The sequence below is a fragment of the Terriglobales bacterium genome (genome assembly GCA_035624455.1).
In the GTDB taxonomy this organism is placed as follows: Bacteria; Acidobacteriota; Terriglobia; order Terriglobales; family Acidobacteriaceae; genus DASPRM01.
On the sequence record DASPRM010000102.1, the window covers coordinates 1 to 57,671 of the forward strand.

A 57,671-nucleotide genomic window follows, 5' to 3' on the forward strand; every position below is an offset into this window, starting at 1 on the left:
GGTGATGACGAGAGCCATCCGCGAATATGGATTGGAAACAGCCATGGCGGTGGGCTTCAAACCGGCAGGAGGGATACGCACCGCCAAACAATCGCTGGATTGGCTGGCGCTGATGAAAGAGGAACTGGGGCCACCATGGCTGCAGGCCAGCCTCTTCCGCTTCGGTGCGAGCGGCATGCTGGCCGATATCGAGCGCCAGTTGGAATATTTCGCCACCGGAAGATACTCGGCGGATTATCGGCACCCCATCGCATAGGACTCATTACCGCTGAGAGGATCGAGCGCACACGCATGAGTATTGTCGAAAAATTTCTAGGCATGGAATACGGGCCGGCGCTGGAGGATCCGCGGGAGGCGCTGGTCTGGCTCGACCGCCACGGGCGCCGCTTCGGACATTTCATCAATGGCGAATGGCGCCAGCCCGCAGCTGGCGAATTCTTCGACACAACTGATCCTTCCACTGGCGAGAAACTGGCATCCGTCGCACAGGGTTCGGCTGAGGACATCGATGCAGCCGTTCAATCAGCCCGAACAGCGCTGGCCTCATGGCAGGCTCTTACTCCTCATGCGCGCGCCCGCTATCTGTATGCCCTGGCACGCCAGGTGCAAAAGCATTCGCGGCGATTGGCAGTGCTGGAGACCCTGGATAATGGCAAGCCCATCCGCGAAAGCCGGGACATCGATATTCCTCTCGTGGCACGACATTTCTATTACCACGCCGGGTGGGCACAGCTGCTCGATCAGGAGTTTCCCGGCTACGCGGCTTGCGGTGTCGTAGGACAGATTATTCCCTGGAATTTCCCGCTATTGATGCTGGCCTGGAAGATTGCCCCTGCCCTGGCCACCGGCAACACGGTGATCCTCAAGCCGGCAGAGTTCACTCCTCTTACGGCACTGGCATTTGCAGATATTTGTCAGGAGATCGGGCTGCCAGGGGGCGTGGTGAACATCGTGACTGGCGATGGCCGCACGGGCGAAGTCCTCGTGAAGCACCCCGATGTGGACAAGATCGCGTTCACCGGATCCACCGAAGTCGGGCGCGCCATTCGCAAAGCCACTGCCGCCAGTCACAAGCGGCTGTCTCTGGAATTGGGCGGTAAATCGCCATTCATCATCTTCGAGGATGCTGACCTCGACAGCGCCGTCGAGGGCTTGGTCGACGGAATCTGGTTCAACCAGGGTCAGGTTTGTTGTGCGGGTTCGCGCCTGCTGGTGCAGGAGAGCGTGGCCGAAGCGCTGATTGGCAAGGTCCGCGATCGCATGGAAACCCTGCGCATCGGCCCACCGCTGGATAAAGCCATCGACATTGGCGCCATCATCGCTCCCGTGCAACTGGAGCGTATTCGCCGGCTCGTGGATCAAGGTGTGGCAGAGGGAGCTACGTGCTGGCAGCCCTCAACCCCTCTTCCTTCTCGGGGTCTATTCTTCCCGCCCACGCTGTTGAGCAACGTGCAGCCCACTTCGGTAGTTGCCCAGGAAGAGATCTTCGGTCCGGTGCTGACGTCCATGACCTTCCGCACTCCGCGTGAGGCCGTGGAACTGGCTAACAATACCGCATACGGCCTGGCCGCCTGCGTCTGGAGCGAAAGCATCAATGTTGCTCTGCATGTGTCGGCGCAGTTGAAGGCGGGCGTCGTGTGGGTGAACAGCACCAATCTCTTCGACGCCTCATGCGGGTTCGGGGGATATCGCGAAAGCGGCTACGGACGGGAAGGTGGACGAGAAGGTCTGCTGGAATATTTGGAACCGACATGGTTCAAGCAGGCGCCGCCACTTCGACAACCCGCAGCCGCGGTGGATCTCTTGCCCGATGGCGAGGCGGATATCGCTGCTCCCGCCATCGACCACACGGTGAAGCTGTACATCGGCGGAAAACAGGCGCGGCCTGATTCCGGCTACACCATCGAGGTGCGGGGAGCCGACGGCCGTCTGCTGGGCGAGGCGCCACTCGGAAACCGCAAGGACATTCGCAATGCCGTGGAAGCCGCCCGTAAGGCGGACGCGTGGAGCCGTACTACAGCCCACAACCGCGCGCAGGTTCTCTACTACATGGCGGAAAATCTGTCGCAGCGTGGCAAAGAGATTAGCGACCGCCTCGCTTCGGTCGTGGGCAAAGAGCAAGCCGCCGCCGAGGTCCAACTCAGTATCGAACGCATTTTCTCCTACGCCGCATGGGCAGATAAATTCGAGGGAACGGTACACGACCCGCCACTTCGAAACGTCACCCTTGCCATGCACGAACCGATTGGGACCGTTGGCATCGTCTGTCCAACTGAGACGCCCTTGCTTGGATTCGTCTCCCTCGTGATGCCCGTCCTTGCTGTCGGAAACACGGTGATCGCGGTTCCCTCTGAGCTCTATCCCTTGATTACCGGTGATCTCTATCAACTCTTCGATACCAGCGATTTGCCTCCTGGCGCGGTGAACATGGTCACCGGCCGCTCCCCTGAACTGATGAAGGTGCTCGCCGAGCATGACGACGTGGACGCCATCTGGTGCTTTGGAAACGAAGCCAATGCAACTATGGTCAAAGCGCTCTCCATCGGCAACTTGAAGCAGGTATTCACGAACGAGGGGCGGGCCATCGATTGGTTTGACTCCAGGCAGGGTGAAGGTCGCTGGTTCCTGCAGCACGCAACCCAGATCAAAAACATCTGGGTCCCTTACGGCGAGTAAGAATTCGATTCCAACAGAGCGGCGGAGTCAGGCAGCAGGCCGGGAATCATTGGAACCGGCTACCGCGGGAGTCGCTGCTTTTCCCAACTGGGTCGGCTGCCCTACAACATGCGCTCGCGGGATCTGGAACACTCTTGGCAGATAAAAACGCTTGTAGCACGCATGGCAGCGTACCGCCTGAAGATAAGTGGCCTGCAGGAAAGCTCGTTCCACCGCATTCTTAATGCGCGAGCTGTAGAGCTGCTCGGATGTTTGGCAGCGGGGGCAGACGTCGCTAAAGCTCAGCATATGTCACCTCAGAGCTGTCGCTGTGCCAGGTGGAATCGAGCGCGCCAAAAGGAAAGCTATTTTACCGTCCAATGGATGGCAGGCTTCGCTCCTCCGTTGCCTAAAGATGCAACAGCTGCCCAAGAAATGCAACGAAAGAACCACGAATCCGCTAAGCATACTTGCTTCAGACTGTCGCCCAAAAACCTGTTAACCCTGTGAAGGCACAAGCTTTCGCTGCGATTTGCCTACGTGGGTACGCACTAGGACATGTCCCATATTTTCGTCTTTCTAACGCCTCACAGCGCAAGTTAGCGCAGCGGCGCCAGATCGGCGCGTAACTTCTGGGTGGCGCGGAATAGAGTGCTCTTAATGGTGTTTTCTGTTGTGTGCAGGATGGCAGCGACAGTCTGCAATCGCATCCCGTGGTAGTGCTTCAGTTCGAAAACCATGCGCTCCTTGGGCGAAAGCTTTCGCAATGCCCGGTTTATCATCAACTGTAGTTCGCGGCTGAGCGCCGCTCGTTCGGGACTGCCGCTGGCGCGCTGATCAGGTATCCGGTCCAGAACACTGCGCTCTTCGGCTTCGCCATTGACCTCGGTCGTTACCTCGCGCATCCGAAAACGATTCTTGCGGAGGTGGTCGAGGCACAGATTAGTCACAATACGGTACATCCACGTGTAAAACGAGCAGTCGAAGCGGAAGGTGCCGAGATTGCGATAAGCACGCAGAAAGGCGTCCTGGTAGATGTCCTGGGCATCCTGTAGGGATCCAGTCAAATGCGTAGCCAGGCGGAGGACAGCCTGATCATAGCGGCGAATGAGCTCTTCAAAGGCAGTCTTGTCCCCCTGTTGCGCCTGGCGGGCCAGCGTATTCTCATCCAGTGCGAGGGAGACGGTGCTTTCGGCCGGCGCGCCGCAAAAGGCAAGCACCACGCCGCTGTCGAGAGGTCCCCGAATTTTGGCTACCCCTGCCATGGTTTTGTAGCGCGCTACACTCCATCCTCAAATTGCCGCCGTAAGACTAGTAGTCCCATATCGTCTTCGTGCTGATTGCTGGCAAAATCTGCCGCCGCTCCGAGCACGGAAAAAAGCATCGCGCGAGCTGACCGCTCTTGGCACTTTTTGGCAGCCGTCACCAGTCGCTCGGCCCCGAACTCAACACCGGATTGGTTGCGGCATTCCACGACCCCGTCGGAGTAAGCGAGCAGAGAATCTCCTGGTTCGAGCGTGACCTCTCCCCGCGAAAAGCGAGCCCGAGGAACGACACCCATAACCGGTCCTCCCTCCTGGAGCCGTTCCACCGTTCCATCGTGTCGCAGAACTTGAGCTGCCGGATGCCCGGCGTTGCAGTACACGAGTCTTCCGGTCTCGCGATTTAGTCTCGCGAGAAATAGCGTCGTTAGTGGTGGGGCGGACTGCAGCTTGCAAAGGTCGCGATTGATCGCGCTCACAGCCAATGCAGGCTGTTTTCCCTTCAGAACCTGCAGACGAATCGCTGCCAGTAGATGGGTAAACCACATTGCGGCATGAAGACCCTTGCCCTCGATGTCGCCAATGGCAAAGACTAACTCCGCTCCGTGCTCACAGCTGCTGATGAAGTCCCCGGAAAGATGGCGGACGGGAAAGATCTCGCCGGCAAACTCAAATGGAGAGCGCACGATATGCCCCGGGCCGCACAGCCGTCTTTGCATTTGGGCGGCCTCGAAGAAGTTGCGCTGCAACTCGTCGTGTCGGCGACGCAGTTCAGCAATCTGCTCTTCAAGGACATGGTTCTTGCGAATCATCTGGGCCAAGGAAGTGCGCTGCGGGCGCCGCCCAGATCCTACAGAACAGACCAGCTCCGTCCTGCTTCGGCGATTGACTGTTTTCGTGCTCGGCACTGTAGTCTCTCCCGGTTAGCCGACAAACTTGTAACCAACCCCGTGAACCGTCAGGATGAAGTGCGGATCCTCTGGTTTGGGTTCCAGCTTCTGCCGCAGCCGGACGATGTGAGCATCCACCGTTCGTGTGGTGGGGAAGCGCTCATACCCCCAAACATCTTCCAGCAGGCGATCGCGGCTGATCGCTTCCCCTGAGTGGGAAATGAAGTACTTCAGCAGCTCGAATTCTTTGGATGAAATCTCCAACTGCTTGCCCTTGCGCGAGACCTGGCAACTGCGCAGGTTCACCTCCACATCACCAAAGTTGTATCGATCCGCGTCCTTGGGATGGCCCTGAGCGCGGCGCAGCACGGCTTTCACACGGGCAAGCAGCTCGCGAATGGAGAACGGCTTGGTCACATAGTCATCGGCGCCCAATTCCAGACCAACTACCTTGTCGACCTCCTGCCCGCGCGCCGTCAGCATAATGATGGGAAGCGATGGACGTTTCGCCTTCAATTGCTTGCAAACGTCCAGGCCGCTCATGCGCGGCATCATCACGTCAAGAATCACCAGATCGGGCGACTCGCTAAGTGCTCTTTCTAATCCCGCTACACCATCGTTGGCAGTGGCCACCTCGTAGCCTTCGTATTCGAAGTTGTCACGCAGTCCGGCCACCATGCCGGGCTCATCTTCCACAATCAGGATCTTGGTCATCCTCAGTTCTCCCAAAAGCGACTGCGGTACTGACTGCGGTGCTTATGCCGATGCCGATTGCACTCCATTGGGCTCAACCGGCAATGCGATGGTGAATTTGCTTCCCTGCCCCGGTGCACTGTCCACGGAAACCTCGCCCCCATGTGCGTGCACGATGTGTCGAACCAGCGAGAGCCCCAGCCCGCTGCCCTTGGTGTTGTGAACCAGCGGATCGCCAACCCGGTAAAACTTTTCGAAAATCTTGCCCTGTTCGGTGCGCGGAATACCGATTCCGTGATCGATTACTTCCAACTTCACCGAGCCGTTTTCCCGATACAGGTTTACGCCAATATATTTCCGGTCCTGCGAATATTTCAGAGCGTTATTGACCAGGTTTACGAGCGAACGCGCCATGGCCTCGCGATCGATGCGCATTGGCGGTACCGGCTCGATCTTCTCTTCGAAGATGAAACCATTCTGCTCGATCTGGTAGCGGTACGATTCCAGTGTGTTCTTCACCAGTTCCCGCAGGTCGGTCTCGCGAAACTCGTACTCTTTGCGTCCCGCCTCGATACGTGAAAAGTCCAGGATATTGTTGATGAGGGCAGTCAGCCGTTCACTCTCCTTGCGGATAATCTGGTAATACTCCTGGTATTTCCTGGGATCCGTGAGGCGGCCCAGCTCCAGCGTTTCCGCGTACAAACGGATCAGCGAAAGCGGGGTTCTCAGCTCGTGTGAAACATTGGAAACGAAATCGGACTTCAGTCGTGCCAGGGCGATTTCCTTGCTCACATTGCGATAGGTCAGCACGACTCCTCCGGCCATCAAAAGCGACAGGCAGCCCAGAATCAGGAAGCTGGTGTGCATGAATTTTTCACTCATGGCCTTCAAGGTTGTGCCGCGCAATTTCATGCCTAGAGTGAGGCCCGGAAAAGCGGCTTCCATATTGCGTTCCGTCTCGGGCGTACCACCGTCCCATCCCGCTGTTGTCGCCAGGGGAGTGGATTCATTCTTGGGGTGCACGATCATGACCGCGGCCTTTTTCTCCCCCGATTCCACATTGCGGTTCATTTCTGCTTCCAGCGCCTCCGGGAAGAACTCATCGCGCAGATACTCGGCGTCAAACACCATGCCGGCGATCGCCTTTTCACCACTTTCTTCGTCTCGCACGAGGAACATAGGGATGGATTGATATAAATGTTTCTCGCCCCGCGGAGCCCAGTAGTATTCGGAAACGTACGGTTGAAGTTTCTCTTTCTCCTTCTTCTGCTTAGCTTCCAACTTCTTGCTGAAATCCTCAAAGTCGACTTTCAGCCAGGTGGCGAACATCTTGGTAAGGCCTTCGGACTCAGCACGAAAATCCGCTTCCTTAAGACGCCGAGGCTGAGAACGGAGCCTGATACCTCCCTGCGGGTCATAAATGAACACATGCGCGGCATACGGGTGAGAGGCCAGAATCTTGTCCAGTTTGGCTTCGCAAGTTTCGTCGGGCGCGGGAAAGTCCTCGCGCACATCATCCGCTAAGGCGAACGCTTTTTGGTTGATGTGCTTCTCGGAAATGGCCAGCACCTCGCTGAAATCTCGCTGCAGCAGCGCCTCAATCGCGCGATCGCGCTGAATCGTCCTCAAGTGCAGCACGGCGACGACGATCAGCGCGGCTGCCGGCAATACGATGGCGAGCTCCAGCGTCAGCATCAACCGGGTTCGCTCATTCCATCGCGGTTTCGTCTTCATATCTTCTCCGGGGGCCCCAAGCACTTCGATGGTACGGCATGCAACATACCCCACCCAGCCATGGCATGTGTGAAGTTGAAGTAAAGAAAAGTAAAAAGTTGTGAAATCGTTTTGGAGCGGACGCGATCAGGGCTGGGCGGGGGTAACCGCGGGTTCACCGTAGACTTCGCGCAAAATCTCTCCCCCGCCGCGGCGCAGTAACTGTTGGCCGACCTCCCTACCCAGCAATTGCGGATCGCTTCCGGTGCGGACTTCGCGCAGGACAGTGGACCCGTCCGGCCGCGCCACCACACCCGTCAGCTGAATCTTCCCATCAACAACTTCAGCAAAGGCGCCAATCGGTACCTGGCAACCCCCGCCGAGCTCGTTCAATAAAGCTCGCTCGCAAGCAGCGGCTTTTGCCGTCGGAGGATCATTCAGAAATTCAACTTCTCGGCGGGTCTTCTCATCACGTGACCGGATCTCTATCCCCAGGGCGCCCTGTCCGGCGGCTGGACACATCATGTCGGCTGTGAGGATCTGGCGTATCAACTCCGTGCGGCCTAGGCGATTGAGCCCCGCGGAAGCCAGAATAATTGCGTCATATTCGCCATCGTCCAGCTTGCGCAGACGCGTATCGACATTTCCGCGAAGAGGAAAAACGGCGAGATCAGGACGAAGCGCTTTGAGCTGAGCCTGTCGGCGCAGGCTGCTGGTCCCTATGCGAGCGCCCTGCGGCAGTTCCTCGATGCACTGAAAGCGGCGCGAAAGAAAAGCATCGAGCGGATTCTGGCGCTCCGTGATGGCTGCGATCTCGAACTCAGGGGCAAGCTCTGTGGGCAGGTCCTTAAGGCTGTGCACGGCAAGGTCGATTCGGTCCTCGATCAACGCCTCTTCGATTTCCTTGGTAAACATCCCCTTCGTGCCCACCTTGGCCAAGGCCACGTCTGTGATTTTGTCACCCGTGGTCTTGATGATTTCCAATTCCACCTGATGACCGCGCGCGCGCAACAGGGCGGCGATGTGGTTGGCCTGCCACAGGGCGAGTTGGGAACCACGGGATCCGATTCGCAGCAGGGTCATCAGGAAACGGCTCCGTCGCTGCCAGCGGAGTCTGATTTGGAATTCTTGCGGCTCTTGTCGGAGAGATTAAAAAGGCGCCGCATGACCTCTACGACGGTAGTGGCTTCGGGCTGGCGGGCGGCGCTCTTCAGGTTGGTGATGGGCGTGTGCATGATCTTGTTGACCATGCCACGCGTCAGGGCATCGATCGCCACTTCCTGCTCGGGAGTGAGTGTGCCCAGGCGGCTGCGGAAGCGTTCGATCTCGGCTTGCCGAATATCGTCGAGATACTCCTGCAGCGAAAGGATCGTAGGCACCACATCCAGAGTGCGCAAGCGCTCACTGAAGCGCTCGACCTCCAGGGCCACGATGTCTTCCGCCTTGAGCGCCTCGCGCTTGCGGTCCGAGATGTGGCTGGAAACTACCTGCTGAAGATCGTCGATATCATAAACGAAGATTCCATCGACATCGTTGAGCGTGGGATCCACATCGCGAGGAACCGCGATATCGATAAAGAACATCGGACGGTTCCGGCGGCGAGCCATAAAGGCCTCCCCGTGCTCACGGCGGAAGATGGCGTGAGGCGCCCCGGTGGAGGTGATCACGATGTCAGCTTTGTCACAAGTATCGTACAGATCACTGAATTGCAGCGCCTGGCCATCGAACCTGCGCGCCATCTCCAGCGCTCGTTCGTGCGTCCGGTTGACGACATAGATGGTTGCTATCCCGCTAGCCAGCAGATGCCGGGCTGCAAGCTCGCACATCTTGCCAGCCCCCACCAGGTATACGCTCTTCCCCTTCAGGTCGCCGAATATCTTCTTAGCTAGTTCCACCGCCACGGAAGCCACGGACACGGCGGAAGAGGCAATTGCGGTCTCGTTGCGCACTTTCTTGGCAACCGCAAACGAGCGGGTGAGAAGAGCATCCAGCTGCGAGTGCACAGCGCCGACTGCCCGGGCGATGGCATAGGCTTCCTTCACCTGGCCCAGGATTTGGGGCTCACCCACGACCATCGAATCAAGGCTGGAGGTGACGCGGAAGAGATGCTTGATAGCCTCCTTCTCACGAAATTCGTAGAGATAAGGTTCAAACTCGGCATGTGGCAGCTTGAAATAATCGGCAACAAAACCCCGCAGGTCAGCGGCGCCGTTTTGCAGCCCGGCCAGAACCTCAACCCGGTTGCAGGTAGAGAGAATTATTCCTTCTTCGACCCCGGGATAGTGCAGCAGATGTTGCAGAGCGTCCGGCAGTCGGGACTCGGAGACCGCGAAGCGTTCCCGAATCTCCACGGGCGCGCTTCGATGGTTCACTCCGATGAGCTGCACGTTCATGGGGCCACAAACCTGTGTACTGCGCTGAAGTAATTTGCTGCCCAGGCTCCCACCGCCGCCAGGAAAGCAAACGTCGCCAAATAGGCAGCGCGACGCCCGCGCCAGCCGGAGTTCCAGCGGCTGTACAACAGCAGCATGTACACCGCCCACATCAGCAGAGAAAGAATGATTTTGGGATCATAAAAAAAGTGCGACCCAAAATTTGCTTGCGCCACCACCGATCCCGCAATTAGGCCAAACGTCATGAAGGGAAAGCCCAGCAAAAGCGACTTGTAGCCGATATCGTCGATCACCTGCAGCGCGGGCAAGCGCGAAAGCACACCATCGGCTGCCGGAGTCTTGGATTTCAGGCTCCGCTCCTGCACCAGGTAAAGAATGCTCGAGGCGAAGCTGAGTAACAGAGCAGCGTAGCCCGTAAAGATCATCGCTACGTGCACGCCGATCCAGCCGCTACGCATCAGGCGCGAAGTAAAGATCACCTGCTGCTGCCCCAGTGCGGAGGCAAAAACTAACAGAAAAACCAGGGGAAAGACGAAAATACCGGGCGAAGTGGTGCGGTACTTGGCAAATACCACCATGAAAACCACGAGGATCAGAAAAGCGAGTAGCGATTCCGACTCGTGAATCGACATCAGAGTGAGCGAGAGATGGCCGCTGGTCATGGCGGTCTCGGTTAGCGAGACGAAATGGAACACCATGCCCATCCCGACAAAGGGTATTACCACACGGGATAGCCAGGCGCAGGGCCGGCTTACCGCCGCCAGCGCATAGAGCAAGCCCACCGCATAGAACAGCACCGCAATTCGGAGCCAAAGCAGTGGCATAGCTTAATCCCCTCGGATCAGGGGCGCTGCCCTCCTCCTGTTCTGTAGGGAAGAATGATTATAAATCCCTTGATTACGGTGCCTCAGGCCAATGGGACGGAGCAGCGGAAGAGATCACTCCGCGGGTGTGATCTGGGTCACAGGATAAATGGCCATTCCCCGTCAGCCCGTCAGTTAGCTGGCGAAGCTTGTCCGCGCCGTTATCGCTTAATCCACTCCCAGGCTGTTGAGGTACTCCTCGATCTCAGCGGCGCTCACGCTGAGCCGGCGTCCGTCCTGCATCATGTTCTCAATTTCGTCGAAGCCATGAAAGAGGCGCACCTTAGCCACCGCGTACCGTTCGGTATCGGTAAGAGGGCGGCCGTGCGCGGAACTCCAGTTTTCCGCCACCTCGCCTCTAATGAAGACGCTGACTGCATAGGTAGTCTTTCGATCGGAGCTGACGTCAAATATGTACTCGGTGGCGGGCGCCTCGCTATCGCCGGAAAGAGCAGGACGCTGACCTACAAAATAGTATTGATAAACGTAGCCGGTTTCGCCAGTGTAGGTCTTTACGCGACGCAACGCCATCAGATACGAAGAAGTGTACTACTTCCACCCTCGGCCCTCGTTCACTTCAGTGGGACCCGAGCTCACGAGCTCACCCTTAACATCCCCCGATCGCCCGATCTGGCTTCTTCCTCGGCGTCCTTACTCCAGAGGAATTTCTCGCAGGCGTTTGGCGCAAGTCTCAGAACTCACTGGCGTGTAGTACACCTCCTTGAACGTGTATGACTTTGCCTTGTCTTTGACAACCGGAAGAATTTCGATGTGCCAGTGGTAATCGTCATCAATCGTGGTCCAGTAACGGAGAACGTCGGACCGGTGCAGTGTATTGGGCGAGGTGTGCAACACCAGGTGGAAGGCATCACTCACAGCGCGGATGCGGCTGAGCGTGCGCCTCAGCAGCGCCGCCAGATCGCGAAGATTCGAATTTCTGCTGACGCTCAGGCGTTCAAAGGAAGCCTCGTGTTGGCGGGACATAATCCAGGTTTCGAAAGGCACCCGCGGTGCATAGGGAACGCTCGCCACATAGTCACCACGGGTTTCTACGACGCGCTTGCCACTGCGTTCTTCCTGGGCTAGGATGTCGCAAAAAACGCACCGTTCCTTTTGACCGAAATATTCCTTCCCGGCGCGTAATTCATACAGGATACGTCGGGGAACAAAGGTAGTCGCAGTGAGTTCAGAAGTCGGATGCTCGAAGTCCTGTCCGGCCGCCACACCGTAGTTCTTGTAAACCGAGACATACTTGAAGCGTCGGTCGCGCTTGAGATCCAGGATGCGGCTGGAAATGAGCTGCAGTACCTGCTCGATTTCAGCGTCAGTGGCCTGCCAAAGCTGTTTCTTGTGGTTGGGGTTCTCCACCAGAACTTCGTGCGCGCCCACGGCTTGCATGGAATCATAGAGACCCTCGCCCCGGCGTTGCGGTTCACCTTCGATGCGAAAGATGGGCATAGGATGCACCACCGCTCTTGCCTGCCAGAGACCGCCGTCCCGTGAAGGCACGCTGGATATTACTTGCGGAGGCGCCGTCGCGTCGGGGCAGTATCGACAAATACTCTCGTCTTTAACCTGAGCCGCAGGATCGTCTCCGGTAATGACCCAGGAGCGAGTAATCGGGTCCTTGCGTAATTGCATATGGTAAGGAAACACTGATCGCGGCCAGGCGTCAACACAGACCGTTCCGGGATTCGCTCTGCTATAATCCGCCCAGTTTTGCGGTGAAATGACCGATTTCCCCACTCCGCAGTCTCCCCACCCGCCGCCTGCCCCCAATGAGCCAAGCACGCCCCTGATGCGACAGTACACGGCGATTAAAAAACAACATCCGAATGCCCTGTTGTTTTTCCGGCTAGGTGACTTCTATGAATTGTTTTTCGATGATGCGGTAGTCGCCTCACGAGAGCTGCAGATCACCTTAACCTCCCGTAACAAGGAAAAGGGCGTTCCCATGTGTGGCGTCCCCTATCACAGCGCCGAGGGATACATCGCCAAGCTGATCCGCAAAGGCTACAAGGTGGCAATTTGCGAGCAGACCGAGAATCCCAAGCTGACAAAAAAGCTGGTGCGCCGCGAGGTGACCCGTGTCGTCACTCCCGGGACTGCGGATTCTTCTCTCATTTCCGAAGAAAACAACTTCTTGGCTGCCATCGCCAGTATCCAGGGAAAGAGCGGAAAGATAGTTGGCTTTGCGGCGCTGGATCTCTCCACAGGCGAGTTCCGGGCAACAGAATTTGCTGGCGAGACCGCCGAGCGCCGGATCTGGGAGGAGATGGAGCAGTTGCGCCCGCGGGAAGTACTCTACGCCTCTTCATTGCCCTTGTTTGAGGTTCGTGGAGTTTCCGCGGTTGCTGCATCCGAAATCGCTGTCCAGGGCGCTGCAACGGCTCTTCCATCGAGCGCCGCCTGGGCGCTGACTCCGCTGGAGGATTGGGTGTTCGCACCTGATTACGCCGTGCCGCTGGTCGAAAACCATTTTGGAGTGATGTCACTGGAGGGCTTTGGTCTGGCCGCCAAGTCCTCTGCGGCTACGGCAGCGGGAGCCGTTCTCCATTATGTGCGCAGCACGCAGCGCGGATGCCTCGACCACGTTGACCGTATCGGCTTCTACGAGCGCCAGGACTGCCTGGTGCTGGATTCTGTTACCGTCCGCAACCTCGAACTGATCGAACCCCTGTTTGCCGGATCGGGGGAAGCGGTCACACTATTTCGCGCTCTCGACTCTACCCTGACTCCAATGGGCAAGCGACTGCTGCGCGCCTGGATGCTGCGCCCATCGATTGATGTGCAGGAGATCAACGCCCGCCTCGATGCGGTGGAAGAGCTAAGTTCTCGATTGATGGGCCGGGAGGAGCTGCGACGGTCGCTGGATGGCATTTTCGACATCGAGCGGCTGCTAAGCCGAGTCACGCTGGAGACCGCCAACCCGCGCGATGTGCTGGCCCTGGCAGCCTCGTTGGCAAAGATCCCTCCGGTGAAAGCGGCGCTTAGTCAGTTTGTCGCGGCTCGCCTGCGCGAGAAGCTTGAGTCGCTGGATGACCTGCAAGACTTGCGGCAGCGCATCGACCTGAGCATTGTTCCCGAGCCACCGCTGACGTTTGCCGATGGCGGTGTGATTCGGGATGGGGTAAGTACCGAGTTGGATGAGCTGCGCGCCCTCAGTCGAAACAGTAAGCAGTACCTGGCTCAGATCGAGGAGCGCGAGCGGCGACGTACTGGCATCGCCTCCCTGAAGGTGAAGTTCAACTCCGTCTTCGGGTATTACATCGAGATTTCCAAGGCTAATCTTCACCTGGCTCCCGCGGACTACGAGCGCAAACAGACGCTGGTCAATGCCGAGCGCTTCACCACCCCCGAGCTCAAAGAGTACGAGGCCAGGATTCTGGATGCACAGGAGAAGATCGTCGAGATCGAGCGGCAAATCTTCGCAGATCTGCGGGCTGCGGTAGCCGGGCAGGCGAAGCGCATCCGGCAAAGCGCCCTGGCGCTAGCCGAGATTGATGTGCTGACCTCGATGGCGCACCTTGCCGCGCAAAGAAATTATTGCCGGCCGCAGTTTGAAAACAACGGAGAGCTGGAGATCGTTGATGGCAGGCATCCCGTAGTCGAAATACAGGAACTCTACGGAGTAGCTGAACGATTCGTCCCCAATGACTTGTTTCTAAATACTACGACTCAAGCCATCCTGCTGCTGACTGGTCCAAACATGGGCGGCAAATCCACCTATCTGCGACAGACTGCCTTGATCGTAATCATGGCCCAGATGGGATCGTTTGTGCCGGCGAAGCGAGTGCGATTAGGCGTAGTGGATCGCATTTTCACGCGCATCGGGGCCAGCGACAATCTTGCCCGCGGGCGCTCCACGTTCATGGTGGAGATGATGGAAACGGCGGCTATTCTCAACACCGCCACCCCAAGGTCCCTGATCCTGCTCGACGAAATTGGCCGGGGCACAGCCACCTACGACGGCCTGGCGATCGCTTGGGCGGCCGTGGAATACATTCACACGCGCACACGCGCCAAGACGCTGTTTGCCACTCACTACCATGAACTAACGGAACTGGCGGAGAGGCTTTCGGGAGTAAAGAATTATCACGTCGGAGTAAAAGAAAGCGCAGGAGGAATCGTGTTTCTGCGCAAGGTACAGCCTGGAGCAGCGGATAAAAGCTACGGTATCGAAGTGGCCAAATTGGCAGGGCTGCCTCACGATGTCGTAGTGCGAGCGCGGGAAGTGTTGGCCGAACACGAAGCTGCCGAGCAACGGCTGAGCAACCATCTGGCTCACGAGGAGCAATCGCCTGAACCCATCCAGTTAACCATTTTCACGCCTCTATCGCAGAAGATAGTGGACAGGCTGCGCGAGACAAATCTCGACCAGCTCACGCCACTGGAAGCTTTGAATCTGTTGCATGCGCTGAAAAAGCAAATCGAATAATCGACTGGCGCGAGCGCAAGAAAGGCCCTTCGGGACAATCCTCAATGGTGCAGAAATCCTCTTTAGAGCTTCAGCAGCAGGTTGGACAGATGCTGATCATGGGATTTGACGGGCTCGAGATGGGAGCGCGCCTGCGTACCATGCTCAGCAGCCTGCAGCCGGGTGGCGTGATCCTCTTCCGGCGAAACATTGATAGCGCAGACCAGACCTATAGCCTCGTACAGGAGTGCCGTAAGTCCATTTCCACTCCCTCCTTTTTGTGTGTCGACCTGGAGGGTGGCGCTGTCGACCGCTTCCGCGACCTGATTGCCCCCGCACCCTCAGTAAATGAAGTAACGGCGGCGGGCAATCGGCAGTTGTTCCGCAAGCACGGTCAGCTACTCGGACGGGAATGCCGGGCGTTCGGATTCAACACCGACTTCGCTCCCGTATTGGATCTCGGCCTGGAAGCCTCCAAGCAGGTTCTCACCACGCGTACCGTATCTGCGGATCCAAGAAAGGTCGTGGTGTACGCCCGCGAGTTGCTGAAAGGATTGAAAGATGTAGGCATCCTGGGAAGTGGAAAGCATTTTCCAGGGCTAGGCGAGGCAAGCCTGGATACGCACCACGCCATGCCGAAGATTGTGAAGCCTTGGAAGCGCCTATGGGAGGAAGACCTCTATCCCTACCGCACGCTGGTACACGAGTTGCCATTCGTTATGGTCGCGCACGCTGCATACCCGGGAATCACTAAGAACGGAACACCAGCTTCGATCTCCCGGAAATGGATCACCGACATTCTCCGCAAGAAAATTGGATATAAAGGGCTGATCGCTGCCGACGATCTGGAAATGGGCGGCGTGCAGGCGGCAGCCTCGATCGAGGAAGCTGCGGTCGAGACGGTGCGAGCCGGTTCAGACATCTTTTTGGTCTGCCACAAAGAAGAGCTGGTATGGCGCTGCCACGGAGCGGTGCTGAAAACCGCGGAGACGGATCGTCGCTTCCGGGAACTGGTCAGGACTGCCTCGAAGCGCATCCTGTCAGTGAAGAAACGATCGCCAGAGCTCAAAATGCGTCCACCCCGCAAGCCCGAGCAGAAGACCCTGGACCAGCTTCGTCGGGCGGTATGGGAGTTTAGCGAAGAGGTGCGCCTGGATGCCGAAGCCCCCAGGATCGCGACCCAGGTGTGAGGCGTGATCGTTGCCGGAGTGATGAGCGGCACCTCGGCTGACGGAATCAATGTCGCTTTGATGCGGCTGCTTGGCAGAGGGTTCCGCACTCGCTTGGAGCTCCTGGAACACGCAAACTACCCCTTCCCTCCTGCGGTGCGCCGCACCATTCTCTCCCTTATGAACGCCCAGGCCAGGGTGGCCGAGTTGGCACGGCTGAATTTTCTGTTGGGCGAGTTGTATTCGGACGCGATTCTTTCAACATCCCGCAAAGCACGGATCGCAGTGGAGCTAGTGGGATGTCATGGGCAGACTCTCTATCACCAGGGCGAAGCCGCAAGTTTTCTAGGACGTAAGCTGGCCGTGACCTGGCAGACGGGCGAAGGTGCGGTGATAGCGGCACGAGTGGGAGCGCCGGTCGTCTCGGATTTTCGTCCGGCTGATATGGCGGTCGGGGGCAAGGGTGCGCCGCTCGTTCCCTTCCTCGATTATGTGTTGTATCACCATCGCCGCAGAGGAAGAATTTTGCAGAATCTTGGCGGAATCGCGAATCTGACGGCGATTCCCGCGCGTTCCACTCCGCAAGACGTGCTTGCTTTCGACACCGGCCCCGGCAACATGGTGATCGACGCGGTCACCGATCGGCTGTTTGGAAAACCATTCGATCGCAATGGTCGGATCGCGGCCAAAGGACGCGTCCTCGAGCGGGTGGTGGACGAAACTCTGGCCCTGCCGTTCTTCCGCCGCAAGCCGCCCAAGACCGCTGGGCGGGAGGAGTTCGGCCGGGAGTTTGCCACAATGTTTGTTCGCCTCTGTGGGAGAGTTGCCAAAGAAGACGTGGTAGCAACCGCGACCGCGCTGACCGCGCATTCAATCGCGTTCGCGGTGCGAAGTTTCCTCCCTGGAATAAAGCTGGTGAACCGGCGCCTCCCCTACAAAGACTTCATCGTCTCGGGCGGAGGCGCCAGGAATCCAACCCTGATGCGAATGCTTGCCGAAGCTCTTCCGGGCTTACGCCTTCAGACCACTGACGATTACGGGCTGCCTGCCGAAGCTAAAGAAGCGGCAGCATTCGCCCTCCTGGCATATCAGACGTGGCGGCGCCTGCCTTCAAATATACCCACTGCAACTGGAGCACAGAAACCCGTGGTGCTGGGCAAGATGTCCTGGCCATGACGCTTCGTCGGCCACATCACCGTGCCTCTGTAACCTTCAACTGTCATTCTGAGCGACGGCCGAGCCCGGGGTCCCCAGCCAACCCGCTTTTGGCTTGCTGGGGTGGTTGCAGGCCAGAGGCGAAGGACCTCGCGCTTTCCGCGTCTGGCAGCCGGTGTGTGCACGGGTGTCCCACTCAAGCCCTCTTTTGGCTTGAGTGGGAATGGGTTTCTGTCACCGCACTTCTCCTCGCCTGCTTGCTCTTGCTCTCCTGCGCCGAGCATCCCCCCTCCAACTCGCTGGTGATGATCATCGAGAGCAGCCCGACGAATCTGGATCCAAGGGTAGGCATCGATGCGCAATCGGAACGCATTGACGAGTTACTGTTCGATGCCCTGGTGCATCGTGATGAGCATTTCGCCTTGCATCCCTGGCTGGCAAAGAGCTGGGAAATTCCCGATCCCCAGACCTACGTTTTTCACCTCCAGCGCGGCGTCACCTTTCACGATGGGCGTCCCTTGACCGCGCGTGACGTGAAGTGGACCTTCGACTCGCTCACCAACGGCACGCTGCGCACAACCAAGACGGGCACGTTCCGTTACTTGGATCGCATCGATACCCCGGACGATGCCACCGTCATCTTCCACCTCAAGCAACCCTGGGCCAGCCTGTTGTGGAATGTTTCGAACGGCGCGATTGGGATCGTCCCCTATGGGAGTAAGGGCGAGCTGACTCAGATGCCGATTGGCTCGGGACCCTTCCGGTTTGTGCGCGCTGAACAGGATAAAGACGTCGTAATTGAGCGCAACGACCGCTACTGGGGCGAAAAGCCGAACCTGCAGCGCGTTCAATTTCTGGTAGTGCCGGACACCACCACGCGAGCGCTGGAATTGCGCAAAGGAAGTGCAGATGTGGCCCTCAACTCTCTGACCGCTGACATGGTTGCGACGATCGAGAAAAATCCGCAGCTGGAGGTAATGCGGCGTCCGGGAACTATTCTGAGTTATCTTACGATGAATCTGCGTGATCCGATTCTGAAGGATGTGCGGGTGCGCCGTGCGCTGGCTTACGCTATCGACCGCCGTCCCATGATCCAATATATTTGGCGCGACCTGGCGCGACCAGCCAGCAGCATTCTTCCGCCAGAGTCATGGGCCTATGATCCGCAGACCGAGCAATATCCCTTCGATCCAGCGCGCGCCCGCCAGTTGCTGGATGCAGCCGGATATCGGGCGGTTAATGGCGTGCGCTTTCATCTTGCGATGAAGACTTCCACCGAGGAGAGCACCCGTCTTCTCGCAGCCGTGCTGCAACGACAATTGCGGGATGTGGGAATTGCTCTGGACATCCGCAGCTATGAATTCGCTACTTTCTTTTCCGACGTCACCAAGGGAGCTTTCCAGATCTATTCCCTGCGATGGATTGGTGGGAACGACGATCCAGACATTTTTGAATACGTGTTTGACTCGGACCACACTCCGCCTCGAGGCGCCAATCGCAACTACTATTCGAATCCACGCGTGGACCAGTTAATCGCGCAGGGGCGCAGTGAAGTAGACCCGACGAAACGCATTCAGGCTTACGGCGAGATCCAGCGCATCCTCGCCGAAGATCTTCCTTACATCAGTCTATGGTATTACGACAATGTGGCGGTCCATTCACCGCGCGTGACGAACGTCGAAATCAGTCCTGCCGGCAACTACGATTTCCTGCTCCACGCCCAACTGCAGCAATAGCCGGCCGAATGAAACACTCAAGACCTCTGCTGGCCTGAGTGGGCCATTTCGTGCGTGGCAACGGGCGTCTCGTCCGTTCAGGTCGAGGCGCAGCCTCGACAGAACAGTTTTGCAAGGCAGCGGCTCCAGCCGCAGCGTACAATTCCCTCCCAATTGTCATCCCGACCAAGCACTGGGATCGCCTGCAGGCGATCCCAGTGCGCGTTGAGAGACCTGCTTCGTCCTCCCTCTTCCGCTCTCCCGACCTTTCTTCACCCGATCTCTCGATCTTACTTCTCACCCCACGTGCTACCATCGATTGTTTGGGCTTGCAGCCACGAGGGAACCTGATTGCGCATTCTCTTCATTGGTGACATTTTTGGACGGCCGGGCCGCACCATCGTGCAGCAGCGGCTCTCGGAAGTTGTGGCCCATTACCGCGCCGACCTCATCATCGCCAATGCCGAGAATGCCGCCGGCGGTTTTGGCATCACGCCTGGGATCGCCGAGGAGTTGTTCGAGCAAGGCATCAGCGTCTTAACCACTGGCAACCATGTGTGGGACAAGCGCGAAATCATGGACTACATGAATTTGGCGGTGAATGGACATCCGGCTCGGCGCCTTCTCCGACCCGCCAACTACCCTGCAGGCACTCCCGGACGCGGGTTTTACGAAGGCAAAGCATCGAACGGCGTCCCCTATGCCGTGATGAACCTGCAAGGACGGGTATTCATGGCGAACAACGATGATCCCTTCCGGGTGGCCGACGATCTTCTGAAGACGAACACAGCCAAGGTGGTGCTGGTCGACATGCATGCCGAAGCTACATCCGAGAAGATAGCTCTAGGCTGGTATTTGGACGGGCGTGTTACTGCCGTTTTGGGTACACACACCCACATCCCCACCGCGGATGAACGCGTGCTGCCCAAAGGCACGGCTTACCAGACCGATGTGGGGATGACTGGTCCCTACGACAGCATTATTGGAGTGCAGAAGGAACTGGTGATTCAGCGTTTTCTCACCAACTTGCCCGCGCGCTGGGAGCCGGCCACCGGCGACGTAAAATTTGCCGGGGTGGTAATCGACTGCGACGAGAGTACCGGACGAGCGCGGTCGATCCAGCGAATTATGATCGCAGAAAACGACCCGCCACTTCGTACCTAGTACTCCAGTTCTCGCCCGCCTTCTCAAGATCTGCAAATCGGTAGTTGAATGGCGAGCGCCAGCAAGCTAAGCTACGGCTGTTGATCCTCCCCCAATCGGCAGTTCCCGCTCCAAAGTCATTCGGCTCGTAGCTGGAACGCTAAGTCAGATCCGCGAGTTCATTCATGAAAAGCGCGCCTCCGGTTCTAGTGTGCTTCACTGTCGTCTTCCTTTATGGAGCGCTTGCGACGGGGCAAGACAAACCTGCGACTCAGGGTGCTGTTCGAAGCGCAGAGCAGAACGACTCTGCTCCCCCCCCGACGAGTAATGCCATCCCCGGCTCCAAAGCGAAGTCAGGCGTTCAGCGCCGGGAAGCGCCACCACGCACACAGGCGATAGATCTGTTGCAACGCAGCCACGCCATCGGCGAGCAACTCCCGCTTCGCGACCGGTTGAACACTTTGCAGCGGCAGGTGAGGGCGGCTGCCCGCCTGGATCCCTCTTTGGCGCGAGCCTGGGCCAACGAATTGCTGGAGGCCAGCAATGACTTGCCAGATCCCGATGAGAGGGCAGCGTCGCAAGCAGGAGTGGTAGTGAACCTGGCCCCGCGTGATGTTGAAGGAGCATTGGAGATTTTCCGCAGTCTGCCCGCTTCCACCTCCACTAAGGCCAGTCGCGATCCTCGCACTATGGCGGCTCAGATATTGTTCCCCGCTTTGCTCAACAAAGATGGAGCAGCCGCATTGCCGACAATCGAAAAAGAAGCGGTGCGGCTGGGCAGTGAAGATGCGTATCCATATTCGGCTATGGGCCAGGTCGCAGTTCAATCCGGGCAGGACCCTAAGTCGGCCAAAGATGACAAGGATTTGATAACCGATGCGCCACCGCCTAAAGGTGCGAATGCACCGGACGGAAAGCCCCATCGCAGCGGACTGCCGCCGGGTGCGAGCGTGCCGCGTAAAGACCCGGCGCGGGAGGCTACGGTGCTGCGAATCTGCCGGCAGGCTTTCAGTTACTATGAGTCCAGCACGCGCTCGCTGGCCGGCGACCTGGATTTTGCGGACATGATCATGTCGACCTGGCAGTGGCTGCCGGCGGATTTCCTTCGCTCCGCTTTACATACGTCAGCCAACAACCTCGTGGCCAGTGCGGCCGACTCCGATCTGGAATTTCAAAATTCTTCGGATGCAACCAAGGATCAGAAAGTCCACCAAAACCCGGCCGATCTCGCCCTTGTACAACTGGCTCCCGTACTCAGCAAGCTTGATCCCGAGGCACTGGAGAAGGTGAAGCAAGCTCGTCCTTTTGTTGCCCAGTCGCTGCAGCCCACCCCGCCAGGCGGAGTGCCGATGTGGATGACCGGAACCCCTGCTCGCAGTTCGGGAGACGATGCCATGCTTAACATCCAACGCACGGCACAGTCGGATCCCAACAAGGCCCTCAGCCTGAGCCAGGATCTCACCGATCCCGCCGCCAAGGCGCAAGCCCTGTCAACAGTTGCCAGCGCGTTTGCTGCCGTAGATCCGCAGCAGGCCACCCGAACGCTGGAGCAAGCCGATAAGTTGACCGCTACAGTCAAAGATAAGGAAGAACAATTGCATCTCGTGATTTCCGAGGCCGAAGCCGCAGCCGCGATCAAGAACATGGTTCTGTTGCGACAAAGCATGGGCCGGGCGTTCGATCTCGCTGACCAGATTACTCGAGCTGAGGAGGATGCCCGCGCCGAACAAGTAATCGGCTGGAGACCCCTCATGCGTCTGGTGAACGTCGGCATGAAATTAGAGCCAGAGCTCACCGTCGCTTATATCGACCACCTGAACACTCCAGTGGCTAAAGCGAACTTGCTGCTGGCCGCCGCGGAGAGCATCCCGTTGCGTCAAGACTCGAAGCAAAAGCCGAATTCCTAGAAAGCGCCGAAAAAGTAATCTCTTGCAGTTCTTGCAGTGAAGACTCTATGCGGATTCTGTGCAATTCCTTGCATCTGACTGCATAGAATCCGACTAGCCCGGTTTGCTAGTCAGTTTTTCCTGACCGTCGCATCTTGACAACATTTCTGTTGCCAGTATGCTCATGGGCGGCTGATGCCATCAGTTGTTGTGCCGTGGCACAGTGAGACCAGTCTCCCCGTCATGCAACAGACCCCTTGAAGCTCCAGTAAGCGTCTGGGTGTAAGAGAAACAACCCAGGCTAGGGCTATCGAAGCATCTCCGGCCGAACCCCAGGCACTTGGGACCCAAGAGATCCTGTCCACCCCAACGCGTCACTTCGTGCGCTCGGTGGTGTGCGAACTACAAACAACGATCTCCAAGCCCGCGCTCTCCCCACGCGAGGGTTGGATCAATTCGCATGGCGAAATTACGCCGATGTTCATGAATATACCGAGGAGAAAACACATGAGGAAGCTTGCTCTGGTTTCTGGAGTCGTGCTGCTGCTGTTTGGTCTGGTGGGAATCGCATGCGCGCAATTGCCTGAGTATTGCCTGTATACCAAGACCAAGATCAGCCCGTCGGTCGCGAACGTAAACGGCAAAGAATCATTTGACGTCACCACTCTGACGAAAAGCGTATGCGGCTTCCCGATCTATGAAGGAGTCGCTTGCATTTACGATTCGTTCACTAGCCTGACTCAAATCGATTGTGAGGAGCTGGACGATTGGGGCAAGGCATACTTCACCGTCCACAAAGGTGAGTACGTGAACTTTTCTGGCTCCATTCCCACGCAGTACATCCAGGGTCGGTTCTTTGATGAGGAGGACGTCGTCTGGGAAGGTGTGAAGTATTTCTTCTATCCCAGCATCACCAATCCCGGCACCCTGGTGTGCGTAGGCTGCGCCAGCGGCTTTTAACTAGGGCCATGTGAGAGTTGCCAGCATGCTACTACTACGAACCGTATCGGTCGGCCCAGGCGATTGGAGAAACGGACTCAACCTAGCTTCCAGCCCCCGGGCTGCCGCAGCGGAAGTTGACCTGAAACGTATTGCTTTGTGCGAAGACATCGAGGAGGGGGAAAATGAAACGAGTTTGTCTGGCTATTGGAATTGTGCTCCTGCTGTTATGCCTCTCAGGAGCTGCGCTCGCGGTCGATGATGGAGTCTGCTTGTACACAAAGACCACCATCAGCCCCTCGGTCGCAAACGTAAACGGTACTGAATCGTTTAACGTAACCACCAAAACGAAGAGCATTTGCGGTTTCCCGGTCGATGTAGGCGAGGTCTGTATATATGACTCGTTTACAAGCCTGACGCGCATTACCTGCGATGACGTGGACGACTGGGGCAAGGCATACTTCACCGTCCACAAAGGTGAGTACGCGAACTTCTCTGGTCCCATTCCCACCCAGTATATCCAGGGGCGATATTTCGATAATGTGGAAGTCTGCGCTCTTGATGCGATCTGTGAACTCACTCCGGTGGAAGAATTCTTCTTCCCCAGCATAACCAACCCCGGCACCCTGGTGTGTGTCGGCTGTGCCAGTGGATTCTGAATCTGGCCGAAACCTGGGCCGCCCCGCGGGGCGGCCTTTTTTGCTTGGTAACTTCCTTTAGTTTTGCTTCCCGCCCAGTTCGCCCGCGCATAAGGAGGCAGTTCAGGGTAGAATCTCCGGGCCTATGCGGACCCTCCTCGGCATAATCCTTCTGCTCGCCACCTCGCTGTCAGCCGAGAAGACTGCTGCCAATCCCCAAAATTGTTCTGCCAACGCTACTTGTGGCATCTCGAAGAAGGACCTGAAACAGGCGCATCGGGCTTTGGAGCACGCGCAAAAGCTACAGAAAGAAGGGAACCTGGAGGATGCCCTGCAGGCGATGGACGAGGTTGTTCGCCTGGTTCCGCGCAATCTGGAATACCTCACCACCCGGGAGACAATCAAGCAGGAACTTGTGTCGCGGCACATCGACCGTGCAGGAGAACTGCTGACCGCAGGCAAACGAGCCGATGCGCTAACCGAACTGCAGGCTGCCTTAAGGCTGGATCCAGACAACGACCTGGCCAAGCAGCGCGTACTCGATGCCATGCCGCCGTCGGCTGGCGCCTCGGATGCGAATAAGGGAACCGTTCCCGACGCCTTCTCGGAAGCTCAACCGATCGTCCTGGCGCCGAGTTCCGAGCGCTTGACCATCCATTTTCGAGGATCCTCGCGAGATCTTCTGCAGCAAATCTGCAATGCCTTCGGCATCAAGCCGGTCTTCGATGACTCAGTGCGAACCCGAGCCATTGTGCAGTTTGATCTGGAAGACGTCGGCTTCAACACTGCCATGGATGCGGCGAGCAAGCTCTCCAAAGTGCTTTGGTTTCCCGTATCGGCTAAAGAGGTCTTGTTCGCTGACGATACACCAGAGCAGCACCGGCTGTTTGATCGCATGGTGCTGCAGACGTTTTATCTGAGCAGTTCAACCACTCCGCAAGAGCTGCAGGAAATCGCTACTGCACTGCGCTCGGTATTGAACCTGCGGCTGATTCAGACGGCATCCGAGAATTCCAGCCTGAGCATCCGAGCCTCACAGTCCACAGTCGAAGCTGCAGAAAAATTGCTACCCCTGTTGACCCGCCCCAAGCCGGAAGTAATGCTGGACCTGCAGGCTTTCCAGATCAGTCACACGCTTACGGAGCAATTGGGAGTGAACTTGCCGTTGCAGTGGCAGGTCATAAACCTGCCGTCCTCGGTGCTTGCCCTTTTAGAAAATCCTCAGACGTCAGACCTTATAAATCAGTTGTTCAATTCCGGTGGGATCAACCAGGCTAATTCCGCTGCCATTCAGGCGTTGCTTGCTCAAGCGCAGAGCCAATCTCAGAATCCCCTATTAAACACTCCCTTTGCCACGTTTGGAGGTGGCCTAACCAGATTTGCCATTCCCTTTCCGCCGGCATCGATTCAAGTGCAACTGAATGAGTCCACCGTAAGAGACCTGCAGCGCCTCAGTTTGCGGGCTTCCCTGGGTAACGCAGCCACCATGAGGATCGGCAGCCGCATCCCCATTCTCAATACCAGCTTCGCGCCCATCTTCAATAGTGCCCAGGTTTCGCAGGTGCTTGCCAATCAGACCTTTATTCCTCCATTCCCCTCCTTCAATTACGAAGACATCGGAATCACGGTGAAGGCAACACCGCTTAGCATTTCTCCCGATGACGTGAGTCTGAAGCTGGAGCTTCAAGTCAGAGCTGTCACCGCACAAACCGTAAATGGAATACCGGTGCTCTCTAATCGGGAATATGTGGGCAACCTCAGCCTGAAAAACGGCGAACCCGGCTTTGTAGCCGGAATTCTCACTCAAAGCGAACAGAGAAACCTACAGGGAGTTCCAGGCCTTCATCATGTGCCGCTCATCAGCCAGGCAACCACACTTCATAACCTGGAGCACGATACTGACGAACTGATGGTTGTAATCGTTCCGCGAATTGTATCTCGGGCAGACACACCGAACCAGAAAGCCGAAATCTGGCTCCCTACGGCGTCGAGATGAGTCCGCCAGACGGCTAGCGGCTTGGCTGAAGTTGCGCCTTTTCCGATCCTGATTGCGCCTGAAAGATCGTGATCTGCTTCAGCACTTCAAAAGGCGTTCCCGCCACGTTCGCGATCTTGCGGCCATTGATAAAGATCGTGGGCGTCGCGGTCACTTCCAATTCATTTCCCAACGCCTGCGAGGCATAGATTCGTTCTGCCACCTTAGGATCAGAGGTGCAGGTGGCAATCGTGTCCGGGTTCAGGCCGGTCTCGCTGACCAACTGCTTCAGGCGTCCTTCCACCTCATTTTCGTTAAGGCGCGCGATTTCGTCCTGCCGGTCATAAACCGTATCGACGTATTTCCAGAAGCTGTCGTTGCTCTGCCGCGCAACACACTCGGAATACTTAGCGGCAGTAAGCGCCCATTTGTGGATTTGGGTCAGGGGAAATTGCTGGAACACCAGTCGCGAGTTCGGGGTTTCGGCAAGCAGCTTCTGTATGATCGGCTGAGCCCGCTTGCAGGCGGGACACTGCAAATCACCAAATTCTACAATCGTGACCGAAGCATCCGCAGGACCACGCCCCGGCCCATTCATTTTGGCTTTGAGAAGTTCCCGCGCGGCAAGAAAGGGATCGGCGCCGAAGGGCATCATGTCGGCATACAAAGCGTACTTCTGATCCGGGGTCACATAGAGTTTCAGAGCTTGCTGGCCCTGGGGGGTCGTCGCGCGGGCATCCACTTCATAAAGCGAGGGATCGGGGGCGGCCTTGATATCCACGACTTCAATCCGCAGATTCTGATCGTATCCGAACATATGGTGAAGAAAGGATTCCACCGTTTCTTTCGTGAGCGTTGACGGCGGATGCGGAGCCGCCGCAGGAGCGGCAGCCTTGGAGCTACTCTTGTTTTGTGCCGAAACGCTGGCGGTAATTAAACAGACCAGGATTGAAAGAATGACTGAGCGCATTGGTTCCTTTCCATCGTTTTAGAAGTCGTATTTGGCAGCTATTGGATAACGGCGACCCATACCGAACGCCTTCTCCGTCACTTTCAATCCCACGGCTGCTTGCTGCCGCTTGTATTCCGCATGGTCCACCATACAAATAACCCGCCCCACGACACTCGTGTCGAGCTTTCGTTCTGACGCGATTTCTTCTGCTGTCCTGTGCTCCTCAATATAGTCCTCGAGAATCGGATCCAGGACCTCGTATGGCGGCAGGACGTCTGTGTCCTTCTGGTCGGGCCTTAGCTCTGCGGAAGGTGGCTTCTCGATCGAGGCGCGGGGGATCACGGGCTGCCGGGAGTTGACGTAATTCGCCAGTCGATACACCAGTGTCTTTGGTACATCGGAGATGGCGGCCAAACCTCCTACCATGTCCCCGTAGAGAGTGCAGTAGCCCACGGCCAGTTCCGATTTGTTTCCAGTACTGATGACAAGAGCGCCAAACTTATTGGAGAGCGCCATCAGCAAGGCTCCACGAATTCGCGATTGAATATTCTCCTCTGTCACATCCGGCCCTCTGCCTTCAAAAACCGGCTGCAAGGAACTTAGATAAGTGTAAAAAATGTCTGCAATCGGAATGAGCTCAAAGCGTATGCCCAGGTTCGCAGCCAATGCCCGGGCATCGTCTATGCTGCCCTGCGACGAATAGTCGCTCGGCATGCCAACGCCGATGACGTTATCCCTCCCCAAAGCGTCTACCGCAATCGTGGCGGTTAAGGCAGAATCAATACCCCCACTCAGACCGATGATTACCCGCTCGAACCCGCATTTGCGTACATAGTCGCGAGTCCCGAGGACCAAGGCAGCATACACAGTCCCTTCCTCGCCTTTGATCTGCTCGTGAATCTCGCCCTGGAGAGAATTGGAGTCGAATAAGACCAGATCTTCTTCAAAGGATTTGGCCTGCGCAACAATCTGGCCATCCGGGGCGATCACCAGACTCGAGCCATCGAAAATCAGGCTGTCGTTCCCGCCCACAAGATTCACTACTGCTACTGGCACCCGGTGACGTGTGGCAATTGCGGTCAGTATCTTTTGCCGCAGTTCGCGCTTGCCGATGTTAAAGGGCGAGGCGGAAATGTTGAGCAGGAAATTCCCCCCTTCGCGCATTAACGCTTCCACCGGATCGACCCCGTACAGAGGACGGCTCCAGAAGCTCTTGTCATTCCACGCATCCTCACAGATGGTGAGCGCCACACGCCTGCCGCAGAATGACAGCAGTTTCTGGCTGGCGGCTGGGGCGAAATTGCGCGATTCATCAAAAACATCATAGGTAGGCAACAGCATTTTGGATTGCGTGAGTACTACCCTGCCGTCTTGAACTACTGCAGCCGAATTCAAGACTCGCTTACCGGTCTCTGTTGTGGCGGGCGTCACCAGGCCGCAGATCACCGTGATCCCCTGGATCTGCGTCTGAATCTCCTGCAGGGCCTCCAGGTTGCGAGCCAAAAAACTGGGCCGTTCCACTAGGTCGCGTGGGGGATACCCGCAAATCGCCAACTCAGGGAAAAGAATCAGTCCTGCGCCCGCTTCTTCAGCCTCACGAGCGTAGCTGATAATCTTGTCGGTGTTACCCCGGAAATCCCCGATCGTGGTGTTGATCTGTCCCAGAGCGACCTTCACAAGGTTAGTGTAAAAGGGCGGCTACAGAATCAGCAATGAGCAGCGAGCAACCCGCAATCAGGGGCTCAAGACTCAGAACCTGTCTCATAAATCGATTTTGAATGGGCACGGCTTTCGCGGCGTCGTCCAGAGCCGCATGAATCCCAGGCTTTTCGCCCCTGAGGGAAACGGAAGTTTACTCCCTCGGTTTTATGAGATCGCTTCTCCGCGCTCGATCACCTTGGGGGTCACTTTAGTTGGGAGGCACGTGGGGTGGAGCAGGCTGGCCTCCCGGCGCGCCAGGAGGATCGGCGCTGGGCACATCTCGCGGATCCCGCGGCACGGGAGGACCAGGAAGGCGACCTGGCACGGTGTCGGGCTGACCTTCTGCCTCTTCCCCAGGACGGCGCAATGAGGGAGCGCCGGCGGGACGAGGCTGCGGCTCTTCTTCCTGCTTCTTGGCGACGGTGGCAGTCGGTTGCAGCACAACCTCCTTTTCCGTGCGTACCATCTTCTTGCCGTCTACCTTCATCACCTCAACCCGCACCACTTCATCGCCAACAAAACGAACAAACTCCACATCCTCCGGAGGGACACCATAAATCCACTCTTCGTATTCCGAGTCGCCATCCTTCTCGCGCGTCTTCTGCGGCGGGCGTCCTTTGGAGTAAACCACCATCTCGCGGTTCATCCCGACCAGCACCTGATGATTCTTGATGGCCTCTTTGGCCTTTGGCGGAATCGTATCCAAGTAAGCCTCAACCGCCGACTGCGAGTGGAAATCGAGCACCGGGCTGAGCATATCTTTCACCTGGGTAGGCGTCATTTCAGGCACATAGTTGTCGAATAACAACTCTACAAACGAACCGCGTGGATTCGTATTTTCAGTGGGTGTGCCCGGGCTCGCCGACCCCATGGGTCCGTCAACCTCTATGTGCTCATACCATTTCTTCTTGCGCTCAGGCCCACCGTTGATCTCAAAGACGATGCTCTTGGACTTGAACTTGACCAGCGTGATGCGGGCTCGGTCACCCGGCTTGGCTGCTGGACCGTAGGCTGCCGTCATCATTTGCAACTCGGCATCATTGGGTGAGACCGTGCCATCTTTAATGGTCAGCCCTTTCCTTCCCATGGGAAAGGGTTTGCGCACGAACACCTGCTCGGCACTCAGAGATCGAATTAGCGTGACCCGGCCTTCATTCGAAATATGTGGAGCGTCTTTAGGAGGTGGTGCAGGCTTGGAATCAGAAGTTGGTGCAGGCTTGGAATCGGCAACGGAGGAGCCGCCAAAGGCGAAGAGCGCCAGGAGCAGAAACAAGGTGCGCTGGCCGGTCATGATGTACCCCAAATCCCTTCAGCGATTATAAGCCTGGTCTAGGGCGCAACGGGCGGCATGGCGTCAGTATTTTCCAACAGAGGACGGATCTCGATCACCGGAAGGGGCCGCTGGCGAATGCAATAGAGTACAAACAACAGACCAATAAAAATGGCGATTGTGGCCAGCACCCCTCCTTCCGGTCCGTAGCTACCGCCCGTCAGCCATTGAGGCCCGGCGACTCGTCCCACTCCAATCACAGCAAAATCCGTAAGACCGCTCACCGGAAGGCCAAAGACAAGCCCCAGAGCCGCGTTCCAGCTGAAGTGAATTCCCCAGGGCAGCCACAGACCCTGGGTACGCAAGTATGCCAAGGACAAAACTACACCGATAAGGGCAGTGTTGGCCGCTCCTAGAAATGAAACATGCGGATTCCCAAGATGCACGCTGCCGAACAGCAGTGAAGACACCAGAATTGCCCCAGCTGGCCCCAAGCCTTCCACTAAACGCTGAAAGGGGTATCCCCGGAACGTCAACTCCTCTGCCAACGCGCCTGTGACCAGAATCCAGACCACAGCCGTTGCTAACTTGAGCGTTTGGCGATTAAGAACTGGAGAATAGCCCAGATGACCTCGTTGGATTATGGCCTGAAGCAGAACCGCCATGAGGCTCATCACGAATCCAACCGCGATTCCGAGAAAGCTATCATGCAAAGCATTACTGGCGCCCAAACCCAGGGCACGGACAGGATGTCCTTTCACCCGATCAAGGACGACCAGCATAGCGCTGTAGGAAAGCAGCAACAGCAACGCGAGCGTAGGGCGGAAAAAAGCATCGAAGAGCCGTTCATTGTTTGCGGAAAAAGCTGCGCTGAAGAGGATGAGCCAGGCAGCCAGCCAGTTGGCGGCGAAGAAGACCGCCAGCGAGATGAGAAAACGCCAGCCGCTGCGCAGGCGTCCATCGTCGCCGAGAAACAAGGTCATACCATCGCAGTTTGCGGCCGCGTTTTGCTGATATTGGTGGCGAGGCCGTCTGGGGCAACCCGGCAAGGCAGCACGTGTCCCCCGTTCACTTTGAGCGCTTCGGCCACTCGTTCTTTTGCGCCATCCTTGACCATGAAGATCACACAACCACCGCCGCCCGCTCCACAAACCTTGGCCGCACGACCGCCGGTTTTGGCCGCCACCGCAATCAGGCGATCGATCAAGGCGGTGGAGATGCCGCTGTAATTGCTGCGCCGAAGCTTCCACTCTTCCCGCAATAGCCGTGCCACCTCATCCCATTGCCCCTCGGCCAGTGCCGGACGCATGGCCCGGGAGAGCTCAGCCAGGTGCTGGAAATTCTTAATGACGTTCTTGTTGCCATCTACATGTGACTTGAATACCTGCCAGTTATTGATGCCCGAGCGGCGGGGTTCCCCTGTGTAGACCAGCATAAAGCGCGCATCGATCTCTTCGGAAGCAACCGGCAGGGCTTCACGGCGGATTCCTTGCGGTTCCAGGTGCACCGCACTGACTCCCCCATAGAGGGCAGGGTAGTAATCCTGGCAGCCCGTAGGCACGCCGATCAACTGCGCTTCCACATTCTGTGCCAGCACTCGCATCTCTTCCAGAGAAAGCCTGCGGCTACAAAGTCTGCTCAGCGCCGCCGCAGTCGCAATCATCAGGGCAGAGGAACCGGCAATTCCTCCTCCGGCGGGGGATTCCGAATTGGTCTCCAGCAAGAAACCGTCCTCAGGCGCGAATAATCGCACCAGACTGGCAGCTAGAGCGTGCTTCAACTGCCGGGCGCGGCGAAGGCTATCCAGGTTCTCAAAGCGATCTTCCTTCTTGGTATCCAGTGAGCGCAGATGAATGCTCTTGCCTGGCAGCGGAGTAATCTTGCACGAAGTCATGATGTTGACTGCAAAATTTACAGTCACCGCCCCAGGGTGGAACAGGTATAACGGCCAGAGATCCAGAGTCCCTCCCGCCAGGTCGACACGGCAGGGGGCTTGTGTGCAAATGCTGCGCAGCTCTGAAAGATGACTGGGCTCTTCGCTTGGCATCAGTTTGTTCTTTTGTATCACGAGCGGCCGTTCCGGCAGTCACTGGCCGTCCTGCCGCTGGGTTCGACAGCTGGAATCCTGATCGAACCGATTATTCTACTGCCAACAGGATCGATAGTGAGAGCCAGCTCTCTTGTCCCGCCCCCCTTTCCCATTTTGTTGCCGCGCGTGGTGCATTGTCGTTCGAGCCACACACGCCTGCGATACAATCCGCCAACAGGGCTGCTTTTGCGAACGGAGTTCCTTATGCCTATCAGTTTTGGATTTGTCGCTGCGGTCATCGTCTTCATCTATCTGCTGAGTTCAATCAAAATCCTGGCGGAGTATGAGCGGGGTGTGATTTTCCGACTCGGCCGCTTGCTCGCACACGCCAAGGGGCCCGGACTGATCCTCGTTTTCGCTCCCGTGGATCGCATGGTGCGGATTTCGCTTCGGCAGGAGGCTCTTGAGGTTCCGCCACAAGACATCATTACCCGCGACAACGTCACCCTAAAGGTAAATGCAGTGATCTTCCTGCGCGTCATTGATCCCCGCCGGGCGGTAAATGAGGTCTCCAACTATGTGTACCAGACCTCGCAGTTTGCCCAGACCACGTTACGTTCGGTGCTGGGCGAAGTGGATCTGGACGAACTCCTGGCCCACCGTGAAAAGATCAACTTGCGGCTACAGAGCATTCTGGACCAGCACACCGATCCCTGGGGGGTCAAAGTGGCCAACGTCGAAGTAAAGCAGGTGGACCTGCCGGATTCGATGCTCCGCGCCATGGCCCGCCAGGCCGAGGCAGAACGCGAAAAACGTTCCAAAATCATTCATGCCGAGGGCGAATTCTCGGCCGCGCAACGCCTGGTGGATGCAGCTCGCTTGCTCGCGCAGGAACCGGTAACCATCCAGTTGCGTTACCTGCAGACGCTTACCGAGATCGGAGTGGAAAAGAACACCACTATCGTATTTCCCCTGCCGGTCGACATCATTCACGGGCTCACCAAGGCCGTCGGGCAAGTTGGGCAAGCGCCTGCGCAGCCGGGCAGGTAAAGGAGAACTAAGGAGATTATGGGAGAACAGGACACAGAAATCACCCTAGGCACGGTAAGACTCCTGGGCCTGTTTTTCGGCCTTGTCATCGTTTGCGGAGCCTTTTTCGGCTTGGGCTTCTCTATGGGACGCAGCTCCGCCAAATCGACACTGATGCTCACAGATAATCCCGCATCTACGCTTCCGTCGTCTGGAGCGCCCAAAGCGTCAGCCAATGCCGCCACGAAAATCGCCGAGAGTTCGCCCGCCGCTGATAATGCCACCCCTGCGGCAGTGACAAAAAGCCCGCAGGCAGCTGATCCGTCTACCGTCTTGGCAGCCGCTCCAGAACCGAAAGGTGAGTCCGATTCCAATCAGGCCACGGCCCCGCCGCCGGTGGCTGCCGCCAGCGGATATCTCGTGCAGGTTGCTGCCGTGACCAAGCAGGAAGACGCCGAGGCGCTGGTCGGGGCGCTACGTAACAAACATTACACGGTGTTTGTCTCCCCCGGTGCAGGCGCGGACAAGTTGTTCCATGTACAAATCGGCCCCTTTTCTGACATAAAAGATGCAGAGGCCATCCGAGCCCGCCTGGTGAGCGACGGATACAATCCCATCCTGAAAAAATAACGGCTTGAGGCACAATGGGCATCTGTGCACTTGCCCCCTTCCTGCCCCATTCCTGATTGAAAACCCTTTTCACTTTGACAAGCAGCCGGCACAACTCGCTGTTGACAGAGACAGGGCTCGTACTTAAAGTCAATTGAACTTCCAACACAAGCGAACTCCCCCTTTTAGAGTGGAAGCGTACCCTGTCTGCAGGAGTGGAATATCGAGGAGCATGGCCATCCCGATCGCCGCTGGTCTCGTTACCAGATCGATTGTCGGGTCAAGATTTTTGCCGGCCTCGGTCCCAACAAAACCGTCCTCTACGGGCGCGCCGACGATATCGGCGAGGGCGGGCTATTCCTGGTTGCTGCCATCGAGCTGAAACCAAATGATGTCATCGACCTGGAGTTCACCCTGCCTTATTCCAGCGACCCCCTGCGATTGCGCGGTCTGGTCCGCAACCGGCAGGGATATGGCTACGGAGTCGAATTTCTCAATCCCAGCGAAGCCGAGCGCCAGCAATTGCTCCGCATGTGCCAGGTGTTATCGATCCTCCGCTGAGTTCATGGCCGGCCGATAGACGCGCCCGGATTGTCATCACCAGCGGCGTTCGCCGCGAGGGATCTGCATTTGCTGATTGCTGAACGCTGACTGCTGCTCTTCCTACGCTACGAAATACTTCGCCGCGGGATGATGGACGATGATCGCTGAAGTTGATTGTTCCGGGTCGAGCAAGAATCCACTCGTCAGCCGCACGCCTACATTTTCCTCCGGCTTCAGCAATTGAAAGAGCTTGGTCTGATCTTCGAGGTTAGGACACGCGGGATATCCGAATGAGTACCGTGACCCGCGATATTTCTGGTGGAACAGATCGTTAACACGAGGCGAATCCTCGCCCGCAATTCCCAGCTCTTCCCGAATCTGCTTGTGGACATACTCCGCCAGCGCCTCGGCGGTCTCCACGCTCAGTCCATGATGGTAGAGATATCGCGTGTACTCGCCTGATTGAAACAATTTCTGTGTCTCGTCCGACGCTCTCCGGCCGATCGTCACCAGCGACATCCCCAGTACATCCATCTGTGCGGAACCACGCGGTAGAAAGAAATCGGAGATGCACAGGCGGCGTCCCTCGCGCTGACGTGGAAACGTGAAGCGCAGCAGCTCGCGGCCCGGCGGTGAGCCATGAAATTCCGGGTCGTACACGATGACGTCGTTACCTTCGCTCTGACAGGGAAAGAACCCATAAACCGCCTTGGGTTCGTACCACGCTTTCTCTATCACTTCTGCTTGAACTTCCGCGAGAACGCCGCGGAACTTCTCCTGAACCAGACGCGCGTAGTCCTCCTGCGATGCTGTCTTTAACTGCCATTGGTTCTTGAAAAGCGCGGTTTCATTGATGTAGCCGAAGATCTGGCGCAGATCGTAGTCCTTCCTGACCCGGACTCCATAAAATGGCGGCTGCGGAATATTTGGCGCCGGTCCGACTGCAGGGCTACGTTCTGCAGGCGTAGCCGGCGGAGCCTCGGCCACTGCCACTGATCCGGAGGAAACCCCAACCCCCGCCGATCTTGCGAATTCAACGACTCGCTTTCCTTCCCCCAGGCGAACCGCCCGCTTCTCCTCTGACTGAGTTAGATCGTCCATCACGTGCAGGCCGTCAAACGCATCATTGGCGTAAAAGACCGCACCGGAATACTCCCGCCGCAAGTCGTCTTCCACATACTTGCGGGTAAGGGCAGCTCCGCCGCAGATCACCGGATAATCCAGCCCCTGTAACTGCAAATCCTGGATCACATATTTCATTTCCAGCGTGGACTTCACCAGCAGACCGCTGAGACCGATGGCATCGGCATCATGCTCTCGGGCTGCGTGGATGATCGTCTCCGCCGGCTGCTTAATGCCCAGATTCACCACCTTGTATCCGTTATTGCTGAGAATTATGTCCACCAGGTTCTTCCCGATATCGTGGACATCGCCTTTCACCGTGGCCAGCACGATTATTCCCTTCTCCGCCCCCTCCGTCTTCTCCATCTTGGGTTCAAGGTAACTGACGGCCTGCTTCATGACCGCCGCCGAATCCAGGACGGACGGTAGCTGCATCTTGCGTGCGCCAAACAGGTCACCCACTGTTCGCATGCCATCGAGAAGTACGTTGTTTATCAGATCCAGAGGACTATAGTTCTTCAGTCCTTCTTCCAGAATTTCCTCTAGCGTCTGCTTGCCGCTTCCGTTACCTAAGCTCTTTTCACCGTGGATAATGCAAAACTTCAGCCTGTCTTCAAGCGTGAGTTGCTCGACTGGAGTTTGTGGTCCTTCCTCAACTTTTTCCTTGCCTGCGAAATGTTGCATGTACTTCTGCAGCGGGTCGCCGTCAGAAGTGTCGTGGTAAATCAGCTTCCGCGCCAGTTCAACCTCTACTTCAGGCACTTTGTACAACGGATAGATTTTTGAATAGTTAACGATGGCGATATCGAGGCCATTCTTAACCGCTTCATCGAGGAAAACGCTATTGAGGACCCGCCGGGGATAAACCGCCAAGCCGAACGAAATGTTGCTCACTCCCAGGATTGTCTTGACCTCGGGCAGTTCCTGCTTGATGCGTCGCACCGCATTCAAGGTTTCGATCCCTGCTGTGCGGTAATCTTCCTGACCGGTGGAGATCGGAAGAGTCAGCGCATCAAAGATCAGATCGACAGCACGAATGCCATATTTGGTCGTCGCAAGTTCAAAGATGCGTTTGGCAATGGCCACCTTGCGATCAGCGCTCAGCGCCATGCCTTGTTCATCGATGGTGAGTGCGATGACGGCCGCCCCGTAACGCTTCGCCATTGGAAGGACTTTGGCAGTTCGCTTTTCACCGTCCTCCAGATTGATGGAGTTAATGATGGCCTTGCCGGGCATCCGCTTGAGGGCGGTCTCGATGACATTGGCCTCAGTGGAATCCACCAACACCGGCGCCGGCACCCGGGTTGCGATCTTCTCCATCACCCGGTCCATGTAACCGTTCTCATCTTCGCCCACAATCGCGCAGCACACGTCCAACATGTGGGAGCCATCGTTTACCAGGTGTTTGGCAAGCGCGAGAATGTCGTCGTACTTGCCGCCGCGCACCAGGTTACGGAAATGCTCCATGCGCGTGGTGGTGTTCATTTCTTCGGCCACGATCAGCGGCTTGGGCTCCAGATCAAGTGGAACCGAGCTGTAAGCGCTGGAAGCGGCTCCCGCCAGCTTGACCTCCCGAAGCGCAGGTTCCAGTCCCGAAACTGCCTCCACGACGGCTCTCAAGTGTTTATCCGTAGTTCCGCAGCAGCCACCTACGACGCGCACTCCATAGTCCTTGACGAAGTGCCGGTGAAACTCAGCCAATTCCGCTGGCTGGAGCTTGTAAACCGCGTGCCCTCCTTCGTTGTGGGGCAAGCCGGCATTGGGAAGCACCGAGATGTGCTTGGGCGAATAGAGAGACAAGTGACGGACAGCATCGTTCATCTCCCGCGGGCCGGTGGCGCAATTCATGCCGATGATGTCCACATCGTAGGGCTCCAGGGCGGTTAGTGCGGCGCCGATTTCCGTCCCCAACAGCATCGTGCCCGTCGCCTCCAGTGTTACCTGGACCTGCACTGGAACACGCCTCCCGGCTTTCTCCATGGCGTCGAACATTGCCACCACGCCTGCCTTCGCTTGTAAGAGATCCTGGCAGGTTTCGACCAGCAGCAAGTCCACACCACCTTCTAGCAGAGCCACAGCCTGCTCCACGTACGCTGCCACCATATCGTCGAACGTAATGTGTCCGAGCGAAGGCAGCTTTGTTGTGGGCCCAACGGATCCCGCCACAAAGCGCCGATTTCCATTGGATGAGAAGCCATCCGCTACTTCCCGCGCCAGCTTGACAGCCGCCCGGTTGATCTCGGCTACTCTGTCCTGGAGCTGATATTCCCCAAGAACAATTCGCGTTGCCCCGAAAGTATTGGTCTCCACAACGTCGCAGCCGACCGTAAAGAAACTGGCGTGGATGTCGCGAATGATGTCGGGGCGGCTTAATACCAGCAGCTCGTTACAGCCCTCTTTTCCCCAGAAATCGTCCACCGATGGGTGGCGCTGCTGAATCGACGTGCCCGTAGCGCCGTCGAAGATCACCACCCGTTCGTTGACAGCCTTGAGGAAATCGCTCATCGCTCTGTTATTTCCTAAATGTGATCTTTACAGAATCCTCGCAAATAAACGAATGCCGGTCCACCTGCGGACCGGCCATTCCTCCCAAAAAGCATCTGATCGACAACTAGCTGGTTATCGCCGGCTTCTGCTTCTCCTCGACATCCTGGGTGTTGAAAACCGCATTCGAACCCAGGTGCGCCGGCAAAGGTGCCAACATTTGCTCCTTTCGATAAACCAGATTGCTGGCATTGAAAGTGGCAATCTCGAAGCCGTGGCCGTGAGTTATGGCGTCGGTCGGACACGCCTCCACGCAGTATCCGCAGAAAATGCAGCGGTTGTAGTCGATGTTGTAAACCTTGGCGTAGCGCTCCGCGCCACTGATGCGTTTCTCCGCAGTATTCTCTCCCGCCTCAATATAAATGCAGTTGGATGGACATGCCGCCGCACAGAGAAAGCAGGCTACGCATTTCTCCAGCCCATTCTCATCCCGCTGCAAAACGTGCGTTCCCCGGTATCGTTCCTGAAAAACCGCTCCCCTGAGCGGGCCGGGGCCGTCTGGATAATTCTCCACCACTGTAGGCTGAAACATCTCCTTGAATGTCGTACCCATGCCTTTGGCAATGGCGGCGATGTCTTTGACGATGGCCATAACCAAGCCAGTATAAACGGTCAGAATACCGATTGGCGATTATCGCTGTGCGGCTCGAAATGCCGGCTGGGGCGTCCTTTACTGGGCGCTTACTGGGCGCTCATTCCGAGCTCCTTTGCAAGTTTTTTCCATTTCTCATCCACCATCGCTTTGACCTTTTTATCCATCGTGATCTCCTCCGGCCAGGGACGTGAGAAGCCTTCCGATGGCCACTTTCGTGTGGCATCGACTCCCATCTTCGAGCCGAAGTCGGGAAGGCGTGATGCGTGATCCAGCGAGTCGACGGGACCGAGAGTGAACTGAATATCGCGTTCTGGGTCAATGTGATTCAACGCCCGCCACACCACCTCACCCGAATCCCGGACATTGCAATCCTCGTCGACCACAACGATGCACTTGGTGAACATCGCCTGCCCGAGTGACCAAATCGCGTTCATTACCTTCCGCGCCTGCCCGGGATAGGACTTGCGGATAGAAACGATCATCAGGTTGTGAAACACGCCTTCGACTGGCAGATTCACATCCACCAACTCGGGAATGGTAAGCTTCATCAACGGAAGAAAGATGCGTTCCACTGCCTTCCCCATGTAGGCGTCTTCCATCGGCGGTTTGCCCACAATCGTTGTGGCATAGATCGGATTCCGGCGATGGGTAATGCAGGTCGCATGAAAAACCGGATACGAATCTTCCAGTGAGTAAAAGCCGGTGTGATCTCCAAAGGGTCCCTCCATACGCAGCTCGTCCAGATTCACATAGCCTTCCAGGACGATCTCCGCAGAGGCGGGTACTTCCAGATCCACCGTTTCGCACTTCACCAGCTCCACCGGCTTTTGCCGCAGGAAGCCTGCAACCAGGAACTCCTCGACATCGGGTGGTGCGGGAACAATGGCAGAAAAAGTGAGTGCGGGGTCTGTTCCGATTGCTACGGCCACCTCCATGCGTCCTGTTGGTTGACCACCATCCGCAACTCGCGATCCACCGCTGCTTCGCGCCATGATATCTACCCCAGCCGAGCGACTGTCTGCACTGCCGGCGGCTTGCCGCATTCGCTCCCGATAATGCTCCGCGCCAATTTTCTGCCGCTGCCAATGCATGCCGGCACTAGTAGCGTCGTAGACCTGCATGCGATACATGCCCACGTTCCGCCTTCCAGTTGCGGGGTCGCGTGTGATCACGCACGGCAAGGTAATGAAGCGGCCACCATCCTTGGGCCAGCATTTCAGAACTGGAAAATCGAGCAGAGAAAATCCATCGCGCTTGATGACCTCCTTACAAGGACCACTGCTGACTGTCTTCGGAAAGAATTTCCCCATTTCGGCCAGCATGGGAAGCATCTTGATCTTGTCCAGGAGGCCCTCCGGACTCTTCACATCCATGAATAGCTTGATCCGCTCCGCGACTTCATCCAGCGAATCGACGTCCAGCCCCAGTTTCATACGCTGGGTTGAGCCGAATTGATTGATCAGGACTTCTTGCCCGCCATATCCCTTGACGTTTTCGAATAAGATCGCCGGACCTCCTGCCTGAACTCCTCGCCCGCTCTTCGAGACACGATCGGTGATCTCGGTGATTTCCAGATGCGGATCAACCTCCGTCCTAACGCGCTTCAACTCACCGGCTTTGTCGAGAGCCGCGATCCACTCCCGCAGGTCGTTGTAGGCCAAGTCTCCCTCCCGTGCTGAGAAACGGCCAAAGGATTATAGAGGCCGAGACCTCTAGAAATTGAACCGTGCTCATTGACGAGTCTGGTATGGTCGGATGGATATTGCTGACCGTGAGCCACAGTCATGCCGCCTGTTCCCGGTATTGAGCCTTTTTCCGACATCTCCGGCGACCCCGCCGTTCGTGGTTTCCTTCATCACCCCGCTGCTTCCGCGGGGGCATCCCTGGTTCTCACTCATGGGGCTGGTGGGAATAGCCGAAGCCCCCTACTTGTGGCTCTAGCTAGGGCGTTCGCCGAGGCGGGTTTTTTGGTTCTACGCTGCGATCTGCCCTTTCGCCAGGCGCGTCCTAAGGGATCTCCTTATCCGGCTACCGCCGCTAAGGATCGGGAGGGATTGCATCGCGCGCTCGAAGCAGTCCGGCAGTTACAGCCAGGCCGCGCCTTCCTGGGAGGTCAGTCTTACGGCGGCAGGCAGGCAACTATGCTGGCAGCAGAGAAGCCAGGCCTTGCAGACGGTCTGCTCTTGTTGTCGTATCCGCTGCATCCACCCGGACGACCTGCAGATTTGCGCGTCGCCCACTTTCCTCAACTTCACACTCCCCTGCTGTTTGTTCACGGCTCGCGCGACCCCTTTGGATCGCTGGAGGAACTCCGAGGCGCTCTCCGGCTGATTCCCGCTCGAACCACGCTGCTGGAAATAGAAGGTGCAGGGCACGGACTGGCGACCGCTAAATCCCTGAATCCGGAATTGATCACGCGGATCTTAGAAGCGTTTCGCAGCTTCTTCCAGGAGCCTGCCGTCTGAGAGTTGGCAGGCTCCAAAAGACAATATCAGCGATTCACCTGCAAAGTGGTTGACGCCGTCACCGTGCCGGACGAAGCCGTGATGGTAGTGCTCCCAGACGCTACGCCTTGCGCCAGGCCACTGGTGGTGATCGTAGCCACCGCGGTGTTGGAAGATGTCCATGTCACCGAAGAGGTCACATCTTTGGTAGTCCCGTCATTGAACGTTCCAACAGCTGAAAACTGCTGCGTGGGTTGGCTGGACAGGCTGATCGACGGGTTCTGGGGTGAAATTTGAATGGAATTCAGCGGCGAGCTGACAACGCTTACCGTCGTTGAGCCGGTAATCCCACCTGAAGTCGCCGAGATGGTTGCCGACCCAGTCGCTACCGCTGTCGCCAATCCGGTACTGCTGATTGTCACCACCTGCAGATTCGACGAAGTCCAGGTGATGTCGGAAAGGGTCTTGGTTTGGCCATTATCGAATACTCCAGAAGCGGAAAATTGCTGAGTCCCGCCCTTCAAGAGCGAAGGGCTAGGCGGAGATACCGTGATGGAAGTCAACTGCGGGTCAACGAAGAAGCCGCTACAAGACGAAGCCAGCGCCAACAAAAACACCGCACAAGCCAGCAGAACCCAGGATTTCCGACTACCGAGTACCATTTGTATCTCCATGATTCAATACTACTTACGGCAGCGAGTGAGGAGGCTCCGCCCGAACTCCATCGCACTCGATCGCAATGAGTCCCCCGCCCGCAGATGCGCCAAATGCTTATCTAACCAAAGACCGGATTCAAGCGACGGTCTTGCGTATTATTCCACTAACAAATTGCGGTCCAATGATTAAACCACAGGAAAGAGCGTTTCGGCGGGTCGTATTCTCACCAGTAGTAACCTGACCGTAACCATTCGGCCTCTATTTTCCCCTGAGCAAAGAAAGCCCTGTAGATCAATCCGCCCGGGCCCTTGGCAGACCTTGACCGCTTCGCAACTCGTTCAGTGATGAAGGTCACAACGCTCCGGTAGAAGTTATCGATAAGATCAACAACAGGAGCGCCGCATGTGCCTGGCTATTCCCGGCAAGATTGTTGAGATCGCCGAGCGATCGCGCTTAGCAACGATCGAGGTCGCAGGTGTGCGCCGCAAAGTCGACCTTGGATTGCTGCAAGACGAGATGCCCCAACTCGGTGATTGGGTCCTGATCCATGTGGGTTTCGCGATTAGTAAGGTCAGCGAGCAAGAGGCACTTGAGCAGATGCTCACTCTTTCTAGGCTCGGCGAAGCGGAGCAGGCGATCCGTGAGGTTCGGGCGTACGGGCAGCAAGAATGAAGTTTGTTGATGAGTTTCGCGACGCAGAGGTCGTCCACAAGGCTGCCGGGGAGATTCGCCGCCTCGCTGATCCTGCCCGTCATTACCGAATCATGGAAATCTGTGGCGGCCACACTCATGCTATCTACCGCTTCGGTCTAAAGGACATACTTCCAGAAAGCATCGAGTTCATCCACGGCCCCGGGTGTCCCATATGTGTGCTCCCCATGGGCCGGATTGACGATGGCTTGTCCCTCGCCGAAGACTTGAACGTTATCTTTGCCGCTTTCGGTGACGTGATGCGAGTCCCTGGCACACGCGGGAGCCTGCTACAACACAGAGCCCGCGGCATGGATGTGCGCATCGTGTATTCCCCTTCCGACGCGTTGACCCTCGCCCACGCAAATCCAGACAGGCACGTAATGTTCTTCGCCATCGGCTTTGAAACCACCGCGCCCTCGACCGCGCTCACTCTCATGCGGGCCAAGGCTGAGGGTATCCGCAACTTTTCCGTATTCTGCAATCACGTCACCATCATGCCCGCAGTTCAGGCCATCCTCGATTCTGCTGACGTGCAACTCGATGCTTTCATCGGTCCCGGCCATGTCTCCACGGTGATTGGCTGTCAGGCGTATGAATGGATTGCTAAGCATAAAAGCAAGCCGGTCGTGATTTCCGGCTTCGAGCCTCTGGACATTCTTGAATCTGTCGTAATGATCCTCCGCCAACTCAACGACGGCGAAGCGAAGGTAGAGAACCAGTACAAACGAGCGGTGCCTTGGGAGGGAAATCGCACAGCATTGCAGGTGATGGCGGAAGTCTTCGAGCTGCGGCCCGATTTCGAGTGGCGAGGCATTGGATTGATCTCCCAATCGGCATTGCGCATTCGCGATTCTTATGCTGCCTGGGACGCCGAGCGGCGCTTCCATATACCGGGTCTGCGCGTCACTGATCCCAAAGCAGCGCAATGCGGCGAGGTGCTGAAAGGCGTCCTCAAGCCCGTGCAGTGCAAATTATTCGGCCAGGAGTGCACCCCAGAACATCCCCTGGGAGCGCTCATGGTGTCCTCGGAGGGAGCTTGCGCAGCGTGTTACAGCTACGAACACCGAAAGGCGATGGTGAGCATTCCGAGCCAGTCGGCCTGAAGTCCGAGGCCAGAGACTCCAGCCCATCTTTCGCCGTTCTTCTTCGCGACCCGCAGATCGAAATGGCTCATGGCGCCGGAGGCACAGCCACCCGACGGCTGGTTGAAGGCTTATTCGCCCCACTCCTCCTGCATTCTCCCTCGGAGCCCTTAGCCGATGCCGCACATGTTGCGGTCAATGGAACACGGATCGCCGTGACCACAGACAGCTTCGTTGTCAGCCCATTGTGTTTTCCCGGCGGTTCCATCGGCGAACTCGCAATCAATGGCACCATCAATGACCTGGCAGTCGCGGGCGCCAGACCCGAAGCCATAGTAGTCACGTTTGTTCTGGAGGCCGGCTTAGCTACGAAAATTTTGGAGGCCGAGGTTCGCGCCATGGCAGAAGCCGCTCGGCGGGCAGGAGTTCAGATCGTGGGCGGCGACACCAAGGTAGTCGAACATGGCAAGGCAGACCAGATGTACGTCACCACCACAGGAATCGGATCACCTCTGCCCGGCGTGACGATTGACCCGCGCTTAGTTCAGGTGGGCGACAAAGTTTTGCTCTCCGGCTGCATGGGGGATCACGGCATTACCATCTTGCTCGCACGCGGAGAACTCGACATCCAGGCTGATCTGCGGTCAGATACGCGCTCGGTATTTCCTCTGGTAGATGCTATGGTTCGAGCCGCGGGCCCGGGCATTCGCTGGATGCGGGATCCGACACGCGGCGGCGTCGCTACTTCCTTAAATGAGCTGGCGCGCGACTGCAGTCTGGGTATCCACCTCTTCGAGCCTGCGCTGCCGGTCCGGGATGCGGTTCGCGGCGCCTGCGAGTTGCTGGGACTCGACCCCTTGCACATCGCCAATGAAGGCCAATTTCTCGCGGTGGTTGCCTCGAAATATGCAGAGCGGGCTCTGAACGCCCTCCATCAGACACCAGGCGGGGAAGAAGCCCGGGTGATCGGTGAAATTCATGAACAGCCCGCCGCCGCCGTCTTGGTCACCACACCATATGGCGGCAGCCGGGTGGTGGACATGCTGGTCGGTGATCCTTTGCCCCGCATTTGTTGAGGCTGTGGAAGATGCAAACTCGTCAGATTGAGGGATGCGATTTTCGCAAAAGAATCCCTGCGAGGGCTGCCCTGGCGCGGTTGTGCACTTAAGTGTCATATGAGTTCTGCCTTCTCCATCCGCGTGCGCGGGGTTGTCCAGGGCGTGGGATTCCGTCCTTTCGTCTACCGCCTGGCCCACTCCCATGCGCTGACCGGCTGGGTGCTGAACGGCGGGGATGGAGTCGAGATTCATGTGGAAGGCAGTGATGCGGGATTGCGTGCCTTCCTGAAGGATCTGGCCACCGAAGCCCCAGCCGCCGCGAGCATTGCAGGCATCGAATCGCGTGAAACAGAAGCCGCAGGTTTGTCGGAATTCACAATCCGTGAAAGCCAACGGCGAGACCGGCCTACGGTGCACATCTCGCCTGACTTACCGGTCTGTAATGCTTGCCTGCGCGAACTCTTCGAGCCTGCCAATCCACGCTATCGCTATCCCTACATCAATTGCACCGACTGCGGACCGCGTTACAGTGTGGTGCTGTCTCTCCCCTACGATCGGCCCAACACCACCATGCGGGCCTGGCCCCTCGACCAATTCTGCAGTCGCGAGTATCACAACACCGGCAACCGGCGCTTCCATGCTCAGCCTGTAGCTTGTCCCCAGTGTGGGCCAGACTACTTCTTGCAGCAGCAAAAAGGTGAAACGCTAAGTGGTAATGCAGCTATTCGAAAAACAGCAGATCTGCTGCGGCGAGGCATGATTGTCGCGGTGAAGGGAATTGGCGGCTATCACTTGGCTTGCGATGCAAGAAACGCCACGGCCGTGGACGGTCTGCGTGAGCGAAAGTTCCGCAAGGAGAAGCCGTTTGCGCTGATGGCGAAAGACCTTGCTGTTGCGAACACCTTGATCGACCTTACTCCTGAAGCAGAACTGCTACTCAAATCCAACGCCCGCCCTATTGTCCTCGCCGGCGCGAAAACCAGGCTTCCTCAAGTCGCTCCAGATAATGACGGATTGGGCGTGATGCTCCCATACACCCCATTGCAATACCTGCTGTTCGACGCGGGCGCTCCCGATGTCCTCGTGATGACCAGTGCCAACCGCTCCAGCGAGCCGATCGCGTATCAGGATCGTGATGCGCTTGATCAACTCGGCGGCATCGCCGACGCCTTCCTGATCGGCGAGCGTCCTATCGCCCGCCGCGTGGACGATTCGGTAGCTCGCGCCGGCGCCTTTGGCCCTGTCATCCTCCGCCGTTCTCGCGGATACGCCCCGGGCGCAGTCGCCAGCTTACCGGTTGAAGGTCCCATCCTTGCCGTAGGTGCCGATCTCAAGAACAGCATCACCCTGGTAGTGAACGGCCAGGCATTCGTCAGCCATCATATCGGAGACTTAGAGTACTACGAGGCACGCCGTGCTTTTCATGCCACTATAGAAGACCTGCTTGCGATGTATGAGGTGCGTCGCGAAAACCTTTTGGTCGTGCACGATTCACACCCGCAGTATTTTTCGACTCAGCATGCACTCGGACTTCCGGCGGCAGAGCGACAATCCGTGCAGCACCATCGTGCACACATTGCGTCGGTTTTGGCAGAGCGCGCCGAGTGGCAAAAACGCGTGCTGGGAGTGAGTTTGGACGGCACAGGCTACGGAGACGATGGCACGATTTGGGGCGGCGAATTCTTCGTCGGCAGCATAGCGGAAGGTTTTCAGCGGGTGGCTCACCTTCGGCCTGCCTTCCTCCCCGGTGGAGATGCCGCAGCGCAGTTTCCGGTCCAGGCTGCGGCGGGTTTTCTTGCGCAATTGGACCACGAACGGGACTTCACGCTCAGGCCGTTCGCCTTCCCTGCCCGTTATCACGATGCCCAGAACCTGATTCGCCGTAATGTGCGCTGCTTTCGCACAACTTCCTTCGGAAGGCTGTTTGATGCCGCGGCGGCACTGCTTGGCTTCCGTCGCCAAATCACTTTTGAAGGGCAGGCTGCGATGTGGCTCGAACATCTCGCGCGCCAGGTCAGACACGCAGAGCCGTATCCATTTCCATTTGCGGACGCCGGGCTGGACTTCAGGCCACTGCTCGCTGCTGTCATCAAGGACCGCCTGCGAGGACGACCTCTCACTCGAATCGCGCGCTCCTTCCAGCGAGCTATAGCCCAGGGCTTGCATGGAGCCGCGACAACGCTCTGCCGGGACTGCCAGGTGGATACTGTAGTCCTGTCCGGCGGCGTTTTTCAGAATGAGTTATTGATGCTGGATCTGAAGGAGCTGTTCCAGAACGCGGGCTTGCAGGTATGGACCAATCACACGGTGCCCCCCAACGACGGTGGGATCAGCCTGGGGCAGGCAGCACTTGCGGCTTTTCAAGGCCCGCGGCATGCCCACCAGAATCTGCAAAAGCACACTAATGCACGTCGCGCTGCGCTCGTTTGAGACCCTCACGCGCGCACAGAGTTCTGGTCCTGTTTACGGGCGCGCTCCTGCTCTCGCAAATGCCGACGGCGGCCGGCGTCCTCGTAGCGCCGTTTTTCTTCACCGGATTCCGGAATAACCGCAGGGACAGGCAGCCGGCGGCCATGCCTATCGATGGCAACGAACGTCAGATAAGCCGAGCTGACGTGCTGGCGCGTTCCGGTAATGTAGTTCTCCACCAGCACCTTTACCCCCACTTCCATCGAAGTATGAAACGCGCGATTCACCTGCGACTGCAGAATCACCAGGTCGCCCACATGCACCGGTGTCAGGAAATCCAGGTGGTCGATAGAGGCGGTGACTACGTAATTGCGCGAGTGACGATGAGCCGCAAGTGCACCAGCCATGTCGATCCAGTGCATCAGTCTCCCGCCAAGCAGCGCGCCCAGAGGGTTGGCATCGTTGGGTAATACAATTTCCACCATCTCGGAGGCTGACTCGCGGATCGGTCGCGGTTGCAGCAGAACCTCACCCGGGGAGCTCATTCGTTTCGTCACTCCCTTCTCGCTCTTGTGTAGCTTCCACCCCAATCGCTCGCCGGTCGAGGTAGACCTGCAGGAAGCATTGCGCCAGCCGCTGAATTTGCGGGTTGTGATGGCTCACCGGCCAATAACGCCTTTGCGTATCGTATCGCAGCGAACTGTTTCCGCCGGGCAGGTAATTGCGCTCGCAGACGCAGCAGATCACAATTTGGTGGTCGCGATCCTGGGCAATAGAAAAACGCACGGCATCGGCGAAGCGTTCCGCGGGAAGCCAGCCGCACTGGTGGGCATACCCAAGATTGCATTGGCTGCGAAGCGCCTCATCAGTCGGAACGGATCCATCATGTTCTGGAGCGCAGCACCGCCCTCTGAAGCCGGCTCCAAGCGGCAGTCTCTGCGGGTGAACCCAACCGGCATCATCGAACCGTTCCGTGGGAGCAAAATAGGGACAGGCCAAAGGTGCGTCTTCCTCTAAGCGCTCAAGCATATCGTTGAGCGCTCACGGCTGCCAATGGCTGATTTGAGGAAAACGTTTTTGTCGGGAGAAATCAAGTTCTTACTTCATCGTCAGAACCACCCGGAAACGCGCTTGTCCGCGCTCCATGCGCGAATAGGCCTCGCTCACCTGCTCCAAAGGAAATCGCTCGATCATGGGGCGAACTCCGCTGAGCGCGCTGAATTGCAGCGTGTCCTCTGAATCCTTCGCCGTGCCTGAGGGCCACCCCTGAATCGAGCGTCTGCCCAGAATCAACGGAAGCAGGTTTACAGCCAGGGGCTCGTTGGGCACCGCCACGATCAAAAGCTTTCCATTAAGGCCGAGACCATCCATCAAAGCACTGATGGCTTTGCTGTCAGGCGCGGTCGCCAGGATGACTCGCGCGCCTCCAAGTTGTTTAAGCTGGCCTGCCACATCGACGGCGCTATCGACATAGTGCTTCGCGCCCAATTGTCGCGCCAGGGGCTCTTTATCTTTTCCCCGGCCGATAGCCACCGTGGTGAATCCCAATTTGCTGGCGAACTGGATGCCGAGATGGCCTAATCCCCCTATGCCTTGGATGGCTACCAGGTCCTCGGCCCTGGCGCCGGCGTTACGCAGCGCATTGAAGGTTGTGATCCCAGCGCAGAGCAGCGGAGCGGCCTCCTCCGCCCCCAGCTCATCCGGCATGGCAGCCACCGACTCCGCCGGAGCGATCATGTATTCGGCGTAGCCGCCGTCGTGAGAAACACCTGTAATCTTTTCGAACTGGCAGAGAATGAAATCGCCGCGGCGGCAAGCCTCGCAGTGGAAGCAGTGACCGCCGTGCCATCCCACGCCCACACGCTGGCCCTTAAGCCATCCCTCTACATTCTTGCCGATGGCATCGATTCTACCCGCCACCTCATGTCCCGGGATGCGTGGATACTGTAGGCCCGGCCAGATGCCTTCCTTAACTACCATGTCGCTGTGGCAAATGCCGCAAGCCTCCACTTTGATCCGGACCTGCCCGCTGCCGGGCTCGGGAATTTCGCGTTCCACTAACTGCCACTCGCCTCCTGGAGTTGCTATCTGCGCTGCCTTCATTCGTGCCATTCATTGCTCCTAAGCGAACGGGGTTGCGGCTGGCGCCATCTCCGATCCAAGACCCCGAAAATGTCACGCGAGTGGTCGCCAAGTAAGACGAACTAAAAGATGAAGGAAGGCACGAAAGGACTCGCTTTTGTTATCAACCTGCGGACCCCAATGTTCCAATACAAATAGCTTGATCGATCTCCTTCAGCTTAGTTCTCCCAGGAAAGGCATGGTAGGTTCGTGGTTTGATACGATGCCGCTTCCGTGCGGCTCATCCACACAGCAAGCGTGCTCCTTGCATCAGGTCAGCCCAGCCTGATCGCTGGCTCACTGCGTGCGCGTTGGATACCGGCGGCCCTGCTGACTGCGGTATTTGCCATTTCGGCATATTGGCTGCGTGGCGTCACGCGCAATGGCGCCATCGCCGGAGCCATGATAGCTTTCACGCTTTACCTGGGTGCTGGGAGTGGCGGTTTCCTCGGGCTGGTGTCGGTATTTGTTCTCGCCTTCGTTTCATCGCGCCTTGGCTATGCTCGCAAACAGCAGCTCGGGATCGCAGAGAGCAAACAAGGCCGCTCGGCGGCTCAGGTATGGGCTAATCTGGGCGCCGCCGCAGCTTGTGCAGTGCTGGCGCTCGCCTTCCCGCTTCAACCCTGGCTTATCGCGATGGTGTCTGCTCTGGCGGAAGCGGCAGCAGATACCGCATCCAGCGAATGTGGAGAGGCGCTAAGCGAGCAAGCTTATTTGATCACTGATTTTCGTGCTGTTCCTGTCGGAACCAACGGTGCAGTCAGCGCCCAGGGGACACTTTCCGCACTGCTCGCTGCATTGGTTGTTGCAGGCATCTGCGCAGCCGCAGCGACGATTCCCTTTCGTGCCGTTATCGTGGTTGCTGGGGCTGCTATGATCGGCACGACCGCTGATAGCTACCTGGGCGCTACCCTGGAGCGCCGTTCCGTGATCGGCAATAATGCTGTGAACTTCGCAGGCACAACGCTGGCGGCGGTGGTCGGATTCGCACTCGCCAGACTGTTTCATTGAGGGCTCTGAAAATCTCCCATGCACAAATCGATCCTTGCATTTCTACTCTTCCTGCTGACACTAAGCGGGTTTGCTCAGCAATTTGACACCCTCATTCGCCATGGCCGTGTCATCGACGGCAGCGGCAACCCCTGGACCTATGCCGACGTAGGCATTAAAGGCGACCGGATCACCTTGGTCGGCCGTGCACCTGAAGGCGCTACCGCCCGCCAAACCATCGATGCCACAGGATTGGTCGTGACGCCCGGCTTTATCGACATGCTGGGACAGTCGGAAGTCAACTTACTCATCGACCGGGGCGCTTTTAGCAAGCTGACCCAGGGAATTACGACGGACATTACCGGCGAAGGTGAGTCGATCGCGCCGCAAAACGATGCCACCATTGCCGCTGCCAAGGACTTTCTCGAACACTTCAAATTGCAGGTGGATTGGCGCGATCTCGACGGCTACTTTCGCAGGCTGCAGCAGCAAGGCTCGGGCATAAACATTGGCACCTATGTGGGTGCGGCACAAGTGCGTGAGCTGGTAATTGGCCGGGAGAATCGCGCCCCTACGCCTGAGGAGCTGAAGCGCATGCAGCAATTGGTGGAAGCTGCCATGCGCCAGGGCGCTATGGGACTCTCCACCGCGCTGATCTATGCCCCAGGAAATTACGCGCGCACGGATGAGTTGATCGCTCTGGCGCAAGTGGCAGCTGCTTATGGCGGCATCTATGCTTCCCACATTCGCAGTGAAAGCAATCTTGAGCCTCAGGCACTGGAAGAGGCATTCCGGATCGGAAGAGAGGCTCACATCCCGGTTGAGATCTTTCACCTCAAAGTCTCCGGCAAGCAGAACTGGGGAAAGATGCAGGACGTGGTGGCAGCCGTTGAGAAGGCTCGCGCAGAGGGGATTGATGTCACCGCGGATCAGTATCCCTATCTGGCCGGCGCCACCTCTCTAGGGGCCACCATTCCGCCGCAATATCATGCCGGCGGGACCGATGCCTTCCTGGCCAGGTTGCGCGATCCCAAGCAACGCAACGCCATCCGTAATGATCTTTCAAATTCGCAGACTTCGTTTGAAAACTGGTGGCTCCTGGCCGGCCCCGAGCGGATTCTGGTGAATTCAGTGCTCGATCAGTCGCTGGCGCGCTATCAGGGAAAAACCGTGGCACAGATTGCAGAGATGGATCATAAGGATCCCCTCGACGCACTCATGGATCTGGTCATCGCCGATCGCGACAACACCGGTGCCATCTATTTCGTCATGAATGAAGACGATCTACGTTTGGCGATGCAGCAGCCTTGGGTGAGCGTCGGAACCGACTACGGGGAAGTGAGCCCGACCGGTCCCCTGTCAGAGGGAAACGCGCATCCGCGCGCCTATGGCAGCTTCCCACGCATTCTCGGCACTTACGTTCGCCAGCAGCATGTGCTGAGGTTGGAGGAAGCGATCCGCAAATTCACCTCCCTTCCCGCTCAGCGGGTGAGGCTCACTGATCGTGGGTTGCTGCGCGTGGGATATTTTGCAGATATCACGATCTTCGATGCGGAGAAGATCAACGACGTTGCCACGTATACGGATCCCAACCGGCCCTCGGTCGGTGTGCGATACGTCTGGGTCAACGGTGTCCTTTCGCTGGTCGATGGAAAGCTCACGGGGAAAGTCGGGGGCAGGCCGCTGCGCGGACCCGGATATATGCCCTTGTCCTTGGCTCGCAAGCAATGACCGCTGCGGAAGGCGCGTCGATGTTGAATCCCTCTGCCAAACAAAGGTGCACGGCGGACCACCCAGCTACGAATCGGATTCGCAATCTACGTGATGTGCAGCCTCCAGAGAGAGTAGCTCATCGCTTCCCGAACCACCCCTTCTATCCGGCCCCAGGGAGAATGAGGGAGCGAGTCCGGCCGAGGCGCGCCATAGGCTTCAATTCCTTCCTTCGCCATCATGGCCTTGATCCGGAAGATATGGTAGGCATCGCTAACCACCAGGGCGGTCCGCATGCCGTTGGCTTTCATGATCACCGCAACCCGCGCCGCCGATTCCGCGGTATTTCCACCTTGGGTCTCGGCAATGAGATTAACGTCAGGAATGCCGCGGCGGGCCAGGAAGTCGCGCCCTACGCCACCTTCGCTATAGGTTGGATCCTCGGCCGCTCCCCCAGTCGTAATCACTACGGGTGCGATTCCCTTCTCAAACAAGCTAAAGGCGTGCTCCAGGCGTGCACGATAGACGGGCGAAGGATGCCCTGAATACTCCGCTGCCCCGAAGACCACGATGGCATCTGCGGGGCGAATCTCGTTTTGCCCCGCCTGGCGCGAGATCAGCGAAGCGATTCGCACCAGTCCGGCTGCGATCACAAACACAAGAAGGGCCACGACCAGGAGAGCCGCGGTCGTGCGCTGCCTCGCAGGCCGATCAACAGGAGGAGGAACTGCGGTCATCCTTCGCTAAAGGCCTGACCCAGCGCGTTGACGATCTCCTGGGTAGGAATCGCGCCCTCCCGCTGCACTCGCCATTCCCCATCTTCGCTCAGGTCAACGATGGTCGAGGGCACGTGGCGCGGTGAGGGGCCGCCATCGAGAATAATCGAGAGCCGGTCTTTGAGTTGCTCGCGCACCGCTTCCGCTGTGGTGCATTCCGCTGCCCCGCTCAGATTGGCTGAAGTAGCGGTAATAGGCAGGCCGGAAATTCGGATTACTTCTACCGGAATCGTCGCTGCCGGCACTCTCAGCGCAACATTGCCGGTATTGGCCGTGACCTTCAGCGGCAGCCGCGACGATGCTTTGACAATCAAGGTCAGCGGCCCGGGCCAGAACTTGCGCGCCAGCGCATAGAACTCTTCCGGTAGAGGACGCGTCAATTCCTCGGCCTGCTCAATGCTTTCGATGAGCAGAGAGAGCGGCTTGTGACGGCCGCGCGATTTGATTTCGTAGATGCGATCAACCGCCCGCAAATTGAGCGGATCGGCCGCCAGTCCGTAAAACGTGTCCGTGGGCATCCCTAGCACCTCGCCCTGCCGAATCTTCTCGGCGGCATAGGCTATGAGCGAGGGTTCCGGAGCGGTCTGGTGAATCTTGATGATTTCCGCGCGCAAACCCGGTTTCCTTTCCAACCTTGTCCAGAAACGGCGAAAACTAACATATCACTCGGGTTTAGAGCAAGAGAGCATGGTGAAGATTGAGGGCACACGATACGTGAACCAGGCCTTCAGACCTGCATCAACATCCAAAAAATCGGGGCTTCAGGGCGTACGTGAGAACTGCTTTTGGGCGAGTCAAGTGGTCCCAGACATGCCAGAAATCCAGCCCCGAAGGGGCGGCAGAGCATAGCCCCGGCGTGAGCCGGGGAAATCGAAAAAAATTGTGAGTGCCATTAGGCACGACAGAGTTCTCACGCACAATCTTTCGCCCCGAAGGAAAGCAGGCGCAGTGCAGGCAAAGTGTCCCTCAGCGGCTGAAGCCCGAATTCTCCGCGGTGGAAATGCTTGGCTGAAAGCCCTGCTCCACCCACTATGTCCAATGATAAATACAGGCTAAAGCTGTTGAATCGGAAAGCTCCGACTCGCGGCGTATGATGGCCTGGTAACAGCGGCAGCACCTCCCTACATGCCAAGCTCCGAGCTAGACCGCCTGCGGAAGATCACGAGCCGCCAGAATTCTCAGGTCAAAGAGTTGCGCCACGCCTTCCAGCAGGCGGAGACCACATCCGACGGCTATTGCGCCATCGAGGGCATCCGGCTGATCGAGGAGGCGATCCGCAGCGGCTTGCGCTTTAAGGCGGTCTTTTTTCGCCAATCAGCACACGAACAGGCGGAACGTTTGTTGCCGCAATTGTCCACTCACTTGGACACGCTGCTGCTCCCCGATGATGTTTTTGACGGTGCGGTGGACACCGAAACTCCGCAGGGCGTGGCGGCGCTTGTACGTTTACGAGATTACAAGCTGGAGCAGGTGCTGGCGCGCCCCGTTCCGTTCCTCATGGGCGCCGTTGGCATCCAGGACCCGGGGAACCTCGGTACCATCATTCGATCCTCCGAAGCTTTTGGCGCCGATGCCTTGCTGGCGGCTGAGAAAACGGTGAAACGATTTAATCCCAAGGTCATCCGGGCGTCGGCCGGATCGCTCTTTCGGCTGCCTGTTCTGGATTGGTCCGAGGAGGATTTGGGCCGCCTGCGGGAAAAATCCATCAAATTAGTCGCGACTACATCGCACAAAGGCGAGGATCTCGATGCCGTTGATCTCACCGGGCCTTTGGCTGTCTTCATCGGTGGGGAAGGAACTGGTCTCCCGCGCGCCTACATGGCTCAAATGCAGCAACTGGTGCGTATTCCCCAGTCGGAGCGCGTAGAATCGTTGAATGCCGGCGTGGCGGCGTCAATTGTGCTGTATGAGGCCGCACGACAGAGAAAGAAACTGGAGGGTGCCACATCGTAGCCGTTTTTTGCCTGGGGTGGAAGGTCGAGGCGGAGCCTCGACAGAATCGCCACATTTTTTGCCCGAGAACCGATGCATGAGCTTGTTTCAACCAATTCCCGGTGATGCTGAAGCGGTGGATAAGACCCGGCCGCTGGCCGACCGCATGCGCCCGCGCTCGTTGGATGAATTCGTCGGTCAGCAACACCTGCTGGCTGCGGGAAAGCCGTTGCGCGTACAAATCGAGCGCGATGATCTCGGGTCGATCCTCTTCTGGGGTCCGCCCGGTGTCGGTAAAACCAGCTTGGCGCACATCATTGCCCGCGTCACGCGCGCCGAGTTCATCGAATTCTCGGCCGTGCTCGCAGGCATCAAGGAAATTAAGCAAGTAATGGCCGACGCTGAAAAGGCCAGGCAGTACGGAACCCGCACCATCGTTTTCATCGACGAGATTCATCGCTTCAACAAGGCCCAGCAGGACGCCTTTCTGCCGCACGTCGAAAAAGGCAACATCCGCCTGATCGGCGCCACCACTGAAAATCCCTCATTCGAGATCATCTCTGCCCTGCTTTCGCGCTGCCGGACCTACGTGCTTCAGCCGTTAACAGAAGACGAGATCGTGCTCCTCCTGCGCCGGGCACTCGAAGATCGTGAACGTGGCCTGGGGGATTTGAACATCGAAGCTTCCGGCGAAATTCTGGCGCGTATCGCGGCTTACTCAAGTGGGGATGCTCGCGCCGCCTACAACGTGCTGGAGGTCGCCTCGACTCTCGCCCGCAACGCAGCCGACGGCAAGCCCACCATCACCGACGAGATCGTCCAGAATGCCCTCCAGAAGCGCGTCCTGCTGTATGACAAAGCAGGGGAAGAACACTACAACCTGATTTCCGCGTTGCACAAATCGGTGCGCAACAGCGATCCGGACGCGGCCCTGTACTGGCTGGCTCGCATGCTGGAAGCGGGAGAGGATCCCCTGTACATCGCTCGTCGCGTAGTTCGCATGGCGGTGGAAGATATCGGCATGGCTGACCCGGGCGCACTAGGAATCACGGTTGCCGCACGGGACGCGGTTGATTTCATCGGTATGCCTGAAGGGGACCTCGCCCTGGCGCAAGCTGTTGTGTATCTTGCGCTGGCCCCCAAATCCAATTCGCTTTACGAAGCCTATGCCCGGGTTCACGAAGATGTGGAACAAACGGTGGCGCAGCCAGTTCCCCTGCATCTGCGCAATGCACCGACCCCGCTGATGAAGCAGATCGGCTACGGCAAGGGATATCAGTATGCTCATGACCTGGAGGGCAAAGTAGCTGATATGCAGTGCTTGCCCGACAACCTGCGGGACCGGCAGTACTATCAGCCGTCCGACCAGGGACTCGAGAAGCGCATTCGTGAGCGCATGGAAGAGATCCGTCGCTTGCGCATGGCTGCCAGGCCATGGGGAACATCAGTCCGGCCGGCCACCGAAGAGCCCAAGAAACCACAATAGCCATGGATCGAATTGCCAGCTTGAAAGAAATCCTCTCGCAGGATCCCAACAACGCCTTTGCCCGCTACTCGCTGGCAACGGAGTACTCCGGCCGGGGTGAGATTGAGGCGGCCCTCGCCGAATTTTCTTCGCTGCTCAGGGCAAATCCTGATTACACCAACGGCTACTTTATGGCTGCGCAGACGCTGATGAAAGCCGATCGCACCGAGGAGGCGCGTCAGATGCTCGCCGATGGCCTCTCCTGCGCTCGGCGGACCAGCAATCGCCACGCTGAATCAGAAATGCAGTCGATGTTGGACGAACTGGGATGATTACAGTGTCGTGAGAACTGATTTTTTCAGCCAAGTGAGAGACCCAGAAATCGCGCCCCGAAGGGGCGGCAGAGCGTAGCGCCGGCGTCACCGCTCTACCACCTCGCGTTTGACTGCTAGGTCAAAGAGAGCCAAGGACGCTAGCCCGATTGGTTAGATTGGGCTCCCGTTCCGCTCGCATACCTTGCGCTGCTCCACCCTCCTATCGAAAACCTGCATCACACGATGTTGGGATTATGCGGGTATAATCGCCCAAGACGTGATCGGAGTGAGGTCCCCTTCCCATATGAGTTTCCCTCGGACACTTGGTGGTCTTCGCCACAGCAATTTCTGCGAAGCCCGGCTTCGCAAGCGCCGCGTAAAAGACGAACTGAGAGAGAACCTCATAGCTAGGCTCCGCGAGGAAAACACCGAGAGTGTCTTCCCAGGCATCGTCGGTTATGACGACACGGTCGTTCCTCAGATCGTGAACGCCATTCTTTCAAAGCACAATTTCATTCTTCTCGGCCTCCGCGGCCAGGCCAAGAGCCGAATCCTGCGCGCCCTCACCGGTTTACTCGATCCCGAGATGCCATACATCGCGGGATGCGAGATCCACGACAATCCCTATGCTCCCATCTGTCGCCGTTGCCGCGAACTGGTAGAGGCGGAAGGTGACGCGACTCCCATTGACTACCTGCTCCCCGAAGCCCGTTATGTTGAAAAACTGGCCACTCCAGACGTGACCATTGCCGATTTGATTGGCGATATCGATCCCATCAAAGCGGCTCGCGGCGGGCATGAATTAGGCAGCGAGCTTACCGTCCACTATGGGCTTCTGCCGCGTGCCAATCGCGGTATCTTCGCGATCAATGAGTTGCCTGATCTGGCGGGCAAAATTCAGGTCGGCTTGTTCAATATCATGCAGGAAGGGGACGTACAGATTAAGGGCTATCCGGTGCGCCTGCCGCTGGATGTGGCACTGGTGTTCAGTGCCAACCCGGAAGACTACACAGCTCGCGGGAAGATCATTACTCCCCTGAAAGATCGTATCGGATCCGAAATTCGCACGCACTATCCGGCCACTGTGGATGAAGGCATAGCCATCACCGCCCAGGAAGCCTGGGTTCAGCGCGACAGCTACATGCTCGAGGTGCCAAAGTTCGTGCAGGAGGTGATCGAGCGCATCGCGTTTACCGCCAGGGAAGATAAGCGTATCGACAAGCGCTCCGGGGTCAGCCAGCGCCTCCCCATCACTTGCATGGAGAACGTGATTTCCAATGCCGAGCGCCGCAGTATCCGGAATAGAGAAGAAATCGTGGTTCCCCGCATCGGGGACATCTACGCGGCCATGCCGGCCATTACCGGAAAGCTGGAGTTGGAATACGAAGGTGAGGTCAAGGGAGCCGATACTGTGGTGCGGGAGCTGATCCGAACCGCGGTGGCCAACACCTTCGACGCTTACTTCCACGGCGCAAACCTGCAGCAGGTGGTCCAATGGTTCGACTTGGGTGGATCGGTGCAAATGCAGGACACTGCCTCTGCCGCTGAAGTGCTGGATACGATCAAAAATATTCAGGGATTGATGGAGCGGTTGGCCCCGCTGGGTGTGAAACCCAAAGACCCGCCCGAGTTACAGGTTTCGGCTGCGGAATTCGTTCTTGAGGGTTTGTACGCCCACAAGCGGATCGGTCGCAGTGAAGAGCGGCTATTCACGGCGGGTGAACGGCAACCGCGCCGAACCGAGCAGGAACGGTTGCGTACCGACGAACCGCCGTTCCGCCCGCGGCGGCCGTTCAATTAGTGATGCTAGGGCGCGGGTGCCCCACGTTAGCCCTCTTTTGGCTAACCTGGGATTCAAACGGTTGGGCCGCCTGCTCTTCCGCCATTCTTAGACGGAGGGTGGGATCGTGAATCATAGAAGTCCTCCGGTAATTGGATATGAAGCGCGTTCGTTATTCTAAATACGTTCCTGATCCGGCCTCCGAGATGAGCATGGAGGACTTGCTCAACGCTCTCTCTGACTACCTGCTGCAAAGCGGGTTCCAGAACTCCTACATGGGCTTTTACGACATGCAGGATTTTGGCCAGACTATGGAGGAACTGAAGCGCGCCATGGAGGA

49 protein-coding genes (1 of these 49 running past the window's edge) are annotated in these 57,671 nt (G+C 57.6%); 25 read left to right on the forward strand and 24 right to left on the reverse strand.

Translation table 11 applies throughout. The features are described 5' to 3' along the window. Both VEG30_11110 and VEG30_11115 read left to right on the forward strand, forming a co-directional pair. A partial coding sequence (locus VEG30_11110) for a deoxyribose-phosphate aldolase (protein HXZ80470.1) occupies positions 1-256 on the forward strand: 256 nt, incomplete at its 5' end. 35 nt (positions 257-291) lie between these two features. Continuing rightward, on the forward strand, positions 292-2,676 hold the full coding sequence (locus VEG30_11115; protein ID HXZ80471.1) for an aldehyde dehydrogenase family protein: 2,385 nt from the start codon (positions 292-294) through the stop codon (positions 2,674-2,676). A gap of 27 nt (positions 2,677-2,703) precedes the next feature. On the opposite strand, the gene VEG30_11120 is transcribed toward VEG30_11115, so the two are convergent. From VEG30_11120 to VEG30_11165, 10 genes are all read right to left on the reverse strand, one after another. Then, positions 2,704-2,964 (reverse strand): hypothetical protein, encoded by a 261-nt coding sequence (locus tag VEG30_11120; GenBank protein ID HXZ80472.1) that lies wholly within the window; start codon positions 2,962-2,964, stop codon positions 2,704-2,706. A gap of 290 nt (positions 2,965-3,254) precedes the next feature. After that, positions 3,255-3,920, reverse strand: coding sequence for a sigma-70 family RNA polymerase sigma factor (locus VEG30_11125; GenBank protein ID HXZ80473.1), 666 nt, complete (start codon positions 3,918-3,920; stop codon positions 3,255-3,257). 14 nt (positions 3,921-3,934) lie between these two features. Next, complete coding sequence (locus VEG30_11130; protein ID HXZ80474.1) at positions 3,935-4,729, reverse strand: PP2C family protein-serine/threonine phosphatase; 795 nt, start codon at positions 4,727-4,729, stop codon at positions 3,935-3,937. A gap of 111 nt (positions 4,730-4,840) precedes the next feature. Further along, positions 4,841-5,521 (reverse strand): response regulator transcription factor, encoded by a 681-nt coding sequence (locus VEG30_11135; GenBank protein ID HXZ80475.1) that lies wholly within the window; start codon positions 5,519-5,521, stop codon positions 4,841-4,843. Positions 5,522-5,563: 42 nt separating this feature from the next. Beyond that, entirely contained in the window at positions 5,564-7,234 is a 1,671-nt protein-coding gene (locus tag VEG30_11140; GenBank protein HXZ80476.1) for an ATP-binding protein, read from the reverse strand. Between the two features lie 126 nt (positions 7,235-7,360). Further along, the gene (gene hemC / locus VEG30_11145; protein HXZ80477.1) at positions 7,361-8,296 is read right to left on the reverse strand and encodes a hydroxymethylbilane synthase; all 936 of its coding nucleotides are present in this window, start codon (positions 8,294-8,296) and stop codon (positions 7,361-7,363) included. After that, entirely contained in the window at positions 8,296-9,606 is a 1,311-nt protein-coding gene (gene hemA / locus VEG30_11150) for a glutamyl-tRNA reductase (GenBank protein HXZ80478.1), read from the reverse strand. Before hemA ends, hemC begins: the two co-directional genes overlap by 1 nt. Continuing rightward, positions 9,603-10,430, reverse strand: coding sequence for a cytochrome c biogenesis protein CcsA (ccsA, locus tag VEG30_11155; protein HXZ80479.1), 828 nt, complete (start codon positions 10,428-10,430; stop codon positions 9,603-9,605). The genes hemA and ccsA overlap by 4 nt, the downstream gene beginning before the upstream one ends. A gap of 207 nt (positions 10,431-10,637) precedes the next feature. Further along, a complete protein-coding gene (locus VEG30_11160; protein HXZ80480.1) occupies positions 10,638-10,994 on the reverse strand; it encodes a hypothetical protein in 357 nt (118 codons plus the stop codon). Positions 10,995-11,120: 126 nt separating this feature from the next. Continuing rightward, positions 11,121-12,110 (reverse strand): hypothetical protein, encoded by a 990-nt coding sequence (locus VEG30_11165; protein ID HXZ80481.1) that lies wholly within the window; start codon positions 12,108-12,110, stop codon positions 11,121-11,123. Between the two features lie 157 nt (positions 12,111-12,267). On the opposite strand from VEG30_11165, the gene mutS reads away from it, so the two are divergent. The 9 genes from mutS (at position 12,268) to VEG30_11210 (ending at position 25,527) form a co-directional block, all read left to right on the forward strand. Further along, a complete protein-coding gene (gene mutS / locus VEG30_11170) occupies positions 12,268-14,907 on the forward strand; it encodes a DNA mismatch repair protein MutS (protein ID HXZ80482.1) in 2,640 nt (879 codons plus the stop codon). 44 nt (positions 14,908-14,951) lie between these two features. Beyond that, positions 14,952-16,076 (forward strand): beta-N-acetylhexosaminidase, encoded by a 1,125-nt coding sequence (gene nagZ, locus VEG30_11175; GenBank protein ID HXZ80483.1) that lies wholly within the window; start codon positions 14,952-14,954, stop codon positions 16,074-16,076. A 3-nt stretch (positions 16,077-16,079) separates the two neighbouring features. After that, the gene (locus tag VEG30_11180) at positions 16,080-17,231 is read left to right on the forward strand and encodes an anhydro-N-acetylmuramic acid kinase (GenBank protein HXZ80484.1); all 1,152 of its coding nucleotides are present in this window, start codon (positions 16,080-16,082) and stop codon (positions 17,229-17,231) included. Positions 17,232-17,473: 242 nt separating this feature from the next. Then, the gene (locus tag VEG30_11185; GenBank protein HXZ80485.1) at positions 17,474-18,946 is read left to right on the forward strand and encodes an ABC transporter substrate-binding protein; all 1,473 of its coding nucleotides are present in this window, start codon (positions 17,474-17,476) and stop codon (positions 18,944-18,946) included. Between the two features lie 330 nt (positions 18,947-19,276). Beyond that, a complete protein-coding gene (locus VEG30_11190; GenBank protein HXZ80486.1) occupies positions 19,277-20,089 on the forward strand; it encodes a TIGR00282 family metallophosphoesterase in 813 nt (270 codons plus the stop codon). Positions 20,090-20,253: 164 nt separating this feature from the next. Then, the gene (locus VEG30_11195) at positions 20,254-21,975 is read left to right on the forward strand and encodes a hypothetical protein (protein HXZ80487.1); all 1,722 of its coding nucleotides are present in this window, start codon (positions 20,254-20,256) and stop codon (positions 21,973-21,975) included. A 486-nt stretch (positions 21,976-22,461) separates the two neighbouring features. Next, positions 22,462-22,914 carry a hypothetical protein gene (locus VEG30_11200; protein HXZ80488.1) on the forward strand — a complete coding sequence of 151 codons (453 nt, stop codon included), beginning with the start codon at positions 22,462-22,464 and terminating at the stop codon, positions 22,912-22,914. Positions 22,915-23,078: 164 nt separating this feature from the next. Continuing rightward, the gene (locus tag VEG30_11205) at positions 23,079-23,552 is read left to right on the forward strand and encodes a hypothetical protein (protein ID HXZ80489.1); all 474 of its coding nucleotides are present in this window, start codon (positions 23,079-23,081) and stop codon (positions 23,550-23,552) included. A gap of 124 nt (positions 23,553-23,676) precedes the next feature. Further along, on the forward strand, positions 23,677-25,527 hold the full coding sequence (locus VEG30_11210) for a hypothetical protein (GenBank protein HXZ80490.1): 1,851 nt from the start codon (positions 23,677-23,679) through the stop codon (positions 25,525-25,527). Positions 25,528-25,540: 13 nt separating this feature from the next. Here the strand turns inward: VEG30_11210 and VEG30_11215 are convergent, their stop codons facing one another. The 5 genes from VEG30_11215 to VEG30_11235 form a co-directional block, all read right to left on the reverse strand. Then, positions 25,541-26,476, reverse strand: a complete 936-nt coding sequence (locus VEG30_11215) for a DsbA family protein (protein ID HXZ80491.1) — start codon at positions 26,474-26,476, stop codon at positions 25,541-25,543. A gap of 18 nt (positions 26,477-26,494) precedes the next feature. Further along, positions 26,495-28,135 carry an NAD+ synthase gene (locus tag VEG30_11220; GenBank protein ID HXZ80492.1) on the reverse strand — a complete coding sequence of 547 codons (1,641 nt, stop codon included), beginning with the start codon at positions 28,133-28,135 and terminating at the stop codon, positions 26,495-26,497. A 232-nt stretch (positions 28,136-28,367) separates the two neighbouring features. Next, the gene (locus tag VEG30_11225) at positions 28,368-29,450 is read right to left on the reverse strand and encodes a hypothetical protein (protein ID HXZ80493.1); all 1,083 of its coding nucleotides are present in this window, start codon (positions 29,448-29,450) and stop codon (positions 28,368-28,370) included. A gap of 38 nt (positions 29,451-29,488) precedes the next feature. Further along, on the reverse strand, positions 29,489-30,412 hold the full coding sequence (locus VEG30_11230) for a type II CAAX endopeptidase family protein (GenBank protein HXZ80494.1): 924 nt from the start codon (positions 30,410-30,412) through the stop codon (positions 29,489-29,491). Next, positions 30,409-31,476: a hypothetical protein gene (locus VEG30_11235; protein HXZ80495.1), complete on the reverse strand. Its 1,068-nt coding sequence runs from the start codon at positions 31,474-31,476 to the stop codon at positions 30,409-30,411. The genes VEG30_11230 and VEG30_11235 overlap by 4 nt, the downstream gene beginning before the upstream one ends. 246 nt (positions 31,477-31,722) lie before the next feature. Between VEG30_11235 and VEG30_11240 the strand changes: the two genes are divergently transcribed. Further along, complete coding sequence (locus VEG30_11240; GenBank protein HXZ80496.1) at positions 31,723-32,508, forward strand: slipin family protein; 786 nt, start codon at positions 31,723-31,725, stop codon at positions 32,506-32,508. Positions 32,509-32,526: 18 nt separating this feature from the next. Continuing rightward, the gene (locus VEG30_11245; GenBank protein HXZ80497.1) at positions 32,527-33,117 is read left to right on the forward strand and encodes an SPOR domain-containing protein; all 591 of its coding nucleotides are present in this window, start codon (positions 32,527-32,529) and stop codon (positions 33,115-33,117) included. A gap of 642 nt (positions 33,118-33,759) precedes the next feature. Here VEG30_11245 and metH read toward each other — a convergent pair. The 3 genes from metH to VEG30_11260 all read right to left on the reverse strand — a co-directional run bounded on the left by metH (position 33,760) and on the right by VEG30_11260 (position 39,561). Beyond that, complete coding sequence (metH, locus tag VEG30_11250; protein ID HXZ80498.1) at positions 33,760-37,266, reverse strand: methionine synthase; 3,507 nt, start codon at positions 37,264-37,266, stop codon at positions 33,760-33,762. Between the two features lie 106 nt (positions 37,267-37,372). Further along, the gene (gene nuoI / locus VEG30_11255; GenBank protein HXZ80499.1) at positions 37,373-37,897 is read right to left on the reverse strand and encodes an NADH-quinone oxidoreductase subunit NuoI; all 525 of its coding nucleotides are present in this window, start codon (positions 37,895-37,897) and stop codon (positions 37,373-37,375) included. Between the two features lie 89 nt (positions 37,898-37,986). Beyond that, entirely contained in the window at positions 37,987-39,561 is a 1,575-nt protein-coding gene (locus VEG30_11260; GenBank protein HXZ80500.1) for a UbiD family decarboxylase, read from the reverse strand. 123 nt (positions 39,562-39,684) lie between these two features. Between VEG30_11260 and VEG30_11265 the strand changes: the two genes are divergently transcribed. Beyond that, positions 39,685-40,365: an alpha/beta fold hydrolase gene (locus VEG30_11265; GenBank protein HXZ80501.1), complete on the forward strand. Its 681-nt coding sequence runs from the start codon at positions 39,685-39,687 to the stop codon at positions 40,363-40,365. Between the two features lie 26 nt (positions 40,366-40,391). Here the strand turns inward: VEG30_11265 and VEG30_11270 are convergent, their stop codons facing one another. After that, positions 40,392-41,006, reverse strand: a complete 615-nt coding sequence (locus VEG30_11270; GenBank protein HXZ80502.1) for an Ig-like domain-containing protein — start codon at positions 41,004-41,006, stop codon at positions 40,392-40,394. 397 nt (positions 41,007-41,403) lie between these two features. Here VEG30_11270 and hypC point away from each other — a divergent pair, with 397 nt between their 5' ends. The 4 genes from hypC to hypF all read left to right on the forward strand — a co-directional run bounded on the left by hypC (position 41,404) and on the right by hypF (position 46,264). Beyond that, the gene (gene hypC / locus VEG30_11275; GenBank protein ID HXZ80503.1) at positions 41,404-41,673 is read left to right on the forward strand and encodes a HypC/HybG/HupF family hydrogenase formation chaperone; all 270 of its coding nucleotides are present in this window, start codon (positions 41,404-41,406) and stop codon (positions 41,671-41,673) included. Next, a complete protein-coding gene (gene hypD / locus VEG30_11280; protein ID HXZ80504.1) occupies positions 41,670-42,797 on the forward strand; it encodes a hydrogenase formation protein HypD in 1,128 nt (375 codons plus the stop codon). Before hypC ends, hypD begins: the two co-directional genes overlap by 4 nt. Before the next feature lie 62 nt (positions 42,798-42,859). After that, positions 42,860-43,852, forward strand: a complete 993-nt coding sequence (gene hypE, locus VEG30_11285; protein ID HXZ80505.1) for a hydrogenase expression/formation protein HypE — start codon at positions 42,860-42,862, stop codon at positions 43,850-43,852. A gap of 99 nt (positions 43,853-43,951) precedes the next feature. After that, positions 43,952-46,264 carry a carbamoyltransferase HypF gene (hypF, locus tag VEG30_11290; protein ID HXZ80506.1) on the forward strand — a complete coding sequence of 771 codons (2,313 nt, stop codon included), beginning with the start codon at positions 43,952-43,954 and terminating at the stop codon, positions 46,262-46,264. Positions 46,265-46,269: 5 nt separating this feature from the next. On the opposite strand, the gene VEG30_11295 is transcribed toward hypF, so the two are convergent. From VEG30_11295 to VEG30_11305, 3 genes are all read right to left on the reverse strand, one after another. Then, positions 46,270-46,788 carry an acyl-CoA thioesterase gene (locus VEG30_11295; protein HXZ80507.1) on the reverse strand — a complete coding sequence of 173 codons (519 nt, stop codon included), beginning with the start codon at positions 46,786-46,788 and terminating at the stop codon, positions 46,270-46,272. Beyond that, positions 46,772-47,272, reverse strand: coding sequence for a hypothetical protein (locus VEG30_11300; GenBank protein HXZ80508.1), 501 nt, complete (start codon positions 47,270-47,272; stop codon positions 46,772-46,774). The genes VEG30_11295 and VEG30_11300 overlap by 17 nt, the downstream gene beginning before the upstream one ends. Positions 47,273-47,341: 69 nt before the next feature. Beyond that, the gene (locus VEG30_11305; protein HXZ80509.1) at positions 47,342-48,355 is read right to left on the reverse strand and encodes an alcohol dehydrogenase; all 1,014 of its coding nucleotides are present in this window, start codon (positions 48,353-48,355) and stop codon (positions 47,342-47,344) included. Positions 48,356-48,598: 243 nt separating this feature from the next. On the opposite strand from VEG30_11305, the gene VEG30_11310 reads away from it, so the two are divergent. Further along, positions 48,599-49,375 carry a DUF92 domain-containing protein gene (locus tag VEG30_11310; protein HXZ80510.1) on the forward strand — a complete coding sequence of 259 codons (777 nt, stop codon included), beginning with the start codon at positions 48,599-48,601 and terminating at the stop codon, positions 49,373-49,375. A gap of 18 nt (positions 49,376-49,393) precedes the next feature. Next, positions 49,394-51,085 (forward strand): D-aminoacylase, encoded by a 1,692-nt coding sequence (locus VEG30_11315; GenBank protein ID HXZ80511.1) that lies wholly within the window; start codon positions 49,394-49,396, stop codon positions 51,083-51,085. Between the two features lie 86 nt (positions 51,086-51,171). On the opposite strand, the gene VEG30_11320 is transcribed toward VEG30_11315, so the two are convergent. Further along, positions 51,172-51,801, reverse strand: coding sequence for a YdcF family protein (locus tag VEG30_11320; protein HXZ80512.1), 630 nt, complete (start codon positions 51,799-51,801; stop codon positions 51,172-51,174). Next, a complete protein-coding gene (locus tag VEG30_11325) occupies positions 51,798-52,454 on the reverse strand; it encodes an L-threonylcarbamoyladenylate synthase (protein ID HXZ80513.1) in 657 nt (218 codons plus the stop codon). Before VEG30_11325 ends, VEG30_11320 begins: the two co-directional genes overlap by 4 nt. Before the next feature lie 511 nt (positions 52,455-52,965). On the opposite strand from VEG30_11325, the gene VEG30_11330 reads away from it, so the two are divergent. The 5 genes from VEG30_11330 to VEG30_11350 all read left to right on the forward strand — a co-directional run. Continuing rightward, positions 52,966-53,793 (forward strand): RNA methyltransferase, encoded by an 828-nt coding sequence (locus tag VEG30_11330; GenBank protein HXZ80514.1) that lies wholly within the window; start codon positions 52,966-52,968, stop codon positions 53,791-53,793. Between the two features lie 76 nt (positions 53,794-53,869). Continuing rightward, complete coding sequence (locus VEG30_11335; GenBank protein HXZ80515.1) at positions 53,870-55,258, forward strand: replication-associated recombination protein A; 1,389 nt, start codon at positions 53,870-53,872, stop codon at positions 55,256-55,258. 2 nt (positions 55,259-55,260) lie between these two features. Then, a complete protein-coding gene (locus tag VEG30_11340; GenBank protein ID HXZ80516.1) occupies positions 55,261-55,569 on the forward strand; it encodes a tetratricopeptide repeat protein in 309 nt (102 codons plus the stop codon). Positions 55,570-55,855: 286 nt separating this feature from the next. Then, a complete protein-coding gene (locus VEG30_11345; protein HXZ80517.1) occupies positions 55,856-57,352 on the forward strand; it encodes a magnesium chelatase in 1,497 nt (498 codons plus the stop codon). Positions 57,353-57,489: 137 nt separating this feature from the next. Beyond that, on the forward strand, positions 57,490-57,671 hold the start of the coding sequence (locus tag VEG30_11350) for a VWA domain-containing protein (protein ID HXZ80518.1). Its footprint extends 1,063 nt past the window's final position; the window shows 182 of its 1,245 coding nt (coding positions 1-182); it begins with the start codon at positions 57,490-57,492; the stop codon falls past the right edge of the window.

What these genes read in the sequence shown, in the direction of transcription:
- nagZ (HXZ80483.1), top strand. Translation starts at nt 14,952, where the DNA reads ATGGTGCAGAAATCCTCTTTAGAGCTTCAGCAGCAGGTTGGACAGATG.
- hypD (HXZ80504.1), top strand. Translation starts at nt 41,670, where the DNA reads ATGAAGTTTGTTGATGAGTTTCGCGACGCAGAGGTCGTCCACAAGGCT.
- VEG30_11130 (HXZ80474.1), bottom strand. Translation starts at nt 4,729, where the DNA reads ATGATTCGCAAGAACCATGTCCTTGAAGAGCAGATTGCTGAACTGCGT.
- VEG30_11200 (HXZ80488.1), top strand. Translation starts at nt 22,462, where the DNA reads ATGAGGAAGCTTGCTCTGGTTTCTGGAGTCGTGCTGCTGCTGTTTGGT.
- VEG30_11165 (HXZ80481.1), bottom strand. Translation starts at nt 12,110, where the DNA reads ATGCAATTACGCAAGGACCCGATTACTCGCTCCTGGGTCATTACCGGA.
- VEG30_11295 (HXZ80507.1), bottom strand. Translation starts at nt 46,788, where the DNA reads ATGAGCTCCCCGGGTGAGGTTCTGCTGCAACCGCGACCGATCCGCGAG.
- VEG30_11125 (HXZ80473.1), bottom strand. Translation starts at nt 3,920, where the DNA reads ATGGCAGGGGTAGCCAAAATTCGGGGACCTCTCGACAGCGGCGTGGTG.
- VEG30_11120 (HXZ80472.1), bottom strand. Translation starts at nt 2,964, where the DNA reads ATGCTGAGCTTTAGCGACGTCTGCCCCCGCTGCCAAACATCCGAGCAG.
- VEG30_11230 (HXZ80494.1), bottom strand. Translation starts at nt 30,412, where the DNA reads ATGACCTTGTTTCTCGGCGACGATGGACGCCTGCGCAGCGGCTGGCGT.
- VEG30_11265 (HXZ80501.1), top strand. Translation starts at nt 39,685, where the DNA reads ATGCCGCCTGTTCCCGGTATTGAGCCTTTTTCCGACATCTCCGGCGAC.
- VEG30_11345 (HXZ80517.1), top strand. Translation starts at nt 55,856, where the DNA reads ATGAGTTTCCCTCGGACACTTGGTGGTCTTCGCCACAGCAATTTCTGC.
- VEG30_11115 (HXZ80471.1), top strand. Translation starts at nt 292, where the DNA reads ATGAGTATTGTCGAAAAATTTCTAGGCATGGAATACGGGCCGGCGCTG.
- hemC (HXZ80477.1), bottom strand. Translation starts at nt 8,296, where the DNA reads ATGACCCTGCTGCGAATCGGATCCCGTGGTTCCCAACTCGCCCTGTGG.
- VEG30_11205 (HXZ80489.1), top strand. Translation starts at nt 23,079, where the DNA reads ATGAAACGAGTTTGTCTGGCTATTGGAATTGTGCTCCTGCTGTTATGC.
- VEG30_11245 (HXZ80497.1), top strand. Translation starts at nt 32,527, where the DNA reads ATGGGAGAACAGGACACAGAAATCACCCTAGGCACGGTAAGACTCCTG.
- ccsA (HXZ80479.1), bottom strand. Translation starts at nt 10,430, where the DNA reads ATGCCACTGCTTTGGCTCCGAATTGCGGTGCTGTTCTATGCGGTGGGC.
- mutS (HXZ80482.1), top strand. Translation starts at nt 12,268, where the DNA reads ATGCGACAGTACACGGCGATTAAAAAACAACATCCGAATGCCCTGTTG.
- VEG30_11270 (HXZ80502.1), bottom strand. Translation starts at nt 41,006, where the DNA reads ATGGTACTCGGTAGTCGGAAATCCTGGGTTCTGCTGGCTTGTGCGGTG.
- metH (HXZ80498.1), bottom strand. Translation starts at nt 37,266, where the DNA reads ATGAGCGATTTCCTCAAGGCTGTCAACGAACGGGTGGTGATCTTCGAC.
- VEG30_11140 (HXZ80476.1), bottom strand. Translation starts at nt 7,234, where the DNA reads ATGAAGACGAAACCGCGATGGAATGAGCGAACCCGGTTGATGCTGACG.
- hypF (HXZ80506.1), top strand. Translation starts at nt 43,952, where the DNA reads ATGAGTTCTGCCTTCTCCATCCGCGTGCGCGGGGTTGTCCAGGGCGTG.
- VEG30_11315 (HXZ80511.1), top strand. Translation starts at nt 49,394, where the DNA reads ATGCACAAATCGATCCTTGCATTTCTACTCTTCCTGCTGACACTAAGC.
- VEG30_11305 (HXZ80509.1), bottom strand. Translation starts at nt 48,355, where the DNA reads ATGGCACGAATGAAGGCAGCGCAGATAGCAACTCCAGGAGGCGAGTGG.
- VEG30_11195 (HXZ80487.1), top strand. Translation starts at nt 20,254, where the DNA reads ATGAAAAGCGCGCCTCCGGTTCTAGTGTGCTTCACTGTCGTCTTCCTT.
- VEG30_11225 (HXZ80493.1), bottom strand. Translation starts at nt 29,450, where the DNA reads ATGACCGGCCAGCGCACCTTGTTTCTGCTCCTGGCGCTCTTCGCCTTT.
- VEG30_11240 (HXZ80496.1), top strand. Translation starts at nt 31,723, where the DNA reads ATGCCTATCAGTTTTGGATTTGTCGCTGCGGTCATCGTCTTCATCTAT.
- hypC (HXZ80503.1), top strand. Translation starts at nt 41,404, where the DNA reads ATGTGCCTGGCTATTCCCGGCAAGATTGTTGAGATCGCCGAGCGATCG.
- hemA (HXZ80478.1), bottom strand. Translation starts at nt 9,606, where the DNA reads ATGAACGTGCAGCTCATCGGAGTGAACCATCGAAGCGCGCCCGTGGAG.
- VEG30_11320 (HXZ80512.1), bottom strand. Translation starts at nt 51,801, where the DNA reads ATGACCGCAGTTCCTCCTCCTGTTGATCGGCCTGCGAGGCAGCGCACG.
- VEG30_11215 (HXZ80491.1), bottom strand. Translation starts at nt 26,476, where the DNA reads ATGCGCTCAGTCATTCTTTCAATCCTGGTCTGTTTAATTACCGCCAGC.
- VEG30_11330 (HXZ80514.1), top strand. Translation starts at nt 52,966, where the DNA reads ATGCCAAGCTCCGAGCTAGACCGCCTGCGGAAGATCACGAGCCGCCAG.
- VEG30_11135 (HXZ80475.1), bottom strand. Translation starts at nt 5,521, where the DNA reads ATGACCAAGATCCTGATTGTGGAAGATGAGCCCGGCATGGTGGCCGGA.
- VEG30_11235 (HXZ80495.1), bottom strand. Translation starts at nt 31,476, where the DNA reads ATGCCAAGCGAAGAGCCCAGTCATCTTTCAGAGCTGCGCAGCATTTGC.
- VEG30_11300 (HXZ80508.1), bottom strand. Translation starts at nt 47,272, where the DNA reads ATGCTTGAGCGCTTAGAGGAAGACGCACCTTTGGCCTGTCCCTATTTT.
- VEG30_11210 (HXZ80490.1), top strand. Translation starts at nt 23,677, where the DNA reads ATGCGGACCCTCCTCGGCATAATCCTTCTGCTCGCCACCTCGCTGTCA.
- VEG30_11335 (HXZ80515.1), top strand. Translation starts at nt 53,870, where the DNA reads ATGAGCTTGTTTCAACCAATTCCCGGTGATGCTGAAGCGGTGGATAAG.
- nuoI (HXZ80499.1), bottom strand. Translation starts at nt 37,897, where the DNA reads ATGGCCATCGTCAAAGACATCGCCGCCATTGCCAAAGGCATGGGTACG.
- VEG30_11340 (HXZ80516.1), top strand. Translation starts at nt 55,261, where the DNA reads ATGGATCGAATTGCCAGCTTGAAAGAAATCCTCTCGCAGGATCCCAAC.
- hypE (HXZ80505.1), top strand. Translation starts at nt 42,860, where the DNA reads ATGGCTCATGGCGCCGGAGGCACAGCCACCCGACGGCTGGTTGAAGGC.